Annotated in this window: 47 protein-coding genes (2 of these 47 only partly in view); 20 read left to right on the top strand and 27 right to left on the bottom strand. The window is 45.1% G+C overall.

Going from position 1 to position 57,671, the window contains the following annotated elements; translation table 11 throughout:
* The 4 genes in view from rbsB to rbsD are tightly spaced (at most 57 nt apart) and all read right to left on the bottom strand, a layout consistent with a single transcriptional unit that may run on beyond the window.
* Positions 1-345, bottom strand: the start of a protein-coding gene (rbsB, locus tag F0231_RS03525) for a ribose ABC transporter substrate-binding protein RbsB (RefSeq protein ID WP_171758323.1). The gene continues 534 nt to the left of window position 1, outside the view; only the first 345 of its 879 coding nucleotides appear in the window; its start codon is at positions 343-345; its stop codon lies off the left edge, out of view.
* A 57-nt stretch (positions 346-402) separates the two neighbouring features.
* A complete protein-coding gene (gene rbsC / locus F0231_RS03520) occupies positions 403-1,386 on the bottom strand; it encodes a ribose ABC transporter permease (protein ID WP_171758322.1) in 984 nt (327 codons plus the stop codon).
* Positions 1,383-2,888 (bottom strand): ribose ABC transporter ATP-binding protein RbsA, encoded by a 1,506-nt coding sequence (gene rbsA, locus F0231_RS03515; protein WP_171758321.1) that lies wholly within the window; start codon positions 2,886-2,888, stop codon positions 1,383-1,385. The genes rbsC and rbsA overlap by 4 nt, the downstream gene beginning before the upstream one ends.
* A gap of 24 nt (positions 2,889-2,912) precedes the next feature.
* Positions 2,913-3,332: a D-ribose pyranase gene (gene rbsD, locus F0231_RS03510; RefSeq protein WP_171758320.1), complete on the bottom strand. Its 420-nt coding sequence runs from the start codon at positions 3,330-3,332 to the stop codon at positions 2,913-2,915.
* A gap of 309 nt (positions 3,333-3,641) precedes the next feature.
* Here rbsD and F0231_RS03505 point away from each other — a divergent pair, with 309 nt between their 5' ends.
* Positions 3,642-3,905 (top strand): DUF3012 domain-containing protein, encoded by a 264-nt coding sequence (locus tag F0231_RS03505; RefSeq protein WP_171758319.1) that lies wholly within the window; start codon positions 3,642-3,644, stop codon positions 3,903-3,905.
* Between the two features lie 86 nt (positions 3,906-3,991).
* Here F0231_RS03505 and F0231_RS03500 read toward each other — a convergent pair whose 3' ends face one another.
* From F0231_RS03500 to F0231_RS03480, 5 genes are all read right to left on the bottom strand, one after another.
* Positions 3,992-4,660 (bottom strand): LuxR C-terminal-related transcriptional regulator, encoded by a 669-nt coding sequence (locus F0231_RS03500; RefSeq protein ID WP_171758318.1) that lies wholly within the window; start codon positions 4,658-4,660, stop codon positions 3,992-3,994.
* A gap of 134 nt (positions 4,661-4,794) precedes the next feature.
* On the bottom strand, positions 4,795-5,829 hold the full coding sequence (locus F0231_RS03495) for a trypsin-like serine protease (protein ID WP_171758317.1): 1,035 nt from the start codon (positions 5,827-5,829) through the stop codon (positions 4,795-4,797).
* Between the two features lie 77 nt (positions 5,830-5,906).
* Positions 5,907-6,875: a VPDSG-CTERM sorting domain-containing protein gene (locus F0231_RS03490; RefSeq protein WP_171758316.1), complete on the bottom strand. Its 969-nt coding sequence runs from the start codon at positions 6,873-6,875 to the stop codon at positions 5,907-5,909.
* A gap of 124 nt (positions 6,876-6,999) precedes the next feature.
* On the bottom strand, positions 7,000-8,118 hold the full coding sequence (gcvT, locus tag F0231_RS03485; protein WP_171758424.1) for a glycine cleavage system aminomethyltransferase GcvT: 1,119 nt from the start codon (positions 8,116-8,118) through the stop codon (positions 7,000-7,002).
* Positions 8,119-8,376: 258 nt separating this feature from the next.
* Entirely contained in the window at positions 8,377-9,000 is a 624-nt protein-coding gene (locus F0231_RS03480) for a helix-turn-helix domain-containing protein (RefSeq protein ID WP_171758423.1), read from the bottom strand.
* 368 nt (positions 9,001-9,368) lie between these two features.
* Between F0231_RS03480 and F0231_RS03475 the strand changes: the two genes are divergently transcribed.
* The 3 genes from F0231_RS03475 (at position 9,369) to gcvP (ending at position 14,067) form a co-directional block, all read left to right on the top strand.
* On the top strand, positions 9,369-10,664 hold the full coding sequence (locus tag F0231_RS03475; protein ID WP_171758315.1) for a serine hydroxymethyltransferase: 1,296 nt from the start codon (positions 9,369-9,371) through the stop codon (positions 10,662-10,664).
* A gap of 36 nt (positions 10,665-10,700) precedes the next feature.
* Positions 10,701-11,081, top strand: coding sequence for a glycine cleavage system protein GcvH (gene gcvH, locus F0231_RS03470; protein WP_171758314.1), 381 nt, complete (start codon positions 10,701-10,703; stop codon positions 11,079-11,081).
* A 121-nt stretch (positions 11,082-11,202) separates the two neighbouring features.
* On the top strand, positions 11,203-14,067 hold the full coding sequence (gene gcvP, locus F0231_RS03465; protein ID WP_171758313.1) for an aminomethyl-transferring glycine dehydrogenase: 2,865 nt from the start codon (positions 11,203-11,205) through the stop codon (positions 14,065-14,067).
* Between the two features lie 412 nt (positions 14,068-14,479).
* Here gcvP and F0231_RS03460 read toward each other — a convergent pair whose 3' ends face one another.
* Positions 14,480-15,973 (bottom strand): hypothetical protein, encoded by a 1,494-nt coding sequence (locus F0231_RS03460; protein WP_171758312.1) that lies wholly within the window; start codon positions 15,971-15,973, stop codon positions 14,480-14,482.
* A 455-nt stretch (positions 15,974-16,428) separates the two neighbouring features.
* Between F0231_RS03460 and F0231_RS03455 the strand changes: the two genes are divergently transcribed.
* A complete protein-coding gene (locus F0231_RS03455) occupies positions 16,429-17,154 on the top strand; it encodes a siderophore ferric iron reductase (RefSeq protein ID WP_171758311.1) in 726 nt (241 codons plus the stop codon).
* Here F0231_RS03455 and F0231_RS03450 read toward each other — a convergent pair.
* Positions 17,151-18,359: an MFS transporter gene (locus tag F0231_RS03450; protein WP_171758422.1), complete on the bottom strand. Its 1,209-nt coding sequence runs from the start codon at positions 18,357-18,359 to the stop codon at positions 17,151-17,153. The genes F0231_RS03455 and F0231_RS03450 overlap by 4 nt on opposite strands.
* A gap of 147 nt (positions 18,360-18,506) precedes the next feature.
* On the opposite strand from F0231_RS03450, the gene F0231_RS03445 reads away from it, so the two are divergent.
* The 8 genes from F0231_RS03445 to F0231_RS03410 all read left to right on the top strand — a co-directional run bounded on the left by F0231_RS03445 (position 18,507) and on the right by F0231_RS03410 (position 30,505).
* Complete coding sequence (locus F0231_RS03445; RefSeq protein ID WP_171758310.1) at positions 18,507-19,274, top strand: ABC transporter ATP-binding protein; 768 nt, start codon at positions 18,507-18,509, stop codon at positions 19,272-19,274.
* Between the two features lie 16 nt (positions 19,275-19,290).
* Complete coding sequence (locus tag F0231_RS03440) at positions 19,291-20,187, top strand: iron-siderophore ABC transporter substrate-binding protein (protein ID WP_367613455.1); 897 nt, start codon at positions 19,291-19,293, stop codon at positions 20,185-20,187.
* Positions 20,187-22,178, top strand: coding sequence for a Fe(3+)-hydroxamate ABC transporter permease FhuB (fhuB, locus tag F0231_RS03435; protein WP_171758309.1), 1,992 nt, complete (start codon positions 20,187-20,189; stop codon positions 22,176-22,178). The genes F0231_RS03440 and fhuB overlap by 1 nt, the downstream gene beginning before the upstream one ends.
* A 226-nt stretch (positions 22,179-22,404) precedes the next feature.
* On the top strand, positions 22,405-24,198 hold the full coding sequence (locus tag F0231_RS03430; protein ID WP_171758308.1) for an IucA/IucC family siderophore biosynthesis protein: 1,794 nt from the start codon (positions 22,405-22,407) through the stop codon (positions 24,196-24,198).
* The gene (locus F0231_RS03425) at positions 24,191-25,108 is read left to right on the top strand and encodes a GNAT family N-acetyltransferase (protein ID WP_171758307.1); all 918 of its coding nucleotides are present in this window, start codon (positions 24,191-24,193) and stop codon (positions 25,106-25,108) included. Before F0231_RS03430 ends, F0231_RS03425 begins: the two co-directional genes overlap by 8 nt.
* Entirely contained in the window at positions 25,108-26,871 is a 1,764-nt protein-coding gene (locus tag F0231_RS03420; RefSeq protein WP_171758306.1) for an IucA/IucC family siderophore biosynthesis protein, read from the top strand. The genes F0231_RS03425 and F0231_RS03420 overlap by 1 nt, the downstream gene beginning before the upstream one ends.
* Positions 26,872-26,936: 65 nt before the next feature.
* Positions 26,937-28,247: a lysine N(6)-hydroxylase/L-ornithine N(5)-oxygenase family protein gene (locus F0231_RS03415; RefSeq protein ID WP_171758305.1), complete on the top strand. Its 1,311-nt coding sequence runs from the start codon at positions 26,937-26,939 to the stop codon at positions 28,245-28,247.
* A gap of 143 nt (positions 28,248-28,390) precedes the next feature.
* Positions 28,391-30,505, top strand: a complete 2,115-nt coding sequence (locus F0231_RS03410; protein WP_171758304.1) for a TonB-dependent receptor — start codon at positions 28,391-28,393, stop codon at positions 30,503-30,505.
* An 89-nt stretch (positions 30,506-30,594) separates the two neighbouring features.
* Here the strand turns inward: F0231_RS03410 and F0231_RS03405 are convergent, their stop codons facing one another.
* From F0231_RS03405 to F0231_RS03360, 10 genes are all read right to left on the bottom strand, one after another.
* On the bottom strand, positions 30,595-31,134 hold the full coding sequence (locus F0231_RS03405) for a cupredoxin family protein (protein WP_171758303.1): 540 nt from the start codon (positions 31,132-31,134) through the stop codon (positions 30,595-30,597).
* Positions 31,135-31,201: 67 nt separating this feature from the next.
* Positions 31,202-34,351 (bottom strand): efflux RND transporter permease subunit, encoded by a 3,150-nt coding sequence (locus tag F0231_RS03400; RefSeq protein ID WP_171758302.1) that lies wholly within the window; start codon positions 34,349-34,351, stop codon positions 31,202-31,204.
* On the bottom strand, positions 34,348-36,069 hold the full coding sequence (locus F0231_RS03395; RefSeq protein ID WP_171758301.1) for an efflux RND transporter periplasmic adaptor subunit: 1,722 nt from the start codon (positions 36,067-36,069) through the stop codon (positions 34,348-34,350). Before F0231_RS03395 ends, F0231_RS03400 begins: the two co-directional genes overlap by 4 nt.
* Positions 36,066-37,391, bottom strand: a complete 1,326-nt coding sequence (locus F0231_RS03390) for a TolC family protein (protein ID WP_253825721.1) — start codon at positions 37,389-37,391, stop codon at positions 36,066-36,068. The genes F0231_RS03395 and F0231_RS03390 overlap by 4 nt, the downstream gene beginning before the upstream one ends.
* Before the next feature lie 162 nt (positions 37,392-37,553).
* Entirely contained in the window at positions 37,554-38,015 is a 462-nt protein-coding gene (locus F0231_RS03385) for a hypothetical protein (protein WP_171758300.1), read from the bottom strand.
* Positions 38,016-38,133: 118 nt separating this feature from the next.
* Positions 38,134-40,209, bottom strand: coding sequence for a hypothetical protein (locus F0231_RS03380; RefSeq protein WP_171758299.1), 2,076 nt, complete (start codon positions 40,207-40,209; stop codon positions 38,134-38,136).
* Positions 40,209-40,772: a hypothetical protein gene (locus F0231_RS03375; protein ID WP_171758298.1), complete on the bottom strand. Its 564-nt coding sequence runs from the start codon at positions 40,770-40,772 to the stop codon at positions 40,209-40,211. The genes F0231_RS03380 and F0231_RS03375 overlap by 1 nt, the downstream gene beginning before the upstream one ends.
* Before the next feature lie 131 nt (positions 40,773-40,903).
* Positions 40,904-42,076 carry a hypothetical protein gene (locus F0231_RS03370; RefSeq protein WP_253825712.1) on the bottom strand — a complete coding sequence of 391 codons (1,173 nt, stop codon included), beginning with the start codon at positions 42,074-42,076 and terminating at the stop codon, positions 40,904-40,906.
* A 14-nt stretch (positions 42,077-42,090) separates the two neighbouring features.
* A complete protein-coding gene (locus F0231_RS03365; protein WP_171758297.1) occupies positions 42,091-42,300 on the bottom strand; it encodes a hypothetical protein in 210 nt (69 codons plus the stop codon).
* A gap of 116 nt (positions 42,301-42,416) precedes the next feature.
* Positions 42,417-43,529 carry a hypothetical protein gene (locus tag F0231_RS03360; RefSeq protein ID WP_171758296.1) on the bottom strand — a complete coding sequence of 371 codons (1,113 nt, stop codon included), beginning with the start codon at positions 43,527-43,529 and terminating at the stop codon, positions 42,417-42,419.
* An 872-nt stretch (positions 43,530-44,401) separates the two neighbouring features.
* On the opposite strand from F0231_RS03360, the gene F0231_RS03355 reads away from it, so the two are divergent.
* Positions 44,402-45,733, top strand: a complete 1,332-nt coding sequence (locus tag F0231_RS03355; RefSeq protein WP_171758295.1) for an MFS transporter — start codon at positions 44,402-44,404, stop codon at positions 45,731-45,733.
* A 69-nt stretch (positions 45,734-45,802) separates the two neighbouring features.
* Here the strand turns inward: F0231_RS03355 and F0231_RS03350 are convergent, their stop codons facing one another.
* The 4 genes from F0231_RS03350 to F0231_RS03335 form a co-directional block, all read right to left on the bottom strand.
* Positions 45,803-46,063 (bottom strand): DUF5062 family protein, encoded by a 261-nt coding sequence (locus F0231_RS03350; RefSeq protein ID WP_171758294.1) that lies wholly within the window; start codon positions 46,061-46,063, stop codon positions 45,803-45,805.
* A gap of 112 nt (positions 46,064-46,175) precedes the next feature.
* Positions 46,176-47,186, bottom strand: coding sequence for a LacI family DNA-binding transcriptional regulator (locus F0231_RS03345; protein WP_171758293.1), 1,011 nt, complete (start codon positions 47,184-47,186; stop codon positions 46,176-46,178).
* Positions 47,187-47,362: 176 nt separating this feature from the next.
* Positions 47,363-48,379 carry a nuclear transport factor 2 family protein gene (locus F0231_RS03340; protein WP_171758292.1) on the bottom strand — a complete coding sequence of 339 codons (1,017 nt, stop codon included), beginning with the start codon at positions 48,377-48,379 and terminating at the stop codon, positions 47,363-47,365.
* 101 nt (positions 48,380-48,480) lie between these two features.
* Positions 48,481-49,782 carry an MFS transporter gene (locus F0231_RS03335; protein WP_171758291.1) on the bottom strand — a complete coding sequence of 434 codons (1,302 nt, stop codon included), beginning with the start codon at positions 49,780-49,782 and terminating at the stop codon, positions 48,481-48,483.
* 336 nt (positions 49,783-50,118) lie between these two features.
* Here F0231_RS03335 and F0231_RS03330 point away from each other — a divergent pair, with 336 nt between their 5' ends.
* Positions 50,119-51,660, top strand: coding sequence for a sodium/solute symporter (locus F0231_RS03330; RefSeq protein ID WP_171758290.1), 1,542 nt, complete (start codon positions 50,119-50,121; stop codon positions 51,658-51,660).
* Positions 51,661-51,717: 57 nt separating this feature from the next.
* On the opposite strand, the gene F0231_RS03325 is transcribed toward F0231_RS03330, so the two are convergent.
* Both F0231_RS03325 and F0231_RS03320 read right to left on the bottom strand, forming a co-directional pair.
* Positions 51,718-51,978, bottom strand: coding sequence for a DUF2999 family protein (locus F0231_RS03325; protein WP_171758289.1), 261 nt, complete (start codon positions 51,976-51,978; stop codon positions 51,718-51,720).
* Positions 51,979-52,047: 69 nt separating this feature from the next.
* Entirely contained in the window at positions 52,048-53,127 is a 1,080-nt protein-coding gene (locus tag F0231_RS03320; protein WP_171758288.1) for a low specificity L-threonine aldolase, read from the bottom strand.
* Between the two features lie 143 nt (positions 53,128-53,270).
* Here F0231_RS03320 and F0231_RS03315 point away from each other — a divergent pair, with 143 nt between their 5' ends.
* The 5 genes from F0231_RS03315 to tssI form a co-directional block, all read left to right on the top strand.
* Positions 53,271-54,092 carry a helix-turn-helix transcriptional regulator gene (locus tag F0231_RS03315; protein WP_171758287.1) on the top strand — a complete coding sequence of 274 codons (822 nt, stop codon included), beginning with the start codon at positions 53,271-53,273 and terminating at the stop codon, positions 54,090-54,092.
* A 71-nt stretch (positions 54,093-54,163) separates the two neighbouring features.
* Entirely contained in the window at positions 54,164-54,751 is a 588-nt protein-coding gene (locus F0231_RS03310; protein ID WP_171758286.1) for a GNAT family N-acetyltransferase, read from the top strand.
* Positions 54,752-54,888: 137 nt separating this feature from the next.
* A complete protein-coding gene (locus tag F0231_RS03305) occupies positions 54,889-55,797 on the top strand; it encodes a DMT family transporter (RefSeq protein WP_253825711.1) in 909 nt (302 codons plus the stop codon).
* Positions 55,798-55,977: 180 nt separating this feature from the next.
* Complete coding sequence (hcp-2, locus tag F0231_RS03300) at positions 55,978-56,496, top strand: type VI secretion system effector Hcp-2 (RefSeq protein ID WP_171758285.1); 519 nt, start codon at positions 55,978-55,980, stop codon at positions 56,494-56,496.
* 69 nt (positions 56,497-56,565) lie between these two features.
* A protein-coding gene (gene tssI / locus F0231_RS03295; RefSeq protein WP_171758284.1) for a type VI secretion system tip protein TssI/VgrG crosses the window boundary here: on the top strand, positions 56,566-57,671 show its start. The gene runs 1,909 nt beyond the window's last position; 1,106 of the gene's 3,015 nt are visible here — the first part of the coding sequence; its start codon is at positions 56,566-56,568; the stop codon falls past the right edge of the window.

The following is a 57,671-nucleotide window of genomic DNA, read 5'->3' as shown; positions in this document are numbered from 1 at the left end:
TGCACCACGGTCTAGCGTCAGTACAGGGATATTTGAACGGTTTGCCATGCGAATCGCGTTAGATACCGCGTCTGAATCCGTTGGGTTAATCAGGATCGCTTTTACACCGCGAATCGTCAGATCTTCAATGTTCGATAGCTCTTTGCTTGGGTCATTCTGAGAATCCAGAACAATCAAGTTGTAGCCTAACTCTTGTGCTTTCGCTTCCGCGCCATCTTTCATGGTTACAAAGAATGGGTTGTTTAGCGTAGACAATACGATTGCCATTGTGTCTTGTGCCTGCGCTGACACAGATACGGTTGAAGAAAGTAGTGCTGCAGAGATAAGAGTTGCGAGTTTTTTCATTTTCTCAGTCCTTGTGTAGGGTGGGCCAAGTCGTTTGCCTGACCCTATTTTTATGAATTACTTGTTTTTGTTGTCTACTAAAACCGCAAGAAGGATTACCACTGCTTTTGCGATCATTTGGTAGTAGGAAGAAACATCGAGTAGGTTGAGTGCATTGTTTAGGAAGCCAATAATCAGTGCGCCAATCAATGTGCCCATGATTCGACCTTTACCGCCCATTAAGCTGGTACCGCCCAGAACCACCGCCGCGATAGCGTCTAGCTCATAGCCCATACCCGCCGTTGGCTGAGCAGAGGACAAACGAGAAGTCACAATGATGCCCGCTAGCGCCGCTAGAAGACCACAGATTGCGTAAACACCAATTTTCACGCGGTCAACGTTAATGCCTGATAGGCGAGTCGCTGATTCGTTGCCACCCAGTGCGTATACGTAACGACCAAAGCGAGTATGGTTAAGTACGTACCAAACAGCAGCAAATACAATCACCATCAGCCAAACAGGAACGGGAATACCCAGTGCGTAACCTGTACCGAACCATGCGAATGCGTCGGCTGTATCTGTAAAGCCAGTCGAGATTGGACGACCATCGGTGTATACCATGGTGACACCACGCAGCAGCGTCATCGTTACTAGCGTCGCGATAAAGGCTTGTACCTTACCTTTGGCAATAATAATGCCGCTGATCGCGCCCAAAGCAGCACCCGCAAGCAAGGCGGTAGGGACGGCAATGAGTACTGGCACTTCCATCGCTATCAAGCTTGCAGCAAAAGCACCACATAGCGCGAGAACCGAGCCCACACTTAGATCGATGCCTGCGGTTAAGATAACCAGTGTCATACCCACGGCGATAATGGCGTTAACCGAAGTTTGACGCAGGATGTTTAAGATGTTGTCGACAGTGAAAAAATTTGGGTTTAAGAATGACACGACGACGATTAAAAACAGGAGTGCGATCAGCGATTTTTGCTCAATCAACCACTCTTTGCTGAACAGCTTCTTGCTGTGTGAATCATTTGGTTTGCTCATGGTATTGGTACTCATGCTGCTTCCTCGTTAATCTTTTTGCCTACGGCACAGGCGAGTAGTTTTTCTTGATCGGCGTCTTTGGCATCAAACTCGCCGCTAATTCGACCTTCATGCATCACTAGGATACGGTCACTCATGCCAAGCACTTCTGGCATCTCAGATGAAACTAAGATGATGCTCATGCCGTCGGCTTTGAATTTGTTAATCAACTGATAGATCTCTTTCTTTGCACCAACATCGACACCGCGAGTCGGCTCATCAAGAATCAATACTTTAGGTTTGGTCATCAGCCCTTTTGCAATGGCGACTTTCTGTTGATTACCACCGGACAGGTTACCGATGATTTGATCCCTAGTTGGCGTTTTAATGTTGAACAGCTTGATAAAGTCTTCAACTGCCATGACTTCGTCGCCATGCTGAATTCGGCCACCTTTTGTCAGCTTATCTAGAGCACATAGAGACATGTTCTCTTTCACCGATAATCCAAGCACAAGGCCATCACCTTTTCGGTCTTCAGAGATGTAGGCGATACCATTGGCTAGACCATCTTGCGGGCTAACAGGGTTAATGGTTTTATTGTCTAGATTGATCACGCCACGTTCACTTGGCAACGCACCGTAAATGACTTTCATCAACTCTGTGCGGCCTGCGCCCATCAAACCTGAGATACCTAGAATTTCACCGCGTTTGAGTGAAAAGCTAACATCGTGAACACCAGAGCCCGTTAGACCGACCACTTTCAGGCAGGTCTCACCGTGTGTTACATCGATACGCGGGTATTGCTCGTCTAGCTTGCGGCCCACCATCATCTCGATTAAGCCATCTTCATCGGTTTCTGCTACTTCGCACTGACCGATAAACTTACCATCACGAAGCACGGTAATATCGTCGCAAATCTCGAAGATCTCTTTCAATCGGTGCGAGATATAAACGATGCCACAGCCTTGGTCGCGCAATTCGTTAATCACCTTAAATAGTGATTCTGTTTCAGTATCCGTTAGGGCGTCAGTAGGCTCATCCATAATGATGACTTTCGATTCGAATGAGAGCGCTTTGGCGATTTCCACCATCTGCTGCTCACCGAGGCTTAAATCACCAAGTAAGGTTTTCGAGCTGTGTTTAACATTCAGTCGAGCCAGTAATTTATCGGCCTCGTCGTACATCTTGCCCCATTGGATGCCACCGAAAGCGTTGGTAAACTCTCGACCTAAAAAGATATTCTCAGCGATAGTCAGTTCAGGGATTAAGTTCAGCTCTTGGTGAATAATGCTGATGCCTGCCTCTTGAGAGTCTCTAGGTCCCTTGAAAGCAGCTTCTTTGCTTTGATAATGAATAGAGCCAGCATCTTTGGAATAAATCCCTGTCAGCACTTTCATTAAGGTCGATTTACCCGCGCCGTTCTCTCCCATCAAGGCCATAACGCGACCTGGGTAAACATTGAGGCTTGCCTTGTCCAGAGCTTTAACGCCCGGAAAAGCTTTCTCAATCGAACTCAGCTGTAAAATGGCTTGAGTCATAGTCAATCCTCAATCGTTGTGGGTTTAAAAAACGACGCCAGCTTGGAAAATCACATTCGCATAAGGAGTACATTCACCGGTGCGAACGACTGCTCGGCTGTTGTTCGTGCGTGACTTAAACGTTTCGTGTGAGACGTATTGAATCGAAATAGCCTTACCACTCAACGCTCGCTCAGCCTCAATCAAGTCAACCAACGCTTTGTGGTGGTCTGGGCTAACCGACGCAAATTCTTCCGCGATAACCACACCTTCGATCTGAGACTCGCTTAAAATCACTTTTACAGTGTCTAAGAAAGACGGCACACCATGAGTTAGCGCTAAATCAATACGCTGAACCGCATCTGGAATCGGTAAGCCTGCATCACAAATCGTAATTTCATCAGTGTGACCAAGCGTTGCCACTAAGTAAGAGAGTTCTGAATTTATTAGGGTACTTTTTTTCATTTCATCGACCTATCGAATACACGTTTTTACTTTGATGAGTTCTGGAAGTTCTTCATTGCTCTTCTTATTGAGAAAAAACTCATCGAAACGTTTCGATAGCATAATAGTCATTCAGTCACGGATTTCGAACCCTCATTTTATAGAGTGTGAATTTGATCCTCTTTGCCGGTGGATATTACCAGCGTAAAGTGACTCAGCTCACCCATCGAAACGTTTCGATATGCCGTTTTATCCTGTTTTAAGTGTTTAGTTGCCCACAAACCGATCGTTTTTCGGTATAGTTGCGGCAAAGAAATATGGGAAAAGAAAATGAAAAAAGTTTCGTTAGCACTGTTTGCTTTACTCGCACTGAGTGCGTGTAAAGATGAAGTTGGCACTCAAGGTTGGTGTGACAACATGACTGAAAAACCCAAGAGTGAGTGGAACGCTCAAGACGCTTTAGACTACGCCAAGCATTGCGTTCTACAAGATGCTATTGGCAGCACTGAGTGGTGTAGCGATTTAGAAGATAAACCGAAAGGTGACTGGAGCGCGAACGAAGCAACCAGTTACGCTAAGCACTGCGTATTTTAATCTCACCGTTCCAAGCAAAAAAGGTCTGACATTACTGTCAGACCTTTTTTTAGCTAAGTTTCAAAATGAAATCAGTCTAGTGACTATTAAACCCGCTCTTCCAAAGAAATATTGTTGTTAGCCCAAAGCAGAGCTTGCAAGCGATTCTTAGCGTTGATCTTTTTAAAGATATTATGGAGGTGCGTTTTAACTGTGTTCTCACTGACGAACAGTTCATCTGCAATCTGAATATTTGATGCACCGTGACCCAACAATCGCATAATCTCTTTTTCACGCTTGGTCAAATTGGCATAAGCTTGAGAGGTTGTTACCGTATTGGCACAGCGGAAATGCTCAATGTAATCTTGTGCCACTTTTCTAGAAAGCCACATCTCATCATTCATGATTTTATCCATGCCTTTGAGAAGCAGAGGCAGTTCATCATCAAGATAAAATACACCGACAAGATTACGCCATTTAAACAGTTGGCTTGAAGGAGCATCAACCGGACAGTTGAACACAACTTCTTTTATCGAGGTATTAGTTTGGTTCTTAACGCTGTTGTAGTTATCAAACTTGTCATCATCAAGATAGTGATAATCGATAAGCACTAGGCTATCTAGATCAGCACCACTCGTTTCCATACTTTTGAGCGTCTCAGATGACACAATATTAACGCTCAACTCTAGGCCTTTTTCCAGAGAATCCTTGAGCAATTTAGATTGCATACTGACATCTGAAATCAGAGAAATTTGGTAAACGTTACTATTCATCATGATGAGCACCCTTGCATATCTAATCGATGCCTTAAAACTATCGTTTAGTTACAAATAGTCAACATGTTGTTTAAGGAGCAATCATAACAATAAGCAAAAAGATGCAATTTAATCATTATCTTAGCCATTATTTCTCATTTGTAAGAAACGTAGGATCTAGGTGTTAAAGCGCTCGGTAGCTGTATTAACCTGACTAAAAGTAGTAGAAACAAAACAAGGCTGTGATTGATTGAAAGCCCCCCTCCACTGCCACCGCTTGAGGTTACCGTTTCCGGAGCTGTGTAAGTAGCGGAGTTGGTAACTAAGCTTCTTATTCCATCCGTTTCTACAACGTACGCTTTAGGCTGCTCCAGACCATTTATCACCCGAGCAATCCAATTTTGGTAGTCATAAACATCGGTGAATACTGAGGTAATTGGGAAGTTAATGTCGCCACATGTCGCAGGGCCGAAACTGGTAACCCCTACTTGAATATATTGACCTCCGCTATACCAGTACACTGGGCCTCCAGAATCACCACTGCACGTCGAGTTTCTATAACTTCCTTGCAACTCACCTTCAAAGCAGAGCTGTTTGCTTGTCAGGTTGCTGCCGTAACTTTGCTGGCAAGATTCTGTGCTTGTATATGTCAACGCTGCATCTAGAAGCAATGTCCCCCCCGCAACATTGCCTTCAATATACCCATGCCCGACAGCTTTAAACTCATCAGAGTCAGAGAATGTATCATTCGCACTCGTATTCAATAACGACCTGTAATCGCCAACACTGAGCCGGGTTTCAAGTTTGATTATGGCGATATCATCACGCCATAACGTCGCCGATGAGTCGTCGTATGTATCGGGATAATAAAAAGCCGTTGCTTGGGCTTGTTCAGCCGAAAGAAAGTTACTCTCGTCTTCAAGTTGAGGCACAACGACAGTATTCAGCATTAAGTCATCATCACCATAGATACAATGCGCAGCAGTTAGGGCAAATTGATCGTTGATCATCGTCGCTCCACAATAAGGGGAACGGCTATATAAAGTATTAGATCGGTAAAAGAGGCTAGCGAAAGAGGGGTAATTTGCAATATTCGCTGTCGCGCCATTAACAATGAATGGCGTAGGCTCGACAGCGTAACTTGAAGAAAAAAATAGCAAGAAAGGTAAAGACCAGTAAACTTTAGACATAGCAACATATCCGCAAAGAACCGATCTTTAGTTTAGTCTATTATCTGAATTTATAGACTAAATTACTTGCTATAAGTTTATGCTGACTTTCTTCTCCAACCGATGAACCCGAGCAGTGACAACGCAAGAAAACCAAGCGTTCCCCCACTGTCACCACTGCTATCAGAAGATGCGGTTCCGCCTATTGAAGCGGTTCGGTCAGATTCTGAAACGGTCAGTTTAGGAGTCTCATTACCGTTTAAAACTGAGTTAATCCAGTCACTGTGTTTGGAAATCGCCACTTCGGTGAAGACAGAGTTTGGCGTAACGGCTGGATCACCACATGTTTGAGGACCAAAACTGGTGATGCCAACTTGCTTGCCATTCCAATAAAGTGGACCGCCTGAATCTCCCTGACAGGTTGCATTGTCATAAATCACTGTTGCTGCCCCGGTCATACACAAATTGTCGCTCGTGTCAGATGAGTAAATGGAACACGCGACGTTATCTACCCATTTCAACTCTGTTCTTTGCAGCTGTTCCGAGGAGTCAACGCCATTTTCAGTATTGCCATGACCGACAGCATAAAACGTTTCAGATGCTTGGCGATACGTTGGTTGATCACTCGCCACTGCAAGATCGGCATACGTATTAACTGCGGTAATAGGGTTAGCCAATTTTAAGATGGCAATGTCGTCATACAAAGTGGTGTTGTTATACGAGCTTGGGTAATAGAACTCTTCAACCATTACTCTTTGTAAAATGGAATTGGGGAAGTCGCTCTCGTTTTCCAACTGAGGAACCACAGATGTAAAAAGTTGATACCTCGAACTTTCGTAGATGCAGTGTGCAGCTGTTAAGACATAACTGTCTGACAATAACGTGCCTCCGCAATACGGTGAAGATGCATAGACCCCGTCATAGTCGATCCTATCGTAAAATAGGCTCACAAAGGATGGATGAGTGGACGCGCTAATATTTGTACCATTAACAATATATGGAGTGACCTCGACACCTTGAGCTTGAAATGCCCAAACTGAGGCCAGTAGAACTGGAATACTTTTCATAATACTACCTTGTAACGAATCCAATCATATGTACGAATTACACGCACAAAAAAACCTCTCATAGAGAGGTTTTAGCACAAAAAGTTACAGATCGCCATACTGTATAATGAGTTTTGACGATTTATTAACCGCGGTAGTATCTCTGAGGAACGAACGGCATTTTCTCTACCGTCATCGCTAGCTTTTTACCACGAACATCAGCAAACACTTCAGTACCAATTGCAGCTAAGTCCGCGCGTACATAGGCCATTGAAACTGGCTTACCTGCATTTGGACCCGCAGTACCACTCGTCACGACACCGATCTTGTTATCTTCTGCGTCAAACAACTCAGCACCTTCACGTACAGGAGCCTTCGTTTGGCCAACTAGACCAACGCGCTTACGAGAAACATCTTTAGTTTCGATCTGCTTAAGGATGATATCTGCACCAGGGAAGCCACCTTCACGCTCGCCACCAATGCGACGAATTTTCTGAATACCCCATAGAAGGCTTGCTTCAACTGGCGTAGTTGTCGTATCAAGGTCATGACCGTATAGGCATAGTCCACACTCTAAACGTAATGAATCACGCGCACCAAGACCAATCCACTCTACCTCTTCTTCAGCCGTCAGTTTTTGCGCCAACTCTTCTGCATGTGAATTTGGCACTGAAATCTCGTAACCATCTTCGCCCGTGTAACCACTGCGGCTAACCACACATTCAACACCTAGAATGTCTAGCTTCTTCACATCCATAAATAGCATGTCGGCAACGTCAGCGTTAAAGCGTTTTAGTACGTCTACCGCTTTTGGCCCTTGTAGTGCTAACAATGCGCGGTCGTCGATAATCTCAAGCTCAACACCTGAAGGTAGATGCGCTTCTAGGTGGTTGATGTCTTGTTCTTTACATGCAGCATTAACGACAACAAAAAGATGGTCGCCCAGGTTTGCCACCATCAAGTCATCCATAATGCCGCCTTCTTCGTTAGTAAAGAAAGCGTAGCGCTGGTTGCCTTGAGGAAGGTCAATAATATCTACAGGAACTAAAGATTCTAAAAACGCAGCTGCGCCTTCACCGTGTAGACGAAGTTGCCCCATATGCGACACATCAAAAAGACCCGCAGCGTCACGCGTATGCAGGTGCTCTTTCTTTACGCCTAGCTTGTATTGTACTGGCATGTCGTAGCCAGCGAATGGAACCATCTTCGCGCCTGCTTCTACGTGTAGGGCATGCAGCGGTGTTTTCAGTAATTCTTGAGTCATCATTGTCTCCGTTTGATCAGGTTCGTTTTCCATTCAGGAAACCTTGTTTCCAATAATAAACACGAGTGGGGAGAATTTGCACTATTAACAAGGTGAGAACAGTTCAAAATGTGACACTTAACATCATATTCACATTATGACAGATAAAAAAATAGCGCCATCTTGAACATCAAACATCCAAGAAGGCGCTATTGTACTCATCAAAACAACAAAAGCAAACGTTTGCTTTTCTTATGTGAAATTTACAACTTTGTTACTTTATTTAGCAGTCACCCATAAAATGTGTGCATCTTGCTCACTGGTCGAAATCAGCATGTGCCCCATATTAGCATCATAATAAACACTATCACCTTCGCTCATTTCTACCGGCTCATAGAACTCTGAGTAGAACATCACCGAGCCAGAAAGAATCAGTAGGAACTCTTCACCATCGTGACGAACCCAGTCGCCATACTCTTCAAAGTTTCTTGCATGTACCTGACTTTTGAACGGCATCATTTTTTTATTAGAAAGCTGCGTCGCTAGCAGCTCATGCTCATACGTCGGTGTTGGGTGAGGTTTGCCTTGGTTAGCTTTGGTTATATCGCGACGACCTGTTGCCACCTTTTTCCTTGGCGGTTCAAACAGTTGCGGCATATCAATTTGCAAACCCATTGCGAGTTTTTGCATTGCTTGGAAGGTAGGAGAGATCTGTTCGTTCTCAATTTTGCTGAGTGTTGAACGAGCCAACCCTGTACGCTGACTGGCTTCTTCTAGCGTGATCCCAAGCTTTCCTCTAATGGTTTTTATACGTTGCCCTAACTTAAGTGGTTCGATGTTTTCATCCACCGACTCTTTTGACAACGTCAATGATGGGTACTCATCAAAGATATCTTCGGACATGGTTCCCTCTACTTTTTCTACTACTTCCTGTGTCATTTTTATTGTGCCCCAAGGCTTTCCTATAAGAAAGGTGTGCACAAGAAATAAACCGTGCTCTTGTTAACAAAAATAGAAACCTTGTTTCCAATAGGAAATTTTTGGTTGATTGTTCTTGCGACAACCGCTATGTTACAGCCTTGTTAGTTGTAGAGATGTTATTTCCGAATTCGATAGTTGATGAATTTAACATTCGGATTCGTTTTTCCCCGCAGTTTTGGGGCAGGAAATTCGCCTGTTCTTACGTAAGAGAAGAGCAGTAATAAATTAAAACTGACGAGAACTATTACCCTACAAAAAATCTCGTTGGCATGAATGGAAGGTCATCTACCATGAACAAACCGTTTCAAAATCACAGCCTAGAGAACTTTTTCTCTACTAACCTTGCTGCTACAGACGACGCTGTATTCGCTGGAATCCAAGCCGAGTTCACTCGTCAAAATGAACAGATTGAGCTTATCGCTTCTGAGAACATTGTGTCTAAAGCGGTAATGCAAGCACAAGGCACATGCCTAACCAACAAGTACGCAGAAGGCTATCCAGGTCGCCGCTATTACGGTGGTTGTGAACACGTAGACACGGTAGAGGCGATTGCTATCGAACGCGCTAAACAATTGTTTCAATGCGAATACGCAAACGTTCAACCTCATTCTGGCGCTCAAGCAAACGGCGCAGTAAAACTTGCCCTACTACAACCGGGGGACACTATCCTAGGTATGTCGCTAGATGCAGGTGGCCACCTAACTCACGGTGCTCGCCCTGCTCTATCAGGTAAATGGTTTAATGCTGTTCAATACGGCGTTGACCGTGACACACTTGAAATCAACTACGAAGACGTACGTGCCCTAGCAGTAGAGCACAAGCCAAAAATGATAATTGCAGGGGGTAGTGCAATCCCACGCGTTATCGACTTCGCTAAGTTCCGTGAAATCGCAGATGAAGTCGGTGCAATCTTGATGGTTGATATGGCGCACATCGCTGGCCTTATCGCAACTGGTGCACACCCAAGCCCACTGCCACACGCACACGTTGTTACAACGACAACACACAAAACATTACGCGGCCCACGCGGCGGCATGATCCTAACTAACCACGAAGAGATCATTAAGAAGATTAATTCGGCGGTATTCCCAGGCCTTCAAGGTGGCCCTCTGATGCACGTAATTGCCGCTAAAGCAGTTGCGTTCGGAGAAGCGTTAGGCCCTGAGTTTTCAACTTATATCGATTCAGTGATCAATAACGCAAAAGTTCTAGCGGAAGTATTGCAAACTCGCGGTTGTGACATCGTGACTGGCGGTACAGACACGCACCTAATGTTGGTTGACCTTCGTCCTAAGGGCTTGAAAGGTAACACAACAGAAGAGGCGCTAGAGCGTGCAGGCATCACATGTAACAAAAATGGCATCCCATTCGATTCAGAGAAGCCTATGATTACATCGGGTATCCGTTTGGGTACACCTGCGGGAACTAGCCGCGGCTTTGGCGAAGAAGAATTCAAACTCATCGGTAATTGGATTGGCGATGTACTGGACGGGTTAGTAGAAAACCCAGAAGGCAACGCTGAAGTGGAACAACGCGTGCGCAAAGAAGTGAAAGCACTTTGCGGTCGTTTCCCTCTTTACCAATAAACAATTTAAATCAAATTTATATTTGGAGATTAAGCAATGGACAACACACTGAAGTTTGCAGAAAGCCACGAGTGGGTACGTGACAACGGTGACGGCACAGTAACTATCGGTATTTCTGCGCACGCTCAAGAGATGCTAGGTGACGTAGTATTCGTTGACCTACCTGAGGCAGAAGACGAAATCGAAGCTGGTGAAAGCTTCTCACTCGTTGAGTCTGTAAAAGCAGCGTCTGACATCTACGCACCAATCACAGGTGAAATCGTAGAAATCAACGAAGAGTTGGAAGACAGCCCAGAGCTAATCAACGAAGAGCCGTACGAAGGTGGCTGGATCGTTAAAGTGAAGATGTCGGATGCATCTGAGCTAGACAACCTAAAAGACGCAGAAGAGTACCTAAACTCAATCGAAGACGAGTAATTAGGACAATTTAAGAAGCTGTCCCCTATTCGGGTGGCAGCTTTTTTTTAAAGTTCGGACATATAATTAAATGTATCAGTAATGGAATCCATTACCCGAACGACGGAGTAGGTAAAGGACAATGACTGAATTACTTCAAAGCCTCAGCACACAAAATGAGTTCGTTGCTCGCCACAACGGCCCAAATAAATCTGACCAACAGAAAATGTTGGAAGCGATCAATGTTGCAAACCTAGATGCATTGATCGATGAAACCGTTCCAGCGCAAATTCGCCTAGAAAAACCAATGACACTTGCTGAAGCAAAAAGCGAAGCAGATATGTTGGTTGCAATGCGCGAGTTCGCCGACCAAAACCAAATCAAACGTACGTTCATTGGCCAAGGTTACTACAACACCTTCACGCCAAACGTCATTCTACGTAACGTGCTTGAAAACCCAGGTTGGTACACAGCGTACACGCCATACCAGCCAGAGATTTCTCAAGGTCGCCTAGAAGCGCTACTTAATTTCCAGCAGATGGTCATGGACCTAACTGGCATGGACATCGCAAACGCATCACTGCTTGATGAAGCAACAGCAGCAGGCGAGGCGATGACGCTATGTAAGCGCGCAGGTAAGAGCAAGAGCAAAGTATTCTTCGTTGCAGACGATGTACACCCACAGACGCTAGAAGTTGTAAAAACTCGCGCTAAGTACATCGGCTTTGACGTTCTAGTTGGTTCACTTGAGTCTCTACCAGAACAAGACGTGTTCGGTGCACTGGTTCAATACCCAGGCACAACAGGTGAGGTTCGTGACCTAACGGACATCATCGCGAAAGCACAAGCAAACAAAACGCTCGTTACTGTCGCAACCGACCTTCTAGCTTCAGCACTACTGAAACCTGCGGGTGAAATGGGCGCAGACGTTGTAATCGGCTCAGCGCAACGTTTCGGTGTTCCTATGGGTTACGGCGGTCCTCACGCTGCATTCATGGCAACTCGTGACAAGCACAAGCGTACTATGCCAGGCCGCGTTATCGGCGTGTCTATCGACACCAACGGTAACCAAGCACTGCGTATGGCAATGCAGACTCGTGAACAGCACATCCGCCGTGAAAAAGCGACATCAAACATCTGTACAGCTCAGGCTCTACTAGCAAACATGGCGTCATTCTACGCGGTGTACCACGGCGCAGAAGGCCTACGCACGATTGCTCGTCGTACACACCACATGACTGCTATTCTAGCGGCTGGTTTGACTAAGTCTGGTTTTGAATTAGCACACAACAGCTTCTTTGATACCATCACCATCAATGCGGGTGACCAGACTGACGCGCTGTACGCGAAAGCACAAGCGGCTGACATCAACCTACGCAAACTGCCTACTCAACTTGGCGTTAGCTTGGATGAAACAACCACAACAGCGGATATCGAAGCTCTATTTGCAGTATTCGGCGTGAAAGAAGAAGTAAACGCACTTTCTTCTGAAATTGCGGGGAATGAGTTTGCAGCGATTCCTGAAGCGCTTCGTCGTACTTCAGAATACCTAACTCACCCAGTATTCAACACGCACCACAGTGAAACGCAGATGATGCGTTACCTGAAGCAGCTTGAGAACAAAGACTTCTCACTGACTCACGGTATGATTCCACTAGGTAGCTGTACAATGAAATTAAACGCAGCCGCTGAAATGATCCCAGTGACGTGGCCTGAGTTTGGTTCTATCCACCCATTCGCGCCAATCGAGCAAGCGGCGGGTTACTCTGCGCTAGCAAAAGACCTAAAAGAGAAGCTATGTGAAATCACAGGCTACGATGACTTCTCACTACAGCCAAACTCTGGTGCATCAGGTGAGTACGCAGGTCTTATCGCGATTCAACGCTACCACGATAGTCGTGGCGAAGGTCACCGTAACGTATGTCTGATCCCAAGTTCAGCACACGGTACAAACCCAGCGACTGCTTCAATGGTTTCAATGAAGGTGGTTGTGGTTAAATGTGATGATGATGGCAACATCGACATGACTGACCTAGCAGCTAAAATCGAGAAGCACGCAGAAAACCTATCAAGCATCATGATCACTTACCCTTCAACACACGGTGTTTACGAAGAGCAAGTGAAAGAAGTGTGTGAAATGGTTCACGCTGCCGGCGGTCAAGTTTACCTAGATGGTGCGAACATGAACGCTCAGGTTGGCCTAACATCACCAGGCTTGATCGGTTCTGACGTTTCTCACCTAAACCTTCACAAGACATTCTGTATCCCACACGGTGGTGGTGGTCCAGGTATGGGTCCTATCGGTGTTAAATCGCACCTTGCACCTTTCCTACCAGGTCACATCGAAAACGGTGTAGAAGGTGAAGAGTTTGCAGTATCAGCGGCTGATTTAGGTAGTGCTTCTATCCTACCGATCTCTTGGGCTTACATCGCGATGATGGGTGAAGCTGGCCTGACAGACGCAACGAAAGTCGCGATCCTGAACGCGAACTACATGATGGAGCGTCTACGTCCTCATTACCCTGTTCTTTACCGTGGTACAAACGGTCGTGTGGCGCACGAATGTATTATCGACATTCGCCCACTGAAAGAAGAAACAGGCATCAGCGAAGAAGATATCGCGAAGCGTCTAATGGACTACGGTTTCCACGCACCAACAATGTCGTTCCCAGTTGCGGGTACACTGATGGTTGAGCCAACAGAATCTGAAGATCTAGAAGAGATCGACCGCTTCTGTGATGCGATGATCGCAATCCGTGAAGAGATGGCAAAAGTGAAGAATGGTGAGTGGCCACTAGAGAATAACCCTCTAGTTAACGCACCTCACACTCAAGTTGATCTAGCGAAAGACGAATGGGATCGCCCATACTCTCGTGAACTAGGTTGCTTCCCATCACCTGCAACGAAGTCTTGGAAGTACTGGCCTACAGTAAACCGCGTAGACAACGTATACGGTGACCGTAACCTAATCTGTTCATGCCCTAGCATCGACAACTATGAAGATTAATTCTTGTAGTGATCACAGATAACCAAGTTGGAAACTGTGATAACCAAGTTGGAAACTAGCTTGAATAACAAAAGGCGAACCGTTTGGTTCGCCTTTTCTCTTTGCACGGTTTTCAGTCTAGTATGGTGTCATATTTTCGATGCTAGAAACTCAGCTATGACTAACGTGAAATCAAAGAAAACTCGGAAAGCTTATAGTCCAGAGGAAGCTGCTCTTTTCACTAAAGCAGCTAACACAGCAGCAAAACAATTAGTTACACTAAAGCTTCAACGTTACGACGACACTCCTTATACCCGTAACAAAAAGGATTCGTTATAGCTTACCAATAAGCGAGTAGGTTGCGATTCACTTCGACAAATCTCTTATGCTCTAAGGCAGTAACAGTCATAGAATCCATAACACATGCAGTCAGTTACAGCGGCTCGTATTCTATTGAGTTTTGCATCTCTAAGATCATTCGATGAGTTTTTATTTTCTTTTGAATACGTTCAGGTAAAAGAGAGGCATACTCCGCAGTATCTAGTTGTTTAAAATCTATGGCGATATCATTAATGATCTTGACATATTTATCACCAACTTCTTTAAGCTCATTCAAACGGCTTTTTTCCTTGCCAATCGCAACCAACAAGTGTTGTTGCTTACTCCAAAGTTCATCTAAATTTACACTACTCTCTAGGTCGGCTTTCTTTTCCTCTAAGCTTTCCGTTTCTTGTCTTAACCATTTGACACGGCTTTCTAACTCATTCAACGCTTCACTTGATACACCTTTTCTATCAAGTGCAGCTTCAAGCTCACTCGTAACTTTGTGATGCGCTCCTTCCAATATTTGTTGCGCTGTTCTTTGAGCGTTTTCAACCACTGATAACTCTTGTTTTAAAGCATTCTCCGTAATCATTTGAGCATTCTTTCTAGCATCTTCTATTTCCGACGCTAACTCAGCTAGAACATCATCTCTAACTTCTACTCTGACCTTTTCACGTTGTTGTTCTGCTTCAACTCTCGCATTGTTAATGATTCTTCCCGCTTCTAACTTGCTCAGATAGATGGTTTGCTTAAGTTGTTCTAATTCTTGATTTAAAGATGACTTCTCTTCTTCAAGCCGCACTACCGCAACTTGAAGATCATTCGCGAGGGACTTTATCTGCGTATAGAGCTCTTTTTGCTCCCGCTCTTTTTTTTGCCACTTTTCAACTCTTTGTTTTATTCGGGCTACCCTTTCCTCAGCTTGTTCCTCACGCTCAGAAATATTGTCAGTGATTCTTTGGACTTGTTTGCGATGCCTTGCTATCTTTCTCAACAACATATTTCTTTCTTTGCTGATACTCATCGCGGCTTGCTGCTCAATAAAATCCCAGAATGGATTTAGCGGATTCAATGCTGTTACCTGGACTTTTACATTTTCATAGCTGTTCAGCAGCGAATCTGAGTCCAATCCAACAAGCAATAACTCAAGGGCACTCCTACCCTGCTTTCGAAAGTCCACTATTTTATCTGGTGGGGTTTCATGAGTATTAGTAACTTCCACATAATACTCTTCCCTACCGATCTGGCAGACGATATCGGGAACCCTTCCGTCTCGATAAACCTCTAGACGGATATTTTTTACACCTACCATTTCACAATCACTAGAATCAAAAATACCACTAGAATATGGATGAGGAATGATCTTTTCCCGTTCGATGAACTCCTTTGCACTCAAATGTAACTGAGTTTCATACGAATACCGACATTCTGCGTTACTTTGGTGGCGTAAGTAGCTAGCTATGCCTTTATTACTATGTGCAGCAACCAAGAAGTCTCCACAGCAAGGACAGACAACGTCATCCTGAGTACCACTTTCTAACTCAGTAACTGAAACAACTCTACTCTCACTTACCTTCCATCCAAAAATAGAACGATTTCTCATGCACACCTCAACATTGGAAAAATAGTGATAATTAAAAACATAGGATATGAAACAAAACCCACATTGATTATCACAATATTATCAAGTCAAAGACAATATGTGCTTACTTCGTGTGATCCGCATCATCAATGCTAGGTGCCGAGTTAAGCGACTTTTCCATACTTCACGTAATTCATAACATGTTAATGTTCTGATTTTCGTCCAATTATGAGCTACGATGCCAACATGTCGCCTACACGCTCTAATAATGACCAAACTGAGGATGTGTAAGCTCGAATATGAGTTACATGAAATCATGTGTAGTCACCATCAGTTGATACTACATAGCTAAAGGCGAGCCAAATGGTTCGCCTTTTTATTGCTATAACAATAAATCGTAATGAGAATTGATTGCGATAAGTTAACCAATTACTTATCCTGTGTGCTAGTCAGTTAGCACAGATAAGCATTACCCAATGAGTGATCATTCGTTCTTCGACCATCTGTTTGAACATTCCAAGCAGGTCACACCATATCTAGATGGACACCTAGCCCCTTTGGCTATTCGCGATCCTTCGCTCATTCATATCGATCACCCGAATTCGCAATCTATCCGCGAACTCTATTTGAGCCTAGAGAAAGAGCACCCAGAAGCAGGCGCTCCTTACTGGTTGACCCGTACCTGGACTCTACTCTGCTGGCAACCGATTTATGTTGCCTTTATTTCCATTTACGCCTGCCGAGGTTTACCCGATTTAACAAAGATGGCGCAGAAGGTTCAACCAAGGTTTATCAGCGGTTTTCAGTTTGAATCATCAGGCTATTCGCAAGGCACAGAGGCAGAGTTAATCGAACAAGCAGGCAAACAACTCATCGAGCTGTTTGAGCACTTTAGAGCGGAGATGAGCGAGTGGACGCGGATCCGTCCCGGTTTTACTCGTCACCTGTTTGCCGATGGTGTGCTTGGCTGCGTGGTAAAACTCCACCACTTCTTCCCTACTCTGGATGAAGAGTATCTGATGCAACAAGCTCGACTGTGGTTACAAGCCTGCGATCTACCAGAAAAGCTACTTCAATCCTTAAACTACTACCCTCACTCAAACAGCCTAAAACTGATTAGAACCAGTTGCTGCTTAGTATACAAATGCCATGGGCGTAAACTGTGCAATGATTGCCCAAGGCATCCAGACAACAAACGCTAAGCTGACTTGATCTCCTTTGGCTGCTGCTTGTCAACCATCAGATAAGCAATAAGAACAATCAGTAAAGAAAAGGTAATACACAAGTAGATTGGATAGTCAGCAGACATCGTTGCAGTCACTGCCATCAATGACGCGAGACCGTAACCTATGGTGTGGAACATCGAAATATAACCTGCCACGGCACCCGGATGGTCACGCTGCTGCTCCGTAGCCGAACTCGTATAAGCAGGCACAAGTAACGCGGCTCCGCAGGCAGCAAACATCATCGCGATACCAAAAGCCCAAATGTTGGCAGTAAGAAATAGAGCAAACCCTAACAATAAGCAGACTGAGCCAATTCGATACATAGACAGTGGCGTAAGCTTTTTCTTCTTAATCACCATTATTTGAGTAACAAAGGTACAAGCCGCACTGATGGTCAATAACACACCAATGGCATCGCTGATTTGTCCAGTCGTCCACTGTGTAATGGATCCGATCAATGGAGAGAAACTGTATTGCAACAAAGCAATCGCGGCACACAATAGCAACCCACTAAACAAATATGGCACCAATGTTCTTTGTGGTAACCAAGGCAGAGGCTCTTTCTTAGCATTCGCTGTCGCTTCAACGTGCGGCGAAGGAAGTGACAAGGCAGCAACAAGCGCCAAACAAGGCAGAGCGACCATCACCATTAACGGAGCATAAGGGGACAGCTTTAACACTAAGATTGAGATCAACGGGCCAATCAAACGTCCGGCACTTAAACCAATACTGACTGAGGTGATCGCTTGTAATCGGTTCTCTTCACCGCACAGAAGAATCGCCCAGTGCTGACTCGCTGGAACCATCCCCGATACTGTACATCCGTAGATGATTCTCGCAACCAACAGCCCCATCAAACAGAGACTCGCCATTGCTTCACCATTAAGACTAAGAAAAGCAAACAGACCAAGTAGTAAAAAGCTCAGCGCCATACCCGAAAGGGCTCTTACAACGACTACCTTTGGTCCATGTTGATCACTGTAGCGTCCCCAGTAAGGAGCCGAGGGAAGAAAAAGTAAGCTGCCGACCGCGATAAGAATCGACCAAGTCGACAGACTGAACGCAGATTTCTCGACCAAAAAGGGGAGAGAAACCAAAAGTCCATTTTGCCCAATTCCCATTAAAGCAGCCGCAAGACCTACGACACCTAACTGGGCAGTTTTATTTTGTGTAACTGACATCATATCGAAAACACTATAAGCGGAAATCAAATTGCCATGCAGTAGAACACCCCAAAAGGCAAAGTGATTATGAAAATAATTATCATTTATATTTCTGTATGATAACATTACCCACTCACAATCAATAACAAAACTTGATAATTAGCCATGTTCCAACTTGTCGACGCGTCGTTTGAAATCGACAGCAAGACCATTCTCTCCCCGACTAACCTGACTTTCGCCCAAGGGGAGATCACGACTCTGCTAGGCCACAATGGTTGCGGTAAGTCGACTCTGATTAAACTGCTAAGCAGGCAAAATGCACCGAGCCACGGAGAAGTATTGTTCCAAAACGAACACGTATCTTCCTATAACCATTTAGAATTTGCCCATCAAGTTGCCTATCTGCCACAGCATCCACCCGTCACGGATGGTGTCACTGTACGTGAATTGGTCTGTTTTGGGCGCTATCCGTGGAAAGGAGCTTTTGGTCGCTACAGCCAACAGGACTATGCCATCGTTGAAACCGCCATTGAAAAAGTGGGTCTTAGCAACCTAGCCGAAAGGTATGTGGCGACTTTATCTGGAGGAGAACGACAACGAGCTTGGGTCGCGATGCTGCTTGCTCAGCAAAGCCAGTGCATCTTACTCGATGAACCCACCTCTGCACTCGATGTCGCCCACCAGCACGAGTTACTCGCCTTAATCCGTGAACTTAACCAATCTCTCGGTCTGACCGTCATTATGGTCTTGCATGACGTCAATATGGCGGCCAAATTCAGTGACCGATTAATCGCTCTACACTCAGGCAAAGTGATTGCTTCAGGTACGCCAAAAGAGCTGATGACACCTGAGACTCTGACACAGATTTACGGTATGGAGCTCGCACTGTTCCCTCACCCAAATACCGGCCAACCCATTAGTTATATCCCTTAACCGAAAGGAACTCTTTGTGAAAAAGTTTATCGTGATGCTGTGCGCAGCTTTAACCTCTATTCAAAGTTACGCTATAGAGATTACCCATGAGATGGGAGTGCACTCTTTTGAGCAATCACCCAAAAAAGTGGTTGCGTTAGACTGGGCACTAACGGAATCAGTGCTCAGCTTAGGTGTTGAGCTAGAAGGTGTCGCCAACCCTCAGGGTTACGAACAATGGGTGGTAGAGCCTAAACTAAGCTCAGAGGTAACCGATGTCGGATCGCGCAGAGAACCAAACCTTGAACTTCTGAGTGAACTCAAACCTGATGTCATTCTGATCAGCAATCACATGGCCGCTGCTTATCAGCCACTCAACAAGATCGCACCTGTCCTTGTATTCACTATCTACAGTGAAAAGAAACAACCTCTGAAATCAGCGGAGTCGATCACGCGATCGCTAGGTCAACTGTTCGACAAGCAACAACAAGCTGAACAAGTGATTAAACAGACACATCTGCGATTGGAACAGAACGGTCGTAAAATCCAATCGGCAGACTCTTCACATAAGCCAGTCATCTTTGCTCGCTTCATCAACGACAAGACGCTGCGAGTCCATAGTAAAGGTTCTTTGGCTCATGACACGATTGATGCGATGGGATTGCGCAATGATTGGAATGAGACAACAAACATGTGGGGATTCACCACCACTGGGACAGAAAAGCTTGCCGAACACCAAGGTGCTAACGTATTGCTGTTTGGCCCGCTCAAAGAGAAAGAACGCGCTCAGCTTAACCAATCGCCACTTTGGCAAGCCATGGAGTTTACTCGCAGTGACTCAGTCTACGAGCTCCCGGCGATTTGGACTTTTGGTGGCCTTATCGCAGCACAACGATTCAGTGACCATATCACTCAACAGTTAGTTAAACCTTAATGGACGTAAGTAACCTTCCACAGCGCAGTCGCCTCAACAACAAATCACTGCTACTCATCTTTGCCGTTATAGTATTGATCAGCGGGTTGCTGCAAGTTACCGCTCCCTATTCACAGGGAGTGGGTTTGATTTGGCAGTCTTTGTTTCACTTCGATTCAGCAAACTACCAACATATCATCACCCATTACACCTACCTTCCACGGCTTGCGGTAGCGTTGATTTGTGGTTTCGCGCTCGCGGTAGCTGGCTGTGTGATGCAATTTGTACTGCGAAATCCCATCGCTTCCCCAACCACACTTGGTGTCGCTGCTGGCGCTGAGTTCGGCATGGTTCTCGGTTTGTTGTTACTCCCTACAACTAGCTTAATCCCAAACTTTATTCCAGCCTTTATCGGTGGCTGCTTAGCTACGGGACTGGTTTTTATCCTCAGCTCCAGCCGAGGGTTTTCTCCGTTACACATGGTATTAGCAGGTCTAGTCGTTAGCCTATTTCTTGGCTCAATCAATACCATGATGTTGCTATTGCATGAACAACGCTTAACGACCGTTTTTGTCTGGGGTGCAGGCGCGCTTAACCAAAATGATTGGTCGAGTGCTCAGATACTTGTTCCATTGGTTACCCTACCAACTGCCCTGTTGTTACTACTCCAGAGACCTCTGTCTGTATTGCAATTCGGTGACAATGTCGCCACCTCCCTAGGGGTGAACATCAAGCAGATCAAATTGCTTTGTCTGTCGCTGGCGGTTTTTATTACCGCAGCGGTCGTCAGTGAGGTCGGTTTAATCGGCTTTGTCGGTATTGTAGCCCCTGCCATTGCAAGAATGTTGGGAGCGCGAGCATTAGCCAAGCAGATCATTGTAAGTGGTTTAACGGGCAGCTTAATGTTACTGATTGTCGATCTTGTTATTCAGCCTTTCTCTGGTGTGGGTGGAGAGTTACTCCCCACCGGGGCAATGACGGCTTTAATTGGCGCACCATTTTTGCTTTGGTTGTTGCAACGAACCAAACTACAGTCCGATCTAAAAGCCCGCAGCGAATCGGTTGGTCATTATAAAACCGTGGGTGCGACTAAAATAACTGTTCTGCTGGTTTGTGTTTTGGTAACTACCGTCGTTATCGCTTTAGTGATTGGCAAAAATCCATCGGGGTGGAGCGTCGGGCTCACCCAATCCTTGTTTGATCTGAGACTTCCTCGAATTATGGTTGCACTACTGGCAGGCATTGGATTGGCTTTTGCCGGCACAGTAATTCAACGCATCTCCAATAATCCAATGGCCAGTCCTGAAGTGCTTGGCATCAGCTCTGGTGCCGCTCTGGCTTTAGTGCTTGGCACACTTACAGGCCTAACGATTGAGCGAGAACAACAGATGATTCTCGGTACCTTTGGGGCAGCGTCGGTAACCGGTTTAGTCTGGTTAATGGGCAGGCGACACAATTTCGCGCCAACCCAAACGTTGTTGACTGGTATCGCACTCAGCGCAGGGCTAGACGCGCTACTCAGAATTGCAATTAGTTCAGGACACGAAAATGCAGCAGCATTACTCACTTGGCTATCCGGCTCAACCTATTTAGTCAGCTTGAACGACATGTGGTTATTAGCAGGCGGAGTCTGCCTTGTTGGTGCTTTAGCTCTATCACTCCATCGCTGGGTTGCGTTGATCAACCTTGGTGAGGTAAGTGCCACTAGCCTTGGGCTTAACGCCACTCTGGTCAGGTTAGTGCTACTCCTTATCGTTGCAGCGCTAACGACCCTCTGCACCATAGTCATTGGCCCACTAAGCTTTATTGGCCTATTGGCGCCGCATATGGCTCGATCACTACACCAATATCGTGCGATTCCGCAAATGCTCACAGCGGCGCTCTTAGGAGCAATTATTATGGTAACTGCTGACTGGATTGGCAGGACATTGTGGTTCCCTTGGCAATTCCCAGCAGGACTATTAGCCTCGCTAATTGGGGGAGGTTACTTCCTTTATTTAATGAAGAAATAGCACCGATCGTCGGTGAAAATAACCATTTAACATAGAAAACTCTCGTATATTGAGGCTCACCAATGAGCCTCAGATTCAAATTCAACCCTCATAAACTACTGATAAAACAATCATTTAACCAGGTCATTACAAATTTCTATAAATTATTAAAAATTAGTTGATCATACGAATGATAATAATTAGCATTCGTGCAGTCGGTTTAACTAATAATAATTTGAGAAAGAAAATGAATCGTAAAAACGATCAGCTCAACTCCAAAAATTCAAACCATCAGGTCACCAACAATGACCCCGCTTTGGCTTGTTTTCTCAACTCTCTCGCCCGAGAAAGTCATACCGTTCAAATCGAACCTCACTCAGAAGGCTTCACCTACCAGTTGTCTCTATCTGGTGGCCAAGCCATTCACATTGCTCTCAGCTACTTTTCGCAGTTAGGTAGCCACGAATATCAACTACCTTCTTTGCTTCTTAGTGGTGACTCTGTAACAGCATTATCAGTCACTCAGCTTATTGAACTTATCGTGTCCGAGCCCGCTATTGTCGGATTCATCAGTGAAGAGCAAAAACAGATCTTTACGACTCGTGTGTTAGAGAGTCAGCACAACACGAGCCAAGGTATACTGCACTCTCCTTATCAAACCCAACTCTTTACCGACCAGCTAGACTTCAAAACCGCAGAGCAGGGCTTGTTAATTGGACATTCATTCCACCCTGCGCCAAAGAGCCGAGAGCAATTTAGTCTCGAAGATGCCAAGGTTTATTCTCCAGAGCTAGGCGGCCAATTCCAACTCTACTGGCTAACGGTTGATAACGAACTTATTGCCCAAGGTAGTTCCGCTGGTATCTCATGCCAACAACGTATGTTCGATCTGGTTGCTCATGAACCGAGGCTGCAACAAGCACTAGCTGAAGCCAGCGCACAAGACAAGAGTCTGCTCCCCGTTCACCCTTGGCAGTGGAGCGTAATGGCAAGCAACCCAACGATTGAAGAATACCTCAAGGCTGGCCGATTGAATAACCTAGGCCAAGTAGGTGTTAACTGGTATCCAACCTCTTCAACCCGCTCACTATACGCCCCATCGCTGCCTTACATGCTTAAGTTCTCTCTGAGCGTAAAGCTGACCAACTCAATTCGTAACCTATCGCTTAAAGAAGTGATTCGCGGTACACGTTTAAATGATCTGTTCCAGCATGAAGTTCTTGACCAGCAGCTTGGCAAAGGCCTTGGTTTCCAGTTGATGCAAGAGCCTGCTTACATCGGTCTTAAAGATTACGACGGCAATATTATTGACGAAAGTCTTGTGGCATTTAGAGACAATCCCCTTGAGGAAAAACCTGATCAGGAAGCAGTCGTTCTCGCGACCTTGACTCAACAAAACCCTTATGGTGGTTTGAGTTTGGTGGCCGAACGAATTCGTCATTATGCAGAGCAAGAAAATCTGCCATATCAACAAGCCGCCAAGCAGTGGTTTAAAGCATACTGTACTCACAGTGTGGTGCCTCTCTTCCACCTTCAGGCTAACTTCGGCATCGTTTTTCTAGCCCACCAGCAAAACATCGTAATGCAGCTTGAGCAAGGGTTCCCAGTCGGTATGTACTACCGAGATTGTCAGGGAACGGGATATACAGACCTTGCACTCCAACGTTTTGGAGACTTACTCGGTGATGAAAAAGAGACGCTTGAAAACTACTGGAACCAAGAGAAAGTCGAGCGCTACTTCGCTTACTACCTCATCATCAACTCCACCTTTAACGTTATCTCAGCTATCTGCGCCAACCTCGACGTAAAAGAGTCACAACTAGTCGAAATCCTTCACGGTAAACTCGATGCCCTGCTGCAAACGGGGGTGAATGATGCTCGCTGTTTGAACTATGTACTTAACAGCTCGTCATTGTGTTGCAAAGGAAACTTCTTCTGTTATCTGCAGAACTTTAACGAAAACTCGATTCCCGATCCGGCCGTCATTTACTTTGACTTGCCTAACCCTCTTGCTCGCGTCAAGGAAGTCGCAGATGTCTAATTTCAAAACCTTTATCTATCAAGATAACCAAACACCCAGCGTGCGTGTTGTCCTCCAAGCGAGCGACCTAGAGCACACGAAGTTGTTCGAGACATTGACTAACGAACTTGACCAGTTATTTAGTCACAATAAACAGCTGAAGTTAGTCACCCTAGCCAGTGATGATCAGCAGGTTAATCAACGACTTGCTCAAGCACTTCCCATCATCAACGGAGAACTTCATCGCGACTGTTTTTATCAATTACCTCTGTGTTGGCATCGACACAAAACGTCGACCCAATTCCCAAAGCGTTTAGTTCAGTCGAACGACCAATACCGACATCACCCTTTAAGACCGTCAAAGCCCGAAGGTTGCGTCTATAAAAGATATGATGCAGATGCCGATTTGGACGTCAGTTTTCGAGCCATCGATATCGACAAGGATCTAGCACAGTTTACTCGCTGGATGAACGACCCCCGCGTAGCCAACTTCTGGGAACAGGCATGGAGCGAGGAAAAGCTGGCTGAATTCCTGCAGCAACGCATCGCAGATCCTCATATCATTCCACTCATCGGGGAGTTTAATGGTCAAGCGTTTGGCTACGTGGAAGCGTATTGGGTGGCGGAAGACAGACTTAGCCCTTACTTCGATGTGCAAGATTTCGACCGTGGTATTCACCTATTGGTTGGTGAACAGCAGTTCCGTGGCCCTAAGTTCTTTAATGCGTGGATGAAAGGGATCAGTCATTACCTGTTCATCGATGATGCACGAACTCAGCGCATTGTTCTCGAACCGAGAGCAGACAATCAACGTCTGTTTAATCGCATCCTGCCTTTCGGCTATGAGAAGTGTTTTGAGTTTAATTTCCCGCATAAACGTTCGGCTTTACTGATGTTGAACCGCGACCGTTTCTTCTCGGAGCGATGGTAATGGAGCAGATAGCACTACATAAATATTGGCCACTCGCTAACCAGAAAATGGTCGCTAAGATTATCAGCGAGTTTGCCTATGAACAGGCGTTTCGCATTGAGCAACATGCCCAGGGCTATACTCTCCAGATAGACAATGGCATTAGCTACCAATTCCAAGGTAGCGAAAACATCTGGGGCCAAGTTCTGATTGAGCCAAACTCGATTGTTCGCGAGCCAGAACTCGCCATTTCAGCTGCACTGTTAATGCGTGACTTACAGTCCTTACTTCAAATGACTGACGACGCATTCGCCGAGCATTTAGAGGATCTGAACGCGACTCTGTTGGGCGACTGTAAGTTGATGCAGCGAAAAGAGGCGTTGACCGCCCAAGACTTAGCATTGTTACCCTGTGAGCAGCAGCAGACCTATTTTGACGGCCACCCTAAATTTGCCTTTAACAAAGGTCGACGCGGTTGGGGCAATGAGGACTTACAACGCTATGCACCAGAAGCTGAGCGTCCTTTCCAACTGGGTTGGGTCGCGGTAGAACATTCGATTCTGCAACTGGCGACTAATGATAGCGTCAGCTGGCAAGAGCTGCTTAATGCCTCAATGAATGAGTCAGAGCGTAAAACCATGGATAGCATTGTCACTTCCTATGGGGTTGATATTGCCGACTACAGTTACGTCCCTGTTCATCCTTGGCAGTGGGACAACAAGTTGTCGTTGCTATTTGTCCGTGAGATGGGGGAGAAACAACTCATCTATGTAGGGGAATTTGGCGATCAATTTCTGCCTCAACTTTCATTGCGAACGTTAAGTAACCTTACTCGACCTGATAGCTACGATATAAAGCTGCCTTTAACGATCATGAATACTTCATGCTATCGAGGTATACCCGGCCGATATATTCTTGCTGGGCCTATCGCATCTGACTGGATCGAATCTGTATTCAGCTCGGACCCATTGCTGATTGAAAAACAAGCTGAAGTACTTCAGGAGCCCGCAGCCGCCTTTGCAGCTCAAGCCGACTATCAGTTACTAGAACAGGCACCCTATCGCTATCACGAGCTACTTGGCGTTATTTGGCGCGAGTCTGCAGCCTCAAAACTCAAACAGGGTGAGCAGGCAATACTGATGGCTGCTTTAATGGAAAGCGACAATCAGGGCAATCCACTAATCGCTGAATACGTTGAGCGTTCAGGCGTCTCTATTGAGACATGGCTAAGCAAAATGTTCGATGCCGTCGTCATTCCTTACTACCACTTGTTGTGTAAATACGGGGTTTCTTTGATTGCTCATGGGCAAAACGTCACTCTGGTATTAGAAAACGACCTGCCAAAGCGCATCCTACTTAAAGATTTTCAGGGCGACATGCGTCTAGTTGATAGCGATTATCCAGAGCAGGCAACACTTGATTCAAGCGTAAAAGAGGTCACGGTGCGTCTCAAAGAAGAGTTGATCATCCACGATCTTCAGACTGGTCACTTTGTTACTACGTTACGCTTTATTTCGCCTTTAGTCGCCAAACTCGGCTTCTCAGAAGCTCAGTTTTACGCCCTGTTGGGTCAGAGAATCAAAGCCTACATGGCGAAGCATCCTGACTATCAGCCCCGATTTAGCAAATTCGATCTATTCAAACCGCGCATTCTGCGCATAGGCCTTAACTTAGCCAAATTCCGCCACAGCACCGATGCTAGCGCATCGAGAATGTTACCCGATATGGATGACATGCTCGATAACCCGCTAGTGACAGCACTGCAAACGGAACAACACGCTTAAAGCTAAAAACAATAATAACGGTAAGTTAAGCCGCATATATAACCCAAGAAAAAAGGATTGTGATCATGGGACACACTCACAACGTCAAACTCGATTTAGCAGGTATTGGTGCAGGTCCATTTAACCTAAGCATTGCAGCACTGCTAAATGAACAACCGCAAATTAAGTCACGCTTTTTTGAAGGCAAAGAACACTTCGCATGGCACCCAGGCTTACTGCTGGATAACACCAATATGCAGACCATGTTCCTGAAAGACTTAGTGACTGCGATCAACCCAGAGAGCCAATACTCTTTCCTCTCTTACCTGGTCAAAAATAAAAAGTTCTATCGTTTTCTATCAGCAGAACTTCAATGTATTAGCCGACATGAATTTTCAGACTATCTAGCTTGGGCTGCACATCAAATGGACAACGTTCAGTTCTCCAGTCGCGTCGAGCAGGTCGAGTACACAGGCAGCACATTCAAGCTACATACTAATCAAGGGGTTTATCAGGCTGATAACTTGTGTATTGGTACCGGTAAAGTGCCGTTTATTCCTGAGTGCGCTAAAACTCATATCGGTGAACGTGTTTTCCACGCCGCTGAAATAGGCCTTCGTCAAAGAGACTTCACTAACAAACGTGTGATGATCATCGGTGGGGGACAGAGTGGCGCCGACATCTTTATTAATGCACTACAAAGTAAGTGGGGCAAACCAAAATCTCTAGACTGGTTGTCACGTCGCTCTAACTATCAGCCACTCGATGAAGCTTCGTTTACCAACGAGTTTTTCACACCTGATTATGTCGATGCGTTTATTAACTTATCTCCGACGGTTAAAAACACCGAGATCACCAATCAAAAGCTCACCTCAGACGGTATTACTCAAAAAGCCCTGCTGACCATTTATCAAGAGCTTTACCATCGTTTTGATGTTCTCAAAGAAGATAAGTGGGTCAAGTTGCTGCCTCACCGCACTCTCACTCACATGAGCCAAGATTCTCAAGGCTTCAACCTGACTGCCAGCAATGCGCTGGGGCAAAGTTTAGAAACACACCAAGCAGACATCGTTATTTTAGCGACTGGATTTGAAGCACCTTATCCAGCGAGTCTTCGTGACCTACTACCGCTATTTGATATGGACGAGAACAACCAGTATCAAATGAATTCTGACTTCGAACTTAAATGGGAAGGCCAGCAGACGAATAAGATTTTTGCCGTCAATGCAGGTATGCACAGCCATGGTATCGCTGAACCACAACTCAGCCTGATGGCGTGGCGCAGCGCAAAAATCATTAACCGTCTAGCTGGTGAAGTGTTGTTTGATACCGAATCAGGCCCCGGAATGATCGACTGGTTAACACCAAGTTCGAATAGCGAAAAGTCCACCATTTAAGCCACTTTATTTATTACCAGTTTGAGTACTTTGCTTCAGCGAACAACTGGGGCGAAGGCTTAATAATCAAAGTAAAAAACCAGGCCATCACACAAGAGGTCAAATTCTTGTGGAGCCTAGAAACAATAAACATAGAGAAAAAAATGAACGTTAAAAAAGGAAATTTTCCACTATCCGCCATTGCATTAGCCGTTGCTACGACCGCTGTATTCCCTGCGCAAGCCGAGCAATACACCACCGATGAAAAGATGGTGGTTGTCTCAAGCCACATGCCAAAAGCGATCAGTGATATTCCAGGAACCGTTTGGTACATCGACTCGGAAACTATCGAGCAAGAGTACCGTGGTGGTAAAAGCCTTGATGAAATTCTGGCTGCCACCATTCCTTCATTGGACGTAAGCAGTGGTGGCCGTACTCACTCTGGTCAAAACTTACGTGGTCGTAGCCTGATGGTAATGATTGATGGCGTATCACTTCAGTCAGTACGCTCACTAAGCCGTCAGTTAGACTCAATTGACCCATTCAACATCGACCGTATTGAAGTACTTTCTGGAGCCACTTCAATTTATGGTGCAGGCTCTGCGGGTGGTGTTATCAATATCATCACTAAGAAATCGTCTGGCGAGGAAGTCGAATTGGAATCCTTCGTTGGCGGAACGTCGGGCTTCTCATCAGGCGACGATTTTGACTACAAACTGGCCCAATCTATCGCTGGTGGTAACGAGAAAGTTCAAGGTCGCGCATCCGTTGCGTACACCAAAACACAAGGCTATTTCGATGCTGATGGCGAAATGGTAACGCCAGACATTACTCAGGGCTCTACCCAGTTTAATGAAACCATTGACCTGTTAGGTAATCTACAAATTAACATCGCTGAAGGCCAGCAACTCAACTTGTTAGCCCAATACTACGATAGCCAACAAGACACGCCATATGGCATCTACTTTGAAAAAGATGCCAGCGGTAACTTCCAGTTTGTCGACGTGAGAGAAGGCTACTCGGCCGATCGCGAACAGGGAACAGAACGCGTGATGCTGAGTGCGGCATACAGCAACAATAGCTTCTTAAGCCATCAACTCATCGCAGAGCTATCTTACCGCACTGAAGACCACACCTTCATGCCATATACAGAAGATGGGCGTTCGTCTCTATCGACCAACTCTTCTCGCCAATCTACTGATATTTTGGCAATGAAAGTGGCACTGAACAAATCATTTGATTCTTTGAGCCTGACCTACGGTATTGACGGATACATTGATAAATTTGACAGCGATAAAGCTATCTACGATCAGGCGACGACTGAGGCGACAGGTGGCTTGGTTCACGTAATCAGCGAGATGGAAGGCCGCTACCCAGGTATCGACACTCAATCTCTTGCCGGCTTCTTGCAAGCGGAATACAGCATCACTGAAGACTGGTCGCTACAGGCAGGTTACCGCTACCAGGCAATGGACGTAGATGTTTCAGACTTCCAAAAAAATGCTAGCTCAGACCTTATTCCAGGCGGTTCGACTGACTACTCGGAAGGCTTGTTTAACCTAGGTACTATCTATAACCTAACGCCTACTTCTCAGATTTGGGCTAACTTCTCGCAAGGTTTTGATATTCCTCAACTATATCGTTACTACGGTAAGAGCCCGACTCAAGATGTCGCCGCGTCTAAACTCGATGGAATCAAGACTGACAGCTACGAAATCGGTTACCGTAACGAGCTAGATAATCTCTCGCTACAATCTGCGCTCTACTACTCGCACTCAAGTGCAACTGTTCAGTACGAAGATGACTTATCTATCTCGGGACTTGCAGACCCTAAACGTGTCTACGGCGCAGAAGCTCAAATCAGCTACTGGGCAACAGATATGCTCCAACTTGGTCTTTTAGGCCACTATGTCGTGACAGAAACTGAAACAGACACTGGCTGGGAAGATCACCAAGCGATGGAAGCAAGTACGTCTAAAGCAGGAGCTTGGGTAGGCTGGTACGACAATGACTACAGTCTGAAGCTTCAAAGCTTGACTATGTTTGATTACAAAGATGCTGACGACCGAGAGCTAGATGGGTTCACTGTGTTTGATTTCGCGGGTCACTACCAGCTACCTGTAGGCAGCCTTGGTTTCGGTATTAAGAACCTACTGAACGAAGATTACTACACGACTTGGAGCCAGCGAGCTCAGCACTGGTACAATGGTAGTGATGCGCTATACCAATACAAAGGTCGTGGCCGCACTTACACTCTAAACTACCAAGTGAAATTCTAATCGCTGAACAACAAAACGCGTAGAAAAAGGCGAACCAAATGGTTCGCCTTTGTATTGTTAAAGCTTACATACCCAAACTAGGTTGGATGCTACAGGGTGATTTTCTTAACCATCCCCGCTTCAGCATGGCCCGGAATATTGCAGGCAAACTCAACGTTGTTGTCACCATGGAAATGCCATAAGAGCTGTTTCGCTTTACCTGGTTTGACGGTCACAGCGTTACCCGAATCATGCTCGTGGTGGCCCATGTTCTTCATCATTTCACGGTGCTCTAACTGCTCTTTAGCAGAGCCAATCGTGAACTCGTGGTCAATTTTCCCCACGTTCATCACCACAAATTGAACCACATCATTTGGTTCGATGGTGACTGGCTTCTTAAACTGAATCTTCATGTCATCGGTCAGTAAAACATGCACCACTTTGTCTGGCTTCGCCCCTTGCGCTGGCATACCGACATCTGACATCCCTTCCATGTTCATCATTGAGTGGTCCATCTTGCTGTGATCCATTTTGCTATGTTCCATCTCACCATGCTTCATCGAACCATGATCCATCTTCGAGTGGTCCATTTGAGCCCACACTGGTGTAACTGATACTGCCAATAGAATCGCTAATACTGTCTTTTTCATTTTTGCTTTCCTTTTGCCTTTAATAGGCTTGTTTGGGTAACGGTGACCGCCACCCATTAGTGCTAATCTAAGAGTGTGAAGTTGGTTTATGTGTCAGCGCTTTTAGCTCACGCTGTTTCCATAATTTGAAGATCGCAGGCAGCACAAGAAGAGTCAGAAGCAGAGCTGACGCCATGCCACCAATCATCGGAGCGGCAATACGCTGTATGACTTCTGAGCCCGTCCCTTCGCCATACATAATTGGGATAAGGCCGATGATGACCGTTAGCACCGTCATCATGACAGGTCGAACTCGAAGCCCTGCACCTTCACGAATCGAATCACTGAGATCTTGTTGATTTAATGGGAGCCCTTTTTCTTGCGCATCGAGTTTGGTGTAGTGCCACGCTTGGTTGAGGTAGACCAACATGATCACGCCAATCTCAACCGCAACACCGGCAAGCGCGATAAATCCTACCCCAACGGCAATTGAGAAGTTGTAGCCTAAGAAATGCATCAACCAGAGCCCGCCAACCATGGCAAGGGGTAAGGTCAGCATGATGATCATCACTTCGCCCACTCGGCGGAAGCTGAAATAGAGCAGCAACATGATGATGGCAATCGTAATTGGAACAACCACACCCAAGCGCTCTTTAGCTCGCTCCATGTATTCATATTGCCCAGACCACGCCAGTGAGTAGCCAGCCGGTAAGTTCAGCTCTTGGGCAACCGTGCGTTTTGCTTCTTCAACGTAAGAGCCGAGATCACGTCCTTCGATGTCAACAAACACCCAGCCATTCGGGCGAGCATTCTCTGTTTTGATCATCGGAGGACCATCTTCATAACGAATGTTGGCGACATCGGCTAACGCAATGCGAGCACCATTTGGCGTCACTAACGGCAGGTTTTGCAGCTTAACGACTGAGTCGCGGTAATCTTGTGGGTAACGAACGTTAATCGGGTAACGCTCCAAACCTTCGATGGTTTCACCGACGTTCATACCACCTACTGCAGTCGACACGACTTGCTGAACTTCTTTGATACTCAAACCATAACGGGCAGCAGCTCTGCGATTGATATCAATAGTGACATAACGCCCACCAGCCACGCGCTCAGCATAGACAGAAGCTGTCCCAGCAATACCATTGAGGACGGGTTCGAGCTTAGAACCGATTTGTTCGATCACTTTAAGATCAGGTCCGGCAATCTTAATTCCGATTGGCGTTTTGATACCCGTTGCAAGCATGTCGATTCGAGTTTTTATCGGCATGACCCACGCATTGGTTAAACCGGGGAACTGAACTAAATCATCAAACTCTTTACGAAGTGATTCTGTCGTCACACCGTCACGCCACTCTTCTCTTGGTTTAAGCTGAATGACCGTTTCTATCATGGTCAGCGGCGCAGGGTCGGTTGCGGTTTCTGCACGCCCAATTTTGCCCCATGCCGTTTCCACCTCTGGTACCGTCATGATCAGCTTGTTGGTCTGTTGCAGTAATTCCCGAGCTTTACCTATCGAAATACCTGGGTAAGTCGTCGGCATGTACATTAGATCGCCTTCATCCAACGGCGGAATGAACTCACTGCCCAGTTTGGTTGTTGGGTAGTACGCAGAACCCATCAAGACCATCGCTAATACGATCATACTCTTAGGGTGTTTTAGACTGATGTTAAGCAGCGGCTTATACAGCGTAACCAGACCTTTGTTGATCGGGTTCTTATGCTCAGGTAGCACTCGGCCACGAATGAAGTAACCCATCAATACTGGTACTAAGGTGATCGCAAGACCCGCCGACGCCGCCATCGCATACGTCTTAGTAAAAGCTAAAGGAGAAAACATCTTCCCTTCTTGCCCTTCTAGTGCAAACACGGGAACAAAGCTCAAGGTAATGATCAGCAAAGAGAAGAACAGCGGTGCCCCAACCTCCTGAGCGGCATCATCAATCACTTGCCAACGGTTCTTGTCGTTGAGAGGGGTTCGTTCGATGTGCTTATGAACGTTCTCGATCATCACGATCGCTCCGTCCACCATCGCACCTATTGCAATCGCAATACCACCTAATGACATGATATTGGCGTTGATGCCTTGCCAGTGCATGATGATAAACGCTGATAAGATCCCGACAGGTAAACTCAGGGCAATGACCAACGAGGAACGAATATGGAACAAGAACAGCGCACAGACAATCGCAACAACAATGAACTCTTCCGCCAGTTTCTTCCAAAGGTTTTCAACGGCCGAATCAATCAGAGTAGAACGATCATAGGTTGCCACAATCTCTACGCCATCAGGAAAGCTACGCTGAAGGTCTGCAAGCTTATCTTTGACTTTGGCAATCACCTCGCTGGCATTTTCACCAAAGCGCATTACGATAACGCCACCGACCGCTTCGCCTTCCCCATTAAGCTCAGAAATACCACGTCTCATCTGCGGACCAAGGTTAATGTCGGCAATGTCCCCAAGTAACAATGGCGTGCCTTGCTTAGTCACCTTCAAAGGCAGGGCTTGGATATCTTCAATACCTGAAAGATAACCTGTCGTTCGCACCATATGTTCGGCCTCAGCGACTTCGACCACGGATGCACCGCTCTCTTGGTTACCATTCTGGATAGCCATGTTGACTTGCTGCAAGGTCAGGTCATAAGCGCGCAGCTTGGCAGGATCAATTTGTACTTGATACTGCTTCACCATACCGCCAACGGTCGCCACTTCTGAAACGCCTGCCACAGTTTGTAGCTCATACTTTAAGAACCAATCTTGCAGGCTGCGTAGCTCAGCCAAATCGTGTTGCCCTGTTTTATCTTGCAGTACATAGCTGTAGACCCAGCCGACCCCGGTGGCATCCGGACCCAATGTTGGTTTAGCGTTTGCAGGCAGTTTGGGCGCAACTTGGCTCAAGTACTCCAATACTCTGGAACGAGCCCAGTACATGTCGGTATCATCGTTAAAGATGATGTAAACGTACGAGTCCCCAAAGAACGAATAACCACGAACCGTCTCTGCGCCCGGAACAGCAAGCATGGCAGTGGTGAGTGGATAGGTTACTTGATCTTCCACCACTTGAGGGGCTTGGCCGGGATAGCTGGTTTTGATGATCACCTGAACGTCTGACAAGTCAGGGATCGCATCAACAGGCGTGCTCTTTACACTGTAGAGCCCACCAAAGATGAGCGCAAAGGTGGCAAGCAGCACCAAAAATCGGTTGCTGATTGACCAACGAATAATGGCATTGATCATTGGCTCGCCTCACTCTGCTCTAGTTGTTTCAACAGGTAATCCGACCCTTGCTTCTCAATCAGAAAGCGAACACCTTGCCCTTCTTGAAAGTCGCTAAGGTCCACCTCGTCACCTACAGAGAAGTTCATTTCTCCTGCTGACCAGTTCCACTCCGTGACCCCCTGATGTTGCAAGGTAATCATGCCGAAATCAGCCATCAGCATAGTAATATCACCTTCAACCCAAACTGCTGCCTCTATCTGAGATTCGCTGACTTTATAATCGACGATTTCATACTGGCCAGAATCTGATTTCTGCATTTCAAACTCAATCAACTGCCCTTGATTAAACGAATCAAAAGCAACACCTTGGGCGACGTTAAAATTCATCACCATTCCAGGCCATTCCCATTCAGGTACTGGTTGGTGATTGATAGTGAGCATGCGGTGGTCAGCCATCACATCGGTAATTTCGCCTGTTGCCCACGCGGTTTCTGCTGGGGCTTCAACACCATTGATTCGAGAAAGATCGGCCGATTGGCTCGATTCAGAGTCCAACATAAAGTGCGCAGAAGTGACTACTTCCTGGCCGTCTAACAGCCCCTGAAGCACTTCAATTTTGTCAGCGGCTTCTCGGCCAACTTCGATGCGAGCAGAGCGATATTTGCCTTCACCTTCCGCCAATACCACACGGGTCATTCCGCCGGAGTGAATCACAGCAGAACGAGGAATCGTCAGCACTTGATCGCTGGTCACGGGATTCAGCGCGACATTGGCGAACATATTCGGTTTAAGTTCACCTTGAGCGTTTTCAAAACGTAAGCGAACACGCAAGGTTCGTGTATTCGGGTCTAAGATCGGGTAAACGTAGTCCACTTCCCCTTTCCACTCACCACCAGGTAGCGCATCCAAAGTCATTGATGCTTGGCTTCCTTGTTTGATCCAGTGAGATTGACGTTCAAACACTTCCGCATCGACCCAAACTTCATCTAACGGACCCGCACTGATCACTGCTTGTGCTGGCGATAGATAGCCGCCTTCACGAATGTTCAAACTAGCGATCACACCATCAGCTGGCGCTTTGACCTCAATCGTTTGAGACGCTTTCCCCAAGCGAGCAATGGCTTTAATTTGGCTACGATCGACACCTAATGTGAGTAATCGATCCGTTGCGCCTTTGATCATCCCTTGCCGTTTGGTTTTGTAGGCACTGATCAGCTCTTCTTGCGCTTTGACCAATTCAGGCGAATAAAGCGTGAAAAGCACTTCGCCCTGCTTAACCTTTTCACCGACTGCATTGATGTAAAGCTTTTCTACCCAACCCGACACGCGCACGTTAGTTTGCCAAAGTTGGCTTTCATCAAAGGCAATGTAACCCACGGTTTCAATTCGAGGAGAAAGCAATGCATGTTCAGCTACAGCGGTTTTGACCCCCAGATTATTTTCAACAGCTGGATCAATTTTTACGGTTCCTGGTTTGTCATTCGCACCATTTAGGTCATCGGCATAGACAGGGATAAGATCCATCCCCATTGGTGATTTGCCTGGTTTATCTCGCTGATAATTTGGATCCATGGGAGCAACCCAATAAAGTGGCTCATCACTGGCTACGGTCTCACTAGCTACTCCGTCATTGGATATAGGTATCGAATGATTCATACCCGAAAGGTAGTGATTGACCCCAAACCCAACGGCTCCACCAACAAGTAACGCAACAGTAGCGACTTTAAATGTACTCATTCTGATTTCCCTTTATTCTTGTAGTGAGCGGAAGGAGCCGATACTTGGTATTCAAACCCTCCAAGCAGTGATGCAAGCTTGCTGTTGGCCTGATTTAAATCGGTGATAAGGCGTGCGAGTTCGACTTTGAGTGCCAGTTCGTCAGAGGATGCAGTGATCACATCACCAAACTGGGCGGTGTTGTTTTGATAGCCACGTTCAACCGCTTCAATACGTGCTGTCATCTGAGGAAGCAACCGCTGCTGATAACGTTCAATACGTTCCGTTAGGTTCGTTCTGTCGATCATCAAGGCATTGACCTGCGCGTTCATCTGCGCAAGTAAGGTATCTTTTTGATACTGCGCTGCGCCCACTTGATATTGAGCTGCCGACACATTTTTATCTTGGCGATTGTCAGTAAACAGAGGGATGTCCATCGTCAAATACGTACTCAACAAATCCGAAGCTGGCTCTCCCATCATGTTGTTCGCTTGACGATAGGCGTACATCACTTCAACACCAACCTGAGGGGTATACGCTTGCTCGGCGACTTCGACCTGAGTACGACTTGCAGCAATATTGGACTCTGCAATTTGAGCCATTGGATGCTGATTCAACAAGGTATAGAACTGCTGTGAACTACCGTATGATTGCAAGATACCGTCGAGATGCGACCAGTTAAGCTGATAGCTGGCATCCAGCGCTTGGTTAGAATCCAACCATTGCGAACCCAACCACTCAGACAATTGCGCCATAGCTCTATGCTGCATTTGTAGATTTGATTGATACTTTTCATCTAACTTGTTGCGCTGCAATTGAATATTCAGCAAATCTTGCGCTTCACTCTTACCAATCGAATAATTGGTTTGAGCATATCGCTCCATCTCTTCCATCAGACGTTGGTTGTCTTGGATGACACTTGCCGCATAGCGAAGGTAACCGAGCTCCAACCATTGTTGAGTGATGGCATTAGCAACGTCACGCTCTCGCACTTGGATTTGATACGACACCCCATCAGCCTGTTGGTTGGCTTTGCGCTGATTCAAGGCCAAAGTCGAGCCACGCTCAAACTGCTGCATCAAACCCACTGATAAGTTAGTCATTGGATCTTCATCCAGTTTGAACGAGTCGGTTGGTAAGCCGCCGAAACCCACTTTGATCTTGGGATCCATTAAAGTGGCGCTCGCCGCCCCAGATTGACGCATCGCTTGCGATTGCGCTGCATATTGGGCACGACTGGAATCACTGTCTAATGCCAACTCAATCAACACATTTAGCTGCTTAGTTGATGCGGTAATAGTCGCTACAGAAACTTGATCTTCTGCGTACGAGATAAGAGGCATTGCAGACACAATAGCCGCAACACTTAAAGGCAAGGTTTTCATTAGACCAAGCCCGTTTAATTCAATATTCACGATGTTTATCCACGAATAAAAGATATGGACACACCTCAAACTCAAATCAGGGTTGATCAGGGTTTGAGAGCTAACAATGAAGGTATTGAATTACGCCGACGGCGGGCGAAGTAAGGTTTGAATGCGTGTAACAGGGGCACCAATCGTATCGGATTGATGTAAGGCTAATGAAAACGAAAGGGTATGCAGCGCATCAACGCCGCTCGTAGGGAATGAGGTACTGGAACAAACGGAGATGCAACAGGTGTCTCCGCCGAAGCTAGTATCACCGCAGTGAGTATTTTTCATCGCGGAGTAAGCAGAGATATCATCCTGAGGCTGGCCTTGTGAATGACAGTGGCTAGCGCTGTGTTCTGTCTGGGTATCTCGAGACATCTCAGTGTACTCGACTGAATGATGGTGCGGGTGAGTGTCGCTCTTTTCGGCAGCAGTAGAGTAAGAAGAAGGTAAGCTGTTCATCGCCATCATCGGCATACTCGACACATAGCTAGACATCAGCATCGCAAAGAGGCTGAATATCGCAATCCATGTGTTTTTCTGGGAATGAATCATAACTTACCTTTCAGTTAAGTCTTGAGTATAGACCTTACCCTTAGGGGAAGGTCAACCAGTCATCCCGTAGAAATCTCAGTCTTTTCACTCTGTGAATCTGATTACTTAACAACAAACGTCATTCAGGCCACAGCATAGTATCCACCTGTTTTAGATGTGCCGTTATTGAATCAACCATATTCGGAAGTGAAGCAACATCATTCAGAAACTCACCCTGTGAATAGACAATAGGCTGAACGCTGAGTAGCCATTCATAAGAATCGTAAGCTATTTGGGTAACTTGATCATCAAACGGGGGACGAGCGAAATATAGCAAGGGTAAACACACGAATATTATTCCCCATGAAAGTCTAAGTGACGTTCTTAGATTGAGAATTCTAGTCGGTGTACGCCGCCATCTATCCCCATGCTTTTTAATGTCTTGGTAGCTCCTAACATATTGAAACAGGCAGTACAGAAGATAGCCCCCTACGCACCAATAGAAAATCCTATCAACAAACACTAACATCGCGTGAATTAGCGGGGTTAAGGCATTCACGAAGTTATAGGTAATTGGCGAGTACCTCGACAGTATTGATTGCACTTCTTCATGCCAACCAATGATCAAAGGAGCATTGAGAACGATGAGTACAACAACTAGGATAATCAGAGGCTTAACCAACAACATCACTTCTTGTAGGAACTGACTTTTTAAACTGAAATCACGCGAGACGCGAATACGTTTACTGATAGCATCAGACAACCCGACAAGTGCCATTGATACCAGTTTAACCACTGACGTGACTGATAATATGACCGATAGCACCAACGCAATACATGGAATTAAGATAGCTCTTAGTGCATCTTTACCGGCGTTTTCAAGTTCCCCCCCATCCTTAAATGAAGAGAGTTCGCCTTCTATGTTGTTGCGCATTGACGTGACTTGCCTATCAATGAAAGTTTCCCTTATTGATGTATACAGCTGAGCATCACTCCAGTTAAAACTAAACCCTTTCACGTAATACTCCCCCAAAGCTTCGCGCGCTTTGTCCTGTATATCGGGATGCTTTTCAAACTCACTAAAGCGTCGAATGTTGGGCTTCATTCTAGTAATGCCGCTTTGTGAGAGTTTGCTATTTAACTCCGCCTCAAAGCCAGTGATTATCGCATGCTTCAACCATGCACGAGCGACATAAGGAGGGTCTAACTGAAATGAACCCTTTGGAAGATCTAATTCTTCTTGCAGCTTTCGATTGAGATCTGAGTATGGCTGTTGAGCTTGTTGAATAAACCTTTTGGCAGAGCCGCGAGTAAGCTTGCTATTGCCATTCTCGTTCGCATAACGTTGTAACTCAACTAAGCTGCGATCGACATTAGCTTCGTACTCTCGTTTAACTCGTCTGTTTCGTAATGAATACCCAGCATTTTCCAATTGAGTAAGGATATCTTTCCTCACGTATTCCGTGCTCGCTTCATCATAGATCTGTCTCCATTTCCGTTTGATCACCGAATCTTTAAGGTTATTATCCCTCTCTTTGTGTGCGTGCCCATAATCACTAAACAGTGCGTTGACATCATGTCCACTGCTGTCAAATTTAGGGAGAATCTCAGAATGAAACACAGAGGTATATCTGCTACTCGCAATCGACAACAGGATCGACTGAAGTTGATTCATTGCGCTATCTTTAAAATTCTCGTTGTATAAAAAGCCTGCAGATAGCAGAGACAGCATGACTTTTTGCTCCACATCCTCTTTAACAGAGTCACTAAAGGTGAGTGATTTAGTCAGCAAATCTTGGTTGTATAGACCTGTTTTTACCGTATTCACTAAAAGTGCATCTCTGCGTACTTCAGCCGAACTAGGTTCAATCAAAAAGTGCTCTACTAACGCTTTTTGACCGAAATAAACGGCTAAAAATATGGTAGAGAAGATCAATACTTTAACAAAACGATTCAAAGAGTTAGGAAGTTTCGTAAGAATAAAGCGAGTCATTAGAAGGCCAGAACCAAAACCAGAAATTAGACGCCCATATATTTCGACTCTTTGAATATCAGCAATACTTGCCGCGGGATCAATAACTGTCGATGTCAGTATTGCATGAAAGCTCGACTCTAGGGCCAAATAGAGCAGCATGGCTAAAACAAATAACCAATGCTTACTACATACCCAGGCCTTAACACTATCGGACACTTGTAGCGGTGCTAAGTTGGTCATTATTTCTCACCAGGAAGTTCAAAAGTCACTTGGATGCGTTTTGTCTCTATCACTTCATCTGGATGGGAATGCATTCCTTCATCAACCCCGTACTCTTCCACTGATGTTCTTGGTAATAGAGTTTTAGCCTTGGTTCTTTCAGACCCCGACGATTTTTTTGAGGATGGTTTTGGGGCTTTTGACATCAAATCATCAAGCCTTTTTCTGTTTATGTAGTCTCTTTCATAACCTTGGATGGTTGGGATGTACTTGCCGGCATCAATCGCTTCCATGTAATCCCAAAAGGAATAGGAGTAAGGGAATATTTGATCGTTATTGTCCGTATCCGTGGTTTGATAGGCGTACATAAAACAATAACCCGCGACTTGCTCTTTTCTCTCTCTACACTGAGCCAAGCGCTCTTTGCCCTTTGCATTAAGCTCTGGAGTTAACTGATCTAGAGTTTTGTTCAAGTAGTCATCTGGAAGATGATCGAACCACTGGGTCCTATTTGGTTTTGTCGTCGCACAACCTGAAAAGAGTAAAACTGATAAGAGTATTGAGAGATAACGAAAGAGTTTCATCAAAAATGATTCCTGAGCAGGCGATCTGATTATGAGTATCCGAGGCGATGGATACTTTACGTGTCACCAGTATTGGCAACACAAGGATAAGAAGTGGCGCCACTATCGATATCTTCGATAGTGGCTGTTTACTACTGTCGGATGTCAGAGGCTTCAGAGCTCAAAAACTCAATTAGCCCCTCTTCATCTGGGATTTCATACCCCTTTCGGCATGGATAAGCTAAGCCATCAGCAAAGTTCAAGAATGAGTAGTCTTGACTAATACTTGCTTCCGATTCTTCGTTCTGTAGAGGTTTTAGCGTGTTGCTTTGTTTAGATACGAGGTAACCGCATGAGTTGACAGGTATCTCCACGCTGCGTTTAAACACCATTTTATGGCTTGAGTTAGCGTAGTGATAAGCACGAATTTTCCCCGCTAACATTATGTACAGCGCACCGCCAACGGTGAGAATCAAGGCATTCGCTGCCAGCTTACCAACAGCATTCGCCGTCGAAATGGCGGCATTTGTTGTTAAACTAAGAGCACTCTGCCCTTTGTTCCCATAACGGTCATAGGAATAAACGTAATTGGGGGTATGTTTTCGCTCAACATACGCTCGTTGCTTCGCGGAGGTGTTGTTTATGTATTCTTCGCCGCCAAAAGCATCAATATTATGTACAGCCACAGGCTCGCAATAATAGGTTTCACCCTGCCAAATTACCGTCTTAGATTTCATCTGCCATGGTAGGTACTCTGGCTCTAAATACTTCTCACATATAGCTGGCAAGAAGTTACTCAATATGGCGGTGTTGTGCTCACTTTGCGCCATATTGAATAGCTCTTGCGTAATCGCTTGAGCATGGGCTTGTTCACCAGAAAGCGCAGAAATAATAAATAGCACTACCTTACCCCAAAATTCCTCATGAATGAGGTAGTCCTCGGGAAGGTTAGTGACCGCTTCCAATGCCTTCTCAATATCATTATCTGCAAGTGCTTCTAGTACCTCGCTGAGATGGTGAGTACGATGTTTTGGGTCAGCAATAGGGTTAAAATACTTGTTCCAACGCTCGGTGTACGTTTTCAGTCGTTTGGTATTCCGCAGCTCTTGTGTCACACCTTCAACCGTTAATAATTTAGGCTCAACATACTTTTGAATGTGCTTTTTATTTCCATTACGCTTTTTAAGTGCTTTTTGGTAAATTTTTTCATCAGACTTGAATAAGTGCAGAGGTAAACCATAACTGGCATACCATTTTCCTATTTGGATATTACTGGTCTCTAATGAGGCCTTTGCCAATGCATTTAAGTGTTTTTCCTTCATCATTCTTTCCGCCGTCTTTATATAACAATAGATGCGATTACGAGTAGAACAGCAGCTACGATTGCTATTTTGATATTGCGTTCATTTCTTCTTACTCTAGGCTCTTCGACGGCTGAAATTTCCGCTCTCATCACTTTAAAGTCTTCAATTCGCTGATCATAACGCCCAGCTCTTTGGTTATATATTTCAAGGAGCTGTTGTACTTGGCTCAGTTTTTTATTTTCCATATTTAACTCTTGATAGATGGATATTAGAAAATGAGTATTAATTTAGTAGTTGTTCAATCTCTGACTCTATTTAACTTGAAGTTGTAAGCGTCAAAATAGTTGATGCTAAGCATTCATTAGCTCAACAGTCGGCTATAGGCCTTGGAGTGAAAAACAATAAAAAGAGTGACACAAACAATGCTACACGCTGCGCCTTTAAACCAGCCGCTGTCGTCTCTTTTCTTTTGTTTGGATAGGTTAACGATAAAACAGTAAATCGGAATTGGGAGAAGCAAGAGCATTTGTAAGTACGGAATGTAGTCATATCTATTCGCGACAACTCTCATTAATCCGTATTCAAATAATCGGAATGGGTAATCATCTCCACGATATTCGTAACGGGATGACGCAAACCAATCGTAGTTATGGTTTGCAAACAGAACAAAGAGAACGAGAACAACAGTAATCATTACAATCTCGAATCTATCAGATTGGTCATCCAAGTAACCAGGCCAGAATAGAAAATGGTTTATAAGACACATACCGAGCAACAAACCCATGGTAAGGCCAAAGTGGATTGATGATAAGTAAGGTTCATAGGAGTTAGAACGGATCGGAGACTCAACCCAGCCAGCAAAGCATGCAGCCCACCAAGTTCCCATTAGCAATATACCCACGACTCTCAGAAAAAAAACCAGTCCACGCTCTTGGCTGATATGATAAAGCGTGCCGATAACTAAGAATTGAAGCGAGTGAAATAATGGAACCAGTATGCAGCCATAAAAAACGACACCTGCTACGACTAAATATAGGAGTGGGAATAGATAGTCTATAACGCTGGCAAACATGCCTTTATTAGAGAGTTCTGAAAAGCCAGTCGTGTAAGCGATCACCACAACGGTTGCAAGAAAAGTGATTATGGAAAGTACATGTGTTAGGACTATCGAGACATCATTTTCAATTTGTTTTTGATAACGTAATCTAGCCATTGTCCCCGTGATATAGATAGGAACCAAGAAGGCTAGTTCAGCGCATAATATGTAAGTATCCAGTAGGCCTATTATGGCAAACACTGAACCAATAAATATTGACATCATGCAGAAAAAGCCAAACAGCGGTAATAAACCGGGGCTCCCCTCTATCAAATCATCTTTAATTAGACTCATCCCCATATAAGTAACAATAATAGGAAAGTAGGCGAAAGGAATAGTGCTTCCAACAAAAAATCTCGGTTCTTGGCTATTACTCATAATAATCTCTTTATAATAGGCAACAGTTATTTAGCTAACTTATGGCAATGGCGAATTAGCTTGGATCGATAAAATCAGCCGCTGTTCCACCAAAAAGGGCATAGAAGATTGAGTAGAAAGCAAATATCAAACCTAGCCCTAAAAGGAACCTAAAAAAGAGAGTGAAATTCTCAAAAAAGGCATAGAGTAGATCTAAAAATTTTTCGTCTAATCTGTTCATTTCCGTCGCAAAAGAAGTTCTTAATGAGGCACATTATTAGTATTTAAATTGATATATCAATGATTTTACAAAATTAAAATATATATTATTTAAGTATTGATGCTGTGAATGGTTATATAAATCAAACTCTGTAGATTTATGCGTTTAATTTTATTAAGACGTTTAATTTATTGCTGAAATATTAATCGAATTGTTCATATCTCTCCCTGATTAAATTATATGATTCTTATTTGAACAATATTTAAAGCCTAAAGAAAACCGAACGATCGGAAGCATAACTTATATTTGGAATAAATATTTGAAGCTCTATAATGGGATAATAATATTTAATTAAACAAACTGATCATTTATAAACCAGACAAGCTTAAAAAGATGAGAAATCAACCCATCTTCGATCTAATTTTGATCAACTGCAATAATTTACAAATAAAAAACTAAATCACTTTATGTGCATAAAAATTTGGAATGTAAACTAAAAAGAGATTATTCCCATCATTGATTGAAAGTGTAATTTTTATTCGAATTGTAGAAAATTCTCATATGGGGTTATGCTCGTAAATGAGTCACAGAATAGTATTTTTCCTCAATACCATGACCTATTGAGGAAAAAAGTATATACATAACCCATGTTACTCGAACGATTAGAGCTAAGATGTCACTCAAAGAGATCCTTCAAATTCGCAATGTTCGCTACTTCTTAATGTTTCGAAGCAGCTACTTTGCGCGCTTTTACTATCCCGTGTTCACCCTCCTCTATCTAGATTACGGCTTAACCCTTTCTCAATTTGCCATGCTTAACGTGGTTTGGGCTGCAACGATTGTATTAGCTGAGGTGCCCTCTGGCGCTTTTGCTGACACGTTAGGCCGTAAAAAGCTGGTGGTGCTATCGTCTTTGGTTATGTTTATTGAAATCGCCATGATCGCGTTTGTTCCGACAGGAAACCTCGATCTCGTTTTCATCGTCTTTTTGATTAACCGAATATTGAGCGGCTTGGCGATGGCTTTAGCCAGTGGAGCTGACGAAGCCTTAGCCTATGACACCTTAAAAGAACAAGGCAAAGAGGACCTGTGGCCACGCGTTCTGCAAATTCAACTTCGTATCGCTTCAACGGTCGGTATTTTCGTTACCCTTATTGGTGCCGCCATGTACGATGTGAACTTTATGGCTAGCGTCTATGACTTATTAGGGTTGGCAAAGCCTGAAAGTACGCAAGACATAATGCGTATACCTGTCTATGCGACGTTGGTGGTTGCACTCATTGCTATCTACGCCGCAACCAGCATGAGGGAAGAGAAAAAGGTTATCTCGAGCGAAAGCAGCAGGCTGGCAACAACCATCGAGAGTATGAAGCTGACTTTAGACACTGGGAAATGGGTACTTTCGACTCCGTATGTGTTGTTTATATTGCTTTACTACAGCTTATTTGAACACACCTCACGTATGTTCTTAACCATGAACAGCCAATACTACAGCGCGATCAATATCCCTATCATCTATTTCGGTTTAATTGGTGCAGGGATCAGTGTGCTTAAGATACTACTCGCGGGGCAAAGCCGCCGATTAGCAGAGAGCATGCAACCCAAAACGTTTATCGCCGTGATGGGCGTGGCATCCATGGCAACCTACTATTGGATAAGTCTCGGGTGGTCAGTCTATGGGGTGATCCCAGCTCTGATACTGATCTTCATTATCATGACAATGAACATTTTCATCAGTTTTCACCTCAATAAAAAAACAGAGTCGCATAACAGAGCGACTGTACTGAGCTTTAAAGGCTTGATGTTCAATTTAGGCTACGGATTGATCGGTGTGCTATACGCCTACTACTACAAGTTACTGTCTCAAGGTTACACACAGGAACAGATAGAAGAGCATGTTGATTTCATTGCGTCGCTTTCTTCGTTCTTCTATTACTTTACGTTTTTATTCATCGCTATCAGCCTGTTTTTCTATGTTAAGCATCGACAGAAAGCGATTTTTTAAATCGTGAACCCCATTAAAAAGACTAAAAAGGCGAACCAACGGGTTCGCCTTTTCATTTGATCTATCGAGTTACTTCAGAGGGTCATCATCAGGCAACGCACTATGAATCCAAACGGCAAGACGATGTTTGATACTCGCTCCATCCAGTTTGCTCTCAGGTAGAGGAGTAATTTGCTTGGCATCCACTAAAAACAAATAGACAGCTTTCACTCGAACTGGTTGAGGAGACTTAGGCAGCTCGAAACCTTGCATCTTCGCCATCTTACCGCCAATCTCTAACGCTTTCTTAACCAGTTTATCTTCGTTGGCCAACTTAGAAGTCTTTGACATATTTTGAAATCCTGTCTGTTGAATCTTTTGACAGTATAACAATATGAAAAGCTGGCAACTTTATCTCGATCTCACTTTTGTCTAGCGACGCATTAATTCAGCTCGAAAGCGCCTATTGTTTCTTGGTCGTCTCTCGGATCACGAGCCGTGCAGGCACCATCATCTTCACCAAGCTTTTATTTTCTTCTTGGATTTGAGACACGATCACTTTCACTGATTCACGAGCAAGGCGTTTAAAGTCTTGGCTAAACGTGGTCAGTTGATAATTGAGCCATTGCGCCTGAGGAATATCATCAAAGCCTATGACTTGCAGATCACCTGGTACGTTGAGGCCCAATTCACAGCGCGCGACATCCATGACAGCCATCGCTAAATTATCGGTCGCGCAGAAAATACCGTCAGGACGTTCGTCACTCGCCAATAAGTGACGAATAGTGTCCAAAGATTCCTGGTAATCGTAATCCGCTTCGACGATTCGAACTTGAGTGCCGATTAGCTCCTCAAACTCAGAACAGAAACCCTGCTCTCGTTCACTGTTGGTGTAGGTTGGGACATTACCGGTTAAATAGACCGCTGACTTAACCCCTACCTGTTGAAAATGCTGAGCGGCTTGCTGACCTGCGGCGTAGTTGTCACTCACAACATGGCTGCTTTTCGTTCCTTCGACCACCCGTGCGTACTGAACAATAGGGATATTGAACTCTTCACACTCTTCATAGAGGGACTTGTTGAACGTCGCAGAGGCTGCAATAACACCATCTACTCGGTACTGAAAGATGTTCGGAATCGAGTGATTGTCTTCCCCATCAATTTTCCAAGGGATCAACACCGTCGCATACCCCTGCTTTTGCAGTTCAGTAGAGATAAGTTGCAGCGTTTTCATGTGGATTGGGTAATCTGCATCAGGAAAGACGACACCAATTAGCTTCGACTCATTGGTCGTTAAACTGCGAGCAAAAGCGTTTGGACGATAGTTGAGCGCTTTTGCTGCCTCATACACTTTCTGTTTGGTTTTTTCTGAAACCGAGCTACCGGGAACAAAGACTCGAGAAACGGTAGATTGAGAAACTCCCGCCAGCTTAGCGACGTCTTTAGAAGTGACTGTAGTTTTAGGATTAGTCATAGATTTGAACACAAAATTGAACTGAGGAAATTATATCACAGTAGGTACGTAGTCATAGGTTCATTGTTGGAAAGTGCTTTTGATATAAAGAGATAACCCGCTATTTTGGGATAACCCACAAAAAAGCCAACCCTCAATTGGGTTGGCTTGCATAAAAATCAAATCTAGCAAAATGATTAGTATGACGGGTTCATGATGGTTGATGTACGCTCAAACACATCTAAGCCTTGCTGTTTAAGCCAGTAAGGTAGGTCGATAAGAACCCAGTTTTCAGACAGTTTATCGTTGTCACGATAGTAAACGTCAACCACTTGCATATCTGCGCGAATTTCACCACCAGGCATACCTAGGAAACCACCGATTGGTGTATTAGATAGGTTTGGCCAACCGAAGAAACAAGAGAAGTTGCCTTCCGCGAAACGACAAACGTGGCCGTTGAACTTCTTATCTTTTAGGTTGTTACGGAAAGGTAGTTGATGCTGCTGTTGGTAACGAGGGATCGTGTAAGATGCGCCAATACCACATGGGCCATACCAGATCATGTCTTTAGACCAGCTCTTCTCTAACACTTCTGGTGGGCAGCCCATCGCGCCGCTGTCGTTAAGCGCAGATAGATCATCGACCATCTTGTTCACAAGAGCCAATGTTGCTTGGCCTTCTTCTGGCGCTGCATCTTCGAACAGTAGACCGTCATGGTTACGAGGGCCTGGGTATGTAAAGTGCTTACCCGTTGATGGTGGCAATGGGTAGCAACCCGCTTGATCCATAACGCCAAGTAGATCTAGGAACAGACCTGTCTTGGTGATCTTGCCGTTTTCCACACAGTTAAATTCTGCGTAACGGATGTTCATGATCTTGCCTGTTGGACGCATACCTAGGTATTCCGCATCGAATAGACCCATGAAATGACCCATACTCATTACCCAAATCTCATCTGGGTTGATTTCGTTGTTACCACCGATGAAGATGTCTTGACGACGTTGCATTCGAGTCATTGACTTCATGATTGGTGACCAGAAAACGTCAGCCGCTGCTTGCGCGCCTTCTTGTTCACGGAACGGGTACACGCCACGCCATAGGTAATCTTCAGACGTAAATGACTTTAGAACTTCTGCAACATTCTCATGTGTCGCGTTTTCCATTGCGTCGAAGTACTCGCGAACAATGCATTTTGCTTCTTGGTATTTAGCCATGATGTTATCTCTTTTATTTAATCACCCATACGCTCTTAAGCTGTGGGTGTTGGAACAGGAGGAATTGAGTCTGGCTGATGGAAACCCACCAGCCATTTAGATTAAGCGTGTGCTGCTTGAGCTTGTTTATTCTTCTTGTAGAAGATGCCGCCTTTGAGTGTTTCTGGCAGTGATAGCCACAGAAGACCAGCCACAATCCATACAATCGGTGAACCCCACATTGCTGTCGCAAGGTCGCTACGCTCTTGAATGAAGATAAGAACCATTGGTGCCCACATGCCGATAATACGACCGCCGTGGAATAGCGCAGCACCGAAGCTACGTAGGTGTGCAGGGAACAGTTCTGAGAAGTAACCACCCCATACTGCAGAAGCTGACAGACCGAAGTTGTAGATTAGACCAAGCAGAGCCAGCATGTTTAAGCTGCCAATCATTACATCGCTTGGCGCGACAAAGAACACCGAAGCCATGATGCCCGCCAGAATGAAACCAAACGCGTTCACTTTACGGCCGAATTTGTCTGCGATTGCACCCCAAACCCAAGCACCAAAAAGTGAGCCAAATGCTGAGATTGAGAAGATAATACCGATTGTCGCACCATCAAACTCACGCACTTCTTTCAGGTATGTCGTTACGAAGCCAGAGAAGAATTGGTAGCCGTAGAAGTTTAGGCCTGCTAGTAGTAGACATGTGATAGTTAGCTTGCGGTAAGGCGCGCTCAACATTTCACCCCAAGAGCCCTTCTTCACAGGCGCTTCAGCGGTTTTCTCTTGTTCTGCTTGCTCTTCTTCACCGTAAGCAATCACTTTCTTGTCAGAAGGTAATATGAAGATCATAACAACCGCTGCCGCCAGTGGTGGAACACCGCCAACCCACATTAGGCTTTGCCATGGCGCATCGATCTCGGACAAGAACGCTGCGTATGCGCCCATCACCATTAGAGCAACGGAGAACATAGATGACGCGAATGCTGTGAGTTTACCGCGTACAGTTGGAGTAAATAGACCAATCATGAGGCTTACAGCAACGGTAAAGTAACCACCAAGAGATAGACCGATGATAAGACGCATCGCAGCCCACGTTGCGTAGTCGGTAAACATCATATTGATGATCGTTGCGCCGCCATTTAACGCCGTGATAGCGATAAGGGTTGGTTTCTTGCCGAAGTTGGAAGCAAACCATGCACAGCTAAGCGCACCGATAAGTGCACCAATAGACTGCCACGTATAAAATTGTGCTGTATCCGCTAGTGAAATGCCGTCATAAGCTTCAACAATGTAAGGGCGTACGTAGTCAATAATTACAAAGTTATAACAGTAAAAGAAGTAACCAACCAAGATGGCTAGATACGCTGCTACACGTTGAAACATTGGTACATCGCTCATGTGTTTTTTAGCGTTCATTACCAATAAACCTCTATTTTCAATTATTTATAGTTCCATCTTGAGAAGAAAGACAACTAAGATCTTTCCGATCCGAATTCTAATGACCGGATAATACTAAGGTCTTTCACTCGATCCGTTCTGTGATCCTACTCAAATCAAAAATGAATACGCACCCATTTTATGCATATTGGTGATCTGGATCACCAATATCACGACCTGTTCGTTCTTTAGGTAACTCTTAGCCCATTCTTCTGGTGACAAAGTTCACAGTTAGTCAGCTGAAAGTCTAATTGTTAACCGAACTAAGGTAGTATCAAAGGCGTTTTAAAGACATATCCACGGAATTGCACCAAAATGGTTACGTACTCAAGCCTTGTTGTTATAGCGCTATACGTCATAGCAACCCTGACAATCAGTTACCTTGTGAATCGACGCTTCAACACAGGTGGGGATTTCTCTACAGGAGGTAAACAATTTGGTTGGTTCACGGCGGGAGTGTCTATTCTAGCGACGTATGTGAGTGCAATGACGTTCGTCGGTATGCCTGGCTGGGTATATAGCTCGGGTATGGAAGCGATGAGCGTTCATCTTAACTACCCCATCGTTATTTTCTTCTCTGTGGTGTTCTTTGTTCCTGTCTTTTACAAACTCAAACTAACGTCGATTTATGAGTACCTAGAATTAAGGTTTGGCGTAGTAGCAAGAACCATTAACTCGATCGTGTTCATTGTTGTTCAATGTATTTCGGCTGGAGTGATCCTTTATGCGATCGCTTTGATTCTAATACAGGTGTTGCCACTCACGATCTCTGAGGCGATCATCTGTATTAGTCTATTTACTGCCGTATACACCTACGCTGGCGGCATTTCGACGGTGATTTGGACTGACATGTTGCAGTCGGTAGTACTGATCTTAGGTAGCGTCGCAATCTTCATAATATTATTGGGCAAGGTTGGCGATCCCACAGCGCTAGACAGCCACCATCTTAATATTATTAATCTGCAATTTGATCTTGGTATTGATACTTCCCTTTGGGCCGGAGTGGTTGCGGTTAGCTTTCTCCATTTGAGTGTTTACGGCACCAATCAGTTGATCATCCAACGAACATTGGCAACGCGCTGTGTTGATACTGCTCAGAAGTCGATGTTGGTCGTCGGTTATGGTGCTTTCTTTGTTTACCTGTTCTACGGCATCGTCGGTGTTCTGTTGGCTATGTTTTATCAAAACACCACTATCGCAAACAGTAATGAAGTGATACTCGATTTCGTCTTTAATCATACCAACCCAATTGTGGTCGGACTGGTCATCTCGGCGTTAGCAGCTGCGGCGATGTCGACGTTGGATTCCACATATAATTCCATGGCGACAGTGGCTACGTTTGACATCTATAAGCGCTTTATTAAAACCAACAGAGAAGATGCCCACTACGAGGGCGTTGCTCGAAAAATGAGTCTGGTTGCGGCCGCTTCAGTGATTGCCCCTGCTCTAATGGCTGTCTCCAACGAATCCGTACTCAAAACCATCGCGAGTCTGACCTCTATATTTGTGGGGATTCGCTTAGGATCTTTTGTTTTGGGTCTTTTCATCCACAAAGCAAATGAGAAAGGGATGATCGCAGGCAGCATTGCTAGTGTTATTGCTGTGTATGTTTGTCGAACCGCCGATATCGCTTGGCCGTGGTATGCCCCAATTGGCACGATCGTGTTCTTACTATTTGGAGTGGTATTTAGCTTGATGATGGGCAACCTAACCCAAGAACAACAAGATTTTGTTGCCAACCAACGCTCATTGTTCATTAAACCGAAAGCCAGTCATTATGGATTGCTCGTTTTTGCCGCCATCACAATCTCAGCATGTTTCGCTATACCAGATTGGTTACTGATTGCACTTTCATAGCAATAAAAAAGCTCAGGCAAGTTTCCTCACCTGAGCTTTTACGATCTGACTCTAATCTTACTGCTGCTGATTTTGCAGCTTCTCTTTCGCTTCTTCAACTTTAGAGAAATCTAAGCCTAGCTCTTCTACGGCTTCTTTAATCAGCGCAGGGTTTTGCATGACTTGACCCATTAGAAGCTGAAGCTGCTCTTGCGGCAAGCCAAGCTGACCAATTGTTGCCATTGCAGCTAGCGGGTTTTCTGTTAGCGTTTGAAAAAGCTCATTGATTTGTGCATCGTTGATGTTGTTCTCTTTCAATAGTGCAAGAATTGGATTCATCGTATTACCTTAATGTCATTCAGTATGATTCGACCAAACGCCGAACGTTTCATTGACTTATATTTGGTATCAACTGACCGCTTTTTCAAGTAGCTCAGCAAAGAAAGCGCGTAATTGGTTATCTTCCAAATCCAGTAAATTGTCTCCGACATACCATTCAACCACACTTTGATTAGGATGTGCGGTCACTTGAGGATTGCCAAACCAGATCCCTTTTTCCAATGCAAAGTAGCGCTGAATCTCCAACGCCTTAGGCTGACTGCATGGCAGTATAAGATGGAACATATTGGCCTGTGGCTGAGTCGGGTTTGGCGTCAGCTGAGGGTACTCTTCTAAGATTTGGTACACCTGCTGAGTTCGCTCAAACAATTTAGGCATTTGCGCTAGCCGCTTATCGAACTGCATCGCCGAGGAAACGATATAAGGCGTTCGATGATATAGGTTACCACCTTGTCGTTTCATCCATACCGACGCTTCTGCAACGAAATCTTTTGAACCAAGCAGCATAGAGCCACCTAGGCCACCAATCCCCTTGTATAACGACACATACGCCGTATCAAAACCTTGGGCAATATCACGATACTCTTTTTGGTAGTACGCAGCTGTTTCCCATAGGCGTGCGCCATCCATGTGGAGATGAATATCTTGCTCACCGCAGTAAGTTTTGATCGCTTCAAGATCATCCCATTCTGGAAGTTGACCACCAATTTCTCTCATGGGTAACTCGTAAAGCACCGCTGCTATCTCGTCAGGCCAAGCTTTAAGATCGTCTAGCTTCCAAGTTTGGTATGGGTTGCCTAAAGGGAGGATCTTAAAGCGCTCTTGCAGTTGGTAGTTTTGCTTTTCATGCACGCAAATGTGGCTCGAAGGGTGCATCGCGACAACGGGGTTTCTCTTTTTTCTACCAACAAGATCCAACACGGTCGGTTGAGTCATTGTCCCTGTCACCACAAACAGACCCGCTTCAAAACCCAAAAGCTCAGCTACCTTCTGTTCAAACGCTTGTATTGTGTCTCCATCACCGTAGACATCGTGGGCCACATCATGCTCTTCACACCATTTGGCCATTTTGGCAAAGTGCTCAGCGGGCGTATCTTCTCTATTTCCTGGTAGATGGGTGTGGCAGCGCTGCTTTAACTCAATACTCATTATCTGTCCTTAGAATTGTTATTTGATGCCAATCTAACCCTGAACGGTTGATGAGTAAATATCTCAATATAGTCAAATATCCTCTATCATTCAGAGGACGAACCTCTACAATAAATGGTCAACAGTAAATAGTTGGATGCTTAATGATCACTTGGAAACAGTCTCTTCCCGGATATGAATGGCTTGTCCATCAGATTTGGTATTTAGAAGTCGAAAAAGATGAAGAGATTGAGTCATTGCCAAAGCTTATCCCAAACCCTAGAGCACACATTATCCTATCGCCATCAGCGCAGGCCTATCGTTACTATGGAGACAACGGAGACTATTCTGGTCTAGGTTGCCATTTACTTACAGCAAGCGAGCAGATTCTTACGCTTGAAGATTCTGCACCGTTAAAGCGTATCGGCATTACGCTTCGCCCTGAAGCACTCTATTTACTCCACAAAAACTCATCTGATAAGGCCAATCACATTGGTTGGGACACATGGCTAGATACCCTTTTCCCCGCGCAGCAAAAAGATGAGCTTATTGAACAGTCGGACAGGCAAGCGATCATAAATCGCATTCAAGGCCTTGTTAATAACATCAAACTACCAACTGTTGGCGATCGCGCTTATCAATCCACTCATCAAGCAATTGGAATATTAGAAAGCGGAAGTAGTGACTGTGATATAGAAACGCTCGCAGAGCTCTGTGCATGCTCAAGACGAACCTTAGAGCGTAATTTCAGGCTGGTGACTGGATTGACGATAAAGAAGTTTCAGATGATGATGAACCTTGAGAACATCGTGCTCGATCTCTATCAGCACAATAAGCCAATCGACTGGGCCGAATTCTCTCAGCGCTACGGGTTTAGCGATCAATCTCATCTCATTCGTCAACTCAAGCAGCAATTAAAGAAAACGCCAGCAAGTTATCTCAAGCAACGCGATCTGACCATCGACATTTATGGGGACTTTGAGTAAAAGTTGTCGCAAAAATCCAATCGTTCGCCAAAGCTAGGCGCTAATATGCCGTCAACATTATGAGGTAACACATGACATACGAACAATTAAGACAAGGTCAACCTATCCCATTTGGCGACGAGCTTACAATTCGTTTGATTCAAACGGATGACTTAAAAGATATCATCGAAATGTTGGGGGACGACAAGGTAAACAAGTTCCTATTTTTCGCTCCTGCCGATGACAGTTTATATCATGGGTTCTTTGACCCAATCATTGAAAATACAGCTCAATCAATAAAAGACAAAGTCTGGCCAGATAACCCAACATTTATCATTCGAGACCAAAATGGCAAGTACATGGGAATGACCGCCGTGACCCAAGTCATGTTCCATACTGGAAACTACGAAGTGGGTTACCAACTTGCTTCACACGCATGGGGACAAGGGATCGCCACTCAAGCTTGTCAGCTAATGACGGCGATCGGCTTTAAAGAACTCAATGCCCATAAAGTCAGCGCAGACTGCTACGCTTCCAATATCGGCTCCTACAAAACGCTCGAAAAATGTGGCTACGTCCAAGAGGGGCGACAATCTGACTACTACAAAATGCCGGAAGGGTTTGACGACAAACTCTATTATGGCTTAACCAAAGCACAATACATTCAAGCGACGAATTAACGCCTCTCTTGATAAACAAACTAAAAATAAGATGAGTCCATTTGCTCATCTTATTTTGTTTTTAAGGTCAACATGATTGAACCTAAGTAACGCTAGTGCCATCATGTCGCCCACTGTTCCCGTACTTGAAAAATATCATGCCTTTTGCACAACTCTCTTTTAGCCAAATTCCTGTTGGCATTCGCTTTATGCTTCTCTCAGCTTTGGGCTTTGCATTAATGTCTGCGTGTGTGAAGTACGTAAGCACTTACGGCATTCCAGTCTTTGAAATTGTCGCTGCACGTGCGTTGGTGTCTCTTATCATCAGTTATGTGGATGTGAAACGAAAAGGGATCTCCGTTTGGGGCAATAATAAACGCTTACTCTTTGCTCGCGGCACAATCGGCACAATGGCCCTTATGTGCGTATACTACTCTGTGACCACGCTGCCATTGGCCGAAGCGACCATATTGCAATACGTTCACCCTGTCTTCACGGCGCTGCTCGGTTTGCTGTTCTTGAAAGAGAAGATCCAGAAATCCACTATGGTATGTATCGCTTTTTGTCTGGCGGGATTACTGGTAATGGTGCAACCAAGTATCAACAGCAACGTAAACTACGACTTACCTCTGTTCAGTATCACGACTGCTTTGCTAGGTGCGCTGGGTAGCTCTATCGCTTATGTCATTGTGAGAAAGCTGAGTCGCACAGAGGACAGTTCGGTGATCATATTCTACTTCCCGCTTGTAGCCCTGCCTACGTCCATCGCGTTAATGTGGAATGACTTTGTATGGCCAAGCGTCTACTTAACCTTTGTGCTTGTTTTGGTGGGTATTTTTACTCAGATTGGTCAGTACGGATTAACCAAAGCAATGCAGACCCAGTCGGCAGGTCAGGCATCGGCCTACTCTTATGTTCAGATTGTATTCTCTGCGTTGCTCGGCGTATGGCTATTCAATGAAATCCCTTCAATTTGGACCTACCTTGGTGGTGGCTTGATCGTGACTGGCGCTCTAATCAATGTATTTGGAAGTAAAACAGCGAACGCTCTAAAGAAGAAGGCCTAAAAATTTGCCCGAGCAAATTTTGGCACACCGTTTTTTGTTTATGGTAGGTAGATTATTGCTTGCCTCATCTAACAAAAAACAACTAAGCACCTGTTTTTATTAAAAATTATATTTTAGGCATGGCACTTGCCCTTTAGTCAGTACATTCACATGTTAAACACACTAAAGGAAAGGATTGTTATGCCAACTCCATGTTATATCTCTATCGACGGTGAAACCCAGGGCCTAATCACTGCAGGCGCATGTACTGCTGACTCTATCGGTGATTCTTTTGTAGAAGGTCATGAAGATGAAATGCTAGTACAAAAGTTCGACCATGTTGTGACTGTGCCAACCGATCCACAGTCAGGCCAACCTTCAGGTCAACGTGTCCATAAGCCGTTCAAATTTACGGTTTCTCTAAACAAAGCGGTTCCTCTGCTATACAACGCACTTTCTTCAGGCGAAAAAATGAAGACAGTTGAGCTCAAGTGGTACCGCACGTCTATCGAAGGCAAACAAGAAAACTTCTTCACGACTAAGCTAGAAAACGCATCAATCGTAGATATCCATTGTGAAATGCCACATTGCCAAGACCCATCAATGGCTGACTTTACGCAAAACCTAACGGTGTCGATGTCTTACCGTAAGATCACATGGGATCATGTTAACGCAGGTACATCTGGTTCGGACGACTGGCGTAAACCTATCGAAGCCTAGTCGCTTTTACCTTAGGCCCACCCTTTTGGTGGGTCTTTGTCGTTTTGTCCAAGCCGTAGGATCTCGTTAATGCCAACTCTACACTTCACCCTTACCGTAGATGGACTCAATCCAGATACCTTTGTCGTCAGAGAGTTCGATGGTACCAGTTCAATCTCACAGCAATCTTCTAGTGACCGTGTCCAATGCAATGGGTATCGCTATGATGTGCAACTCGCAAGCCGAGACCCTTTTATCAACCCCGATGATATTCTCGAAAAAAATGTTCAATTGACTCTCTATCGGAACGGAGAAATTAGCCAACGCATCGAAGGTATCGTTCGCAGCTTTTCTACGGGAGATACTGGCCATCACTATACCTTTTATGGATTAACGTTAACGCCAGCGTTAGAGCGCCTGTCTCTGCGACAAAATTGTCGTCTCTTTCAGCAAAAAACAGTCCCTGAAATTATCTCTATTTTGCTAAAAGAGATGAATATTAATGACTTTGCTTTCTCAACCAAAACCGACTTTTCTCAAAGGGAGTTTTGCGTTCAGTATCGAGAGACCGACTTAGACTTTTTACATCGCCTTGCGGCTGAAGAGGGGCTGATTTACAGCTTTATTTTTAGCCAAGGAAAGTACACATTACTGTTTTGTGATTCGAGTGCTCAGCTTCCCTCCTTACCTGATCCCATTTTGTACAACGCGTTAAGCGGCGGTAACGCTGAAGTCCCTTTTATCTCGCATTTTGAGGTTGCTAAATCCAATACTTCAACCAGCGCAGTGCTAAAAGATTACAGCTTTAAAAAGCCAAGCTACTCATTTAAACAGGAAGCACTCAGTAAGCATGGCGGCACAGATGAAAGTCTATATGAACATTTCGATGCGCCAGGTCGCTTCAAATCAAGTGAGGTTGGTAAGCACTTTTCTCACGTTAGAGCAGAATTCCTAGCAAGAGAAGCTTACATCGCAACCGGGAAAAGCGACGTTCCAACTCTACAAGCTGGATTTAAATTTTTCGTGCAAGACCACTTCGATAAAACAGTCGCTCAAGAATGGCTGGTCGTTTCTGTGCATCACACAGGCAGCCAACCTCAAGCACTGGAAGAGGAAGGCGGCTCTGGCGCGACAACGTACAGCAATCGCTTTTCCGTCATCCCCAGTCAACATAACTGGCAAGCAGAACCAACAAC

The organism is Vibrio sp. RE86, assembly GCF_013114545.1.
GTDB lineage: Bacteria > Pseudomonadota > Gammaproteobacteria > Enterobacterales > Vibrionaceae > Vibrio.
Note: the sequence above shows the minus strand (reverse complement) of the source record. Positions and strands in the feature narration are given on the sequence as shown.

Bases quoted from the DNA above. Each gene is read 5' to 3' on its own strand.
- F0231_RS03505 (WP_171758319.1), top strand. From the start codon at position 3,642: ATGAAAAAAGTTTCGTTAGCACTGTTTGCTTTACTCGCACTGAGTGCG.
- F0231_RS03500 (WP_171758318.1), bottom strand. From the start codon at position 4,660: ATGATGAATAGTAACGTTTACCAAATTTCTCTGATTTCAGATGTCAGT.
- gcvP (WP_171758313.1), top strand. From the start codon at position 11,203: ATGACTGAATTACTTCAAAGCCTCAGCACACAAAATGAGTTCGTTGCT.
- F0231_RS03405 (WP_171758303.1), bottom strand. From the start codon at position 31,134: ATGAAAAAGACAGTATTAGCGATTCTATTGGCAGTATCAGTTACACCA.
- F0231_RS03340 (WP_171758292.1), bottom strand. From the start codon at position 48,379: ATGGCTAAATACCAAGAAGCAAAATGCATTGTTCGCGAGTACTTCGAC.
- F0231_RS03345 (WP_171758293.1), bottom strand. From the start codon at position 47,186: ATGACTAATCCTAAAACTACAGTCACTTCTAAAGACGTCGCTAAGCTG.
- F0231_RS03310 (WP_171758286.1), top strand. From the start codon at position 54,164: ATGACATACGAACAATTAAGACAAGGTCAACCTATCCCATTTGGCGAC.
- F0231_RS03330 (WP_171758290.1), top strand. From the start codon at position 50,119: ATGGTTACGTACTCAAGCCTTGTTGTTATAGCGCTATACGTCATAGCA.
- F0231_RS03480 (WP_171758423.1), bottom strand. From the start codon at position 9,000: ATGTCCGAAGATATCTTTGATGAGTACCCATCATTGACGTTGTCAAAA.
- F0231_RS03395 (WP_171758301.1), bottom strand. From the start codon at position 36,069: ATGAGTACATTTAAAGTCGCTACTGTTGCGTTACTTGTTGGTGGAGCC.
- F0231_RS03305 (WP_253825711.1), top strand. From the start codon at position 54,889: ATGCCTTTTGCACAACTCTCTTTTAGCCAAATTCCTGTTGGCATTCGC.
- F0231_RS03380 (WP_171758299.1), bottom strand. From the start codon at position 40,209: ATGACCAACTTAGCACCGCTACAAGTGTCCGATAGTGTTAAGGCCTGG.
- F0231_RS03475 (WP_171758315.1), top strand. From the start codon at position 9,369: ATGAACAAACCGTTTCAAAATCACAGCCTAGAGAACTTTTTCTCTACT.
- F0231_RS03410 (WP_171758304.1), top strand. From the start codon at position 28,391: ATGAACGTTAAAAAAGGAAATTTTCCACTATCCGCCATTGCATTAGCC.
- F0231_RS03415 (WP_171758305.1), top strand. From the start codon at position 26,937: ATGGGACACACTCACAACGTCAAACTCGATTTAGCAGGTATTGGTGCA.
- F0231_RS03400 (WP_171758302.1), bottom strand. From the start codon at position 34,351: ATGATCAATGCCATTATTCGTTGGTCAATCAGCAACCGATTTTTGGTG.
- F0231_RS03385 (WP_171758300.1), bottom strand. From the start codon at position 38,015: ATGATTCATTCCCAGAAAAACACATGGATTGCGATATTCAGCCTCTTT.
- F0231_RS03335 (WP_171758291.1), bottom strand. From the start codon at position 49,782: ATGAACGCTAAAAAACACATGAGCGATGTACCAATGTTTCAACGTGTA.
- hcp-2 (WP_171758285.1), top strand. From the start codon at position 55,978: ATGCCAACTCCATGTTATATCTCTATCGACGGTGAAACCCAGGGCCTA.
- F0231_RS03455 (WP_171758311.1), top strand. From the start codon at position 16,429: ATGAGTGATCATTCGTTCTTCGACCATCTGTTTGAACATTCCAAGCAG.
- rbsC (WP_171758322.1), bottom strand. From the start codon at position 1,386: ATGAGTACCAATACCATGAGCAAACCAAATGATTCACACAGCAAGAAG.
- F0231_RS03490 (WP_171758316.1), bottom strand. From the start codon at position 6,875: ATGAAAAGTATTCCAGTTCTACTGGCCTCAGTTTGGGCATTTCAAGCT.
- rbsA (WP_171758321.1), bottom strand. From the start codon at position 2,888: ATGACTCAAGCCATTTTACAGCTGAGTTCGATTGAGAAAGCTTTTCCG.
- F0231_RS03495 (WP_171758317.1), bottom strand. From the start codon at position 5,829: ATGTCTAAAGTTTACTGGTCTTTACCTTTCTTGCTATTTTTTTCTTCA.
- F0231_RS03315 (WP_171758287.1), top strand. From the start codon at position 53,271: ATGATCACTTGGAAACAGTCTCTTCCCGGATATGAATGGCTTGTCCAT.
- F0231_RS03365 (WP_171758297.1), bottom strand. From the start codon at position 42,300: ATGGAAAATAAAAAACTGAGCCAAGTACAACAGCTCCTTGAAATATAT.
- F0231_RS03445 (WP_171758310.1), top strand. From the start codon at position 18,507: ATGTTCCAACTTGTCGACGCGTCGTTTGAAATCGACAGCAAGACCATT.
- F0231_RS03390 (WP_253825721.1), bottom strand. From the start codon at position 37,391: ATGCCTCTTATCTCGTACGCAGAAGATCAAGTTTCTGTAGCGACTATT.
- F0231_RS03320 (WP_171758288.1), bottom strand. From the start codon at position 53,127: ATGAGTATTGAGTTAAAGCAGCGCTGCCACACCCATCTACCAGGAAAT.
- F0231_RS03425 (WP_171758307.1), top strand. From the start codon at position 24,191: ATGTCTAATTTCAAAACCTTTATCTATCAAGATAACCAAACACCCAGC.
- F0231_RS03460 (WP_171758312.1), bottom strand. From the start codon at position 15,973: ATGAGAAATCGTTCTATTTTTGGATGGAAGGTAAGTGAGAGTAGAGTT.
- F0231_RS03360 (WP_171758296.1), bottom strand. From the start codon at position 43,529: ATGAGTAATAGCCAAGAACCGAGATTTTTTGTTGGAAGCACTATTCCT.
- fhuB (WP_171758309.1), top strand. From the start codon at position 20,187: ATGGACGTAAGTAACCTTCCACAGCGCAGTCGCCTCAACAACAAATCA.
- F0231_RS03420 (WP_171758306.1), top strand. From the start codon at position 25,108: ATGGAGCAGATAGCACTACATAAATATTGGCCACTCGCTAACCAGAAA.
- F0231_RS03350 (WP_171758294.1), bottom strand. From the start codon at position 46,063: ATGTCAAAGACTTCTAAGTTGGCCAACGAAGATAAACTGGTTAAGAAA.
- gcvH (WP_171758314.1), top strand. From the start codon at position 10,701: ATGGACAACACACTGAAGTTTGCAGAAAGCCACGAGTGGGTACGTGAC.
- F0231_RS03430 (WP_171758308.1), top strand. From the start codon at position 22,405: ATGAATCGTAAAAACGATCAGCTCAACTCCAAAAATTCAAACCATCAG.
- F0231_RS03375 (WP_171758298.1), bottom strand. From the start codon at position 40,772: ATGAAACTCTTTCGTTATCTCTCAATACTCTTATCAGTTTTACTCTTT.
- F0231_RS03370 (WP_253825712.1), bottom strand. From the start codon at position 42,076: ATGATGAAGGAAAAACACTTAAATGCATTGGCAAAGGCCTCATTAGAG.
- rbsD (WP_171758320.1), bottom strand. From the start codon at position 3,332: ATGAAAAAAAGTACCCTAATAAATTCAGAACTCTCTTACTTAGTGGCA.
- F0231_RS03355 (WP_171758295.1), top strand. From the start codon at position 44,402: ATGTCACTCAAAGAGATCCTTCAAATTCGCAATGTTCGCTACTTCTTA.
- F0231_RS03450 (WP_171758422.1), bottom strand. From the start codon at position 18,359: ATGTCAGTTACACAAAATAAAACTGCCCAGTTAGGTGTCGTAGGTCTT.
- gcvT (WP_171758424.1), bottom strand. From the start codon at position 8,118: ATGACTCAAGAATTACTGAAAACACCGCTGCATGCCCTACACGTAGAA.
- F0231_RS03325 (WP_171758289.1), bottom strand. From the start codon at position 51,978: ATGAATCCAATTCTTGCACTATTGAAAGAGAACAACATCAACGATGCA.